46 protein-coding genes and 1 pseudogene (2 of these 47 cut by a window edge) are annotated in these 57,671 nt (G+C 60.9%); 20 read left to right on the top strand and 27 right to left on the bottom strand.

Features of this window, described 5'->3' with window-relative positions; all coding sequences use genetic code 11:
* Positions 1-456 carry the 3' portion of an undecaprenyl-diphosphate phosphatase gene (locus tag Q7F16_RS03865; RefSeq protein WP_079303861.1) on the top strand. Its footprint begins 375 nt before the window's first position, so the window shows 456 of its 831 coding nt (coding positions 376-831); its start codon lies off the left edge, out of view; its stop codon occupies positions 454-456.
* Positions 453-872 carry a DUF1294 domain-containing protein gene (locus Q7F16_RS03860; RefSeq protein ID WP_046065371.1) on the top strand — a complete coding sequence of 140 codons (420 nt, stop codon included), beginning with the start codon at positions 453-455 and terminating at the stop codon, positions 870-872. The genes Q7F16_RS03865 and Q7F16_RS03860 overlap by 4 nt, the downstream gene beginning before the upstream one ends.
* Positions 873-876: 4 nt before the next feature.
* Here the strand turns inward: Q7F16_RS03860 and Q7F16_RS03855 are convergent, their stop codons facing one another.
* Both Q7F16_RS03855 and Q7F16_RS03850 read right to left on the bottom strand, forming a co-directional pair.
* Positions 877-1,227, bottom strand: a complete 351-nt coding sequence (locus tag Q7F16_RS03855; RefSeq protein WP_013693486.1) for an MmcQ/YjbR family DNA-binding protein — start codon at positions 1,225-1,227, stop codon at positions 877-879.
* Positions 1,224-2,132: a LysR substrate-binding domain-containing protein gene (locus Q7F16_RS03850; protein ID WP_046065370.1), complete on the bottom strand. Its 909-nt coding sequence runs from the start codon at positions 2,130-2,132 to the stop codon at positions 1,224-1,226. Before Q7F16_RS03850 ends, Q7F16_RS03855 begins: the two co-directional genes overlap by 4 nt.
* A gap of 129 nt (positions 2,133-2,261) precedes the next feature.
* On the opposite strand from Q7F16_RS03850, the gene Q7F16_RS03845 reads away from it, so the two are divergent.
* Entirely contained in the window at positions 2,262-2,870 is a 609-nt protein-coding gene (locus tag Q7F16_RS03845; protein WP_046065369.1) for an FMN-dependent NADH-azoreductase, read from the top strand.
* A 184-nt stretch (positions 2,871-3,054) separates the two neighbouring features.
* Positions 3,055-4,092, top strand: a complete 1,038-nt coding sequence (locus Q7F16_RS03840; RefSeq protein WP_046065368.1) for an alpha/beta hydrolase family protein — start codon at positions 3,055-3,057, stop codon at positions 4,090-4,092.
* A gap of 625 nt (positions 4,093-4,717) precedes the next feature.
* On the opposite strand, the pseudogene Q7F16_RS03835 reads toward Q7F16_RS03840, so the two are convergent.
* From Q7F16_RS03835 to Q7F16_RS03825, 3 genes and pseudogenes are all read right to left on the bottom strand, one after another.
* Positions 4,718-4,792: pseudogene (locus Q7F16_RS03835) on the bottom strand (nucleoid-structuring protein H-NS); the annotation flags it as partial.
* A 250-nt stretch (positions 4,793-5,042) separates the two neighbouring features.
* Complete coding sequence (locus tag Q7F16_RS03830; RefSeq protein ID WP_046065366.1) at positions 5,043-6,236, bottom strand: MFS transporter; 1,194 nt, start codon at positions 6,234-6,236, stop codon at positions 5,043-5,045.
* A 237-nt stretch (positions 6,237-6,473) separates the two neighbouring features.
* On the bottom strand, positions 6,474-8,063 hold the full coding sequence (locus tag Q7F16_RS03825) for an ABC-F family ATPase (RefSeq protein ID WP_003181279.1): 1,590 nt from the start codon (positions 8,061-8,063) through the stop codon (positions 6,474-6,476).
* Positions 8,064-8,466: 403 nt separating this feature from the next.
* Here Q7F16_RS03825 and lpxO point away from each other — a divergent pair, with 403 nt between their 5' ends.
* A complete protein-coding gene (gene lpxO, locus Q7F16_RS03820) occupies positions 8,467-9,366 on the top strand; it encodes a lipid A hydroxylase LpxO (RefSeq protein WP_204126700.1) in 900 nt (299 codons plus the stop codon).
* 16 nt (positions 9,367-9,382) lie between these two features.
* On the opposite strand, the gene ligD is transcribed toward lpxO, so the two are convergent.
* Both ligD and ku read right to left on the bottom strand, forming a co-directional pair.
* Entirely contained in the window at positions 9,383-11,350 is a 1,968-nt protein-coding gene (gene ligD, locus Q7F16_RS03815) for a DNA ligase D (protein ID WP_409557214.1), read from the bottom strand.
* Positions 11,351-11,382: 32 nt separating this feature from the next.
* Positions 11,383-12,273 (bottom strand): non-homologous end joining protein Ku, encoded by an 891-nt coding sequence (gene ku, locus Q7F16_RS03810; RefSeq protein ID WP_046065364.1) that lies wholly within the window; start codon positions 12,271-12,273, stop codon positions 11,383-11,385.
* A gap of 180 nt (positions 12,274-12,453) precedes the next feature.
* On the opposite strand from ku, the gene Q7F16_RS03805 reads away from it, so the two are divergent.
* The 4 genes from Q7F16_RS03805 to Q7F16_RS03790 all read left to right on the top strand — a co-directional run bounded on the left by Q7F16_RS03805 (position 12,454) and on the right by Q7F16_RS03790 (position 15,997).
* Entirely contained in the window at positions 12,454-12,795 is a 342-nt protein-coding gene (locus Q7F16_RS03805; protein ID WP_409557213.1) for a hypothetical protein, read from the top strand.
* Positions 12,796-12,842: 47 nt separating this feature from the next.
* Entirely contained in the window at positions 12,843-13,991 is a 1,149-nt protein-coding gene (locus Q7F16_RS03800) for a PQQ-dependent sugar dehydrogenase (protein ID WP_409557212.1), read from the top strand.
* A 331-nt stretch (positions 13,992-14,322) separates the two neighbouring features.
* Positions 14,323-15,330, top strand: coding sequence for a threonine ammonia-lyase, biosynthetic (ilvA, locus tag Q7F16_RS03795; RefSeq protein WP_018601526.1), 1,008 nt, complete (start codon positions 14,323-14,325; stop codon positions 15,328-15,330).
* A 385-nt stretch (positions 15,331-15,715) separates the two neighbouring features.
* On the top strand, positions 15,716-15,997 hold the full coding sequence (locus tag Q7F16_RS03790; RefSeq protein ID WP_079302422.1) for a DUF1652 domain-containing protein: 282 nt from the start codon (positions 15,716-15,718) through the stop codon (positions 15,995-15,997).
* A 98-nt stretch (positions 15,998-16,095) separates the two neighbouring features.
* Here the strand turns inward: Q7F16_RS03790 and Q7F16_RS03785 are convergent, their stop codons facing one another.
* The 10 genes from Q7F16_RS03785 to Q7F16_RS03740 form a co-directional block, all read right to left on the bottom strand.
* Positions 16,096-17,034, bottom strand: a complete 939-nt coding sequence (locus Q7F16_RS03785; protein WP_046065360.1) for a carbohydrate kinase family protein — start codon at positions 17,032-17,034, stop codon at positions 16,096-16,098.
* A 12-nt stretch (positions 17,035-17,046) separates the two neighbouring features.
* Positions 17,047-18,534 carry a xylulokinase gene (xylB, locus tag Q7F16_RS03780; protein WP_409557211.1) on the bottom strand — a complete coding sequence of 496 codons (1,488 nt, stop codon included), beginning with the start codon at positions 18,532-18,534 and terminating at the stop codon, positions 17,047-17,049.
* A gap of 136 nt (positions 18,535-18,670) precedes the next feature.
* On the bottom strand, positions 18,671-20,152 hold the full coding sequence (locus Q7F16_RS03775) for a mannitol dehydrogenase family protein (RefSeq protein WP_409557210.1): 1,482 nt from the start codon (positions 20,150-20,152) through the stop codon (positions 18,671-18,673).
* A gap of 15 nt (positions 20,153-20,167) precedes the next feature.
* Positions 20,168-21,271: an ABC transporter ATP-binding protein gene (locus Q7F16_RS03770; protein ID WP_409557209.1), complete on the bottom strand. Its 1,104-nt coding sequence runs from the start codon at positions 21,269-21,271 to the stop codon at positions 20,168-20,170.
* Positions 21,272-21,310: 39 nt separating this feature from the next.
* Complete coding sequence (locus Q7F16_RS03765; protein ID WP_018601515.1) at positions 21,311-22,141, bottom strand: carbohydrate ABC transporter permease; 831 nt, start codon at positions 22,139-22,141, stop codon at positions 21,311-21,313.
* Positions 22,142-22,151: 10 nt separating this feature from the next.
* Positions 22,152-23,084: a carbohydrate ABC transporter permease gene (locus Q7F16_RS03760; protein ID WP_046065356.1), complete on the bottom strand. Its 933-nt coding sequence runs from the start codon at positions 23,082-23,084 to the stop codon at positions 22,152-22,154.
* Between the two features lie 157 nt (positions 23,085-23,241).
* Entirely contained in the window at positions 23,242-24,552 is a 1,311-nt protein-coding gene (locus Q7F16_RS03755) for an ABC transporter substrate-binding protein (protein WP_046065355.1), read from the bottom strand.
* Between the two features lie 298 nt (positions 24,553-24,850).
* Positions 24,851-25,756: an AraC family transcriptional regulator gene (locus Q7F16_RS03750; protein ID WP_041475904.1), complete on the bottom strand. Its 906-nt coding sequence runs from the start codon at positions 25,754-25,756 to the stop codon at positions 24,851-24,853.
* A 70-nt stretch (positions 25,757-25,826) separates the two neighbouring features.
* On the bottom strand, positions 25,827-27,119 hold the full coding sequence (locus Q7F16_RS03745) for a glycosyltransferase (protein WP_409557208.1): 1,293 nt from the start codon (positions 27,117-27,119) through the stop codon (positions 25,827-25,829).
* Positions 27,120-27,196: 77 nt separating this feature from the next.
* Entirely contained in the window at positions 27,197-27,568 is a 372-nt protein-coding gene (locus Q7F16_RS03740; protein WP_046065353.1) for a response regulator, read from the bottom strand.
* 286 nt (positions 27,569-27,854) lie between these two features.
* On the opposite strand from Q7F16_RS03740, the gene Q7F16_RS03735 reads away from it, so the two are divergent.
* From Q7F16_RS03735 to Q7F16_RS03715, 5 genes are read left to right on the top strand one after another with little or no spacing between them, the layout of a single operon-like run.
* Entirely contained in the window at positions 27,855-31,337 is a 3,483-nt protein-coding gene (locus tag Q7F16_RS03735; RefSeq protein ID WP_409556992.1) for a response regulator, read from the top strand.
* Positions 31,337-32,152 carry a CheR family methyltransferase gene (locus Q7F16_RS03730; protein WP_409556996.1) on the top strand — a complete coding sequence of 272 codons (816 nt, stop codon included), beginning with the start codon at positions 31,337-31,339 and terminating at the stop codon, positions 32,150-32,152. The genes Q7F16_RS03735 and Q7F16_RS03730 overlap by 1 nt, the downstream gene beginning before the upstream one ends.
* Entirely contained in the window at positions 32,149-32,736 is a 588-nt protein-coding gene (locus tag Q7F16_RS03725) for a chemotaxis protein CheB (RefSeq protein WP_046064247.1), read from the top strand. The genes Q7F16_RS03730 and Q7F16_RS03725 overlap by 4 nt, the downstream gene beginning before the upstream one ends.
* 5 nt (positions 32,737-32,741) lie before the next feature.
* Positions 32,742-34,022: a hybrid sensor histidine kinase/response regulator gene (locus tag Q7F16_RS03720; protein WP_409556991.1), complete on the top strand. Its 1,281-nt coding sequence runs from the start codon at positions 32,742-32,744 to the stop codon at positions 34,020-34,022.
* Positions 34,015-34,392: a response regulator gene (locus tag Q7F16_RS03715; RefSeq protein ID WP_014338183.1), complete on the top strand. Its 378-nt coding sequence runs from the start codon at positions 34,015-34,017 to the stop codon at positions 34,390-34,392. The genes Q7F16_RS03720 and Q7F16_RS03715 overlap by 8 nt, the downstream gene beginning before the upstream one ends.
* A 194-nt stretch (positions 34,393-34,586) precedes the next feature.
* Here Q7F16_RS03715 and Q7F16_RS03710 read toward each other — a convergent pair whose 3' ends face one another.
* The 8 genes from Q7F16_RS03710 to Q7F16_RS03675 all read right to left on the bottom strand — a co-directional run bounded on the left by Q7F16_RS03710 (position 34,587) and on the right by Q7F16_RS03675 (position 47,571).
* On the bottom strand, positions 34,587-36,257 hold the full coding sequence (locus tag Q7F16_RS03710; RefSeq protein WP_079301917.1) for a response regulator: 1,671 nt from the start codon (positions 36,255-36,257) through the stop codon (positions 34,587-34,589).
* A complete protein-coding gene (locus tag Q7F16_RS03705) occupies positions 36,254-37,756 on the bottom strand; it encodes an ATPase domain-containing protein (protein WP_409556990.1) in 1,503 nt (500 codons plus the stop codon). Before Q7F16_RS03705 ends, Q7F16_RS03710 begins: the two co-directional genes overlap by 4 nt.
* A gap of 152 nt (positions 37,757-37,908) precedes the next feature.
* Positions 37,909-38,967, bottom strand: coding sequence for a tetratricopeptide repeat protein (locus tag Q7F16_RS03700; protein ID WP_079301919.1), 1,059 nt, complete (start codon positions 38,965-38,967; stop codon positions 37,909-37,911).
* Positions 38,968-39,321: 354 nt separating this feature from the next.
* Entirely contained in the window at positions 39,322-40,743 is a 1,422-nt protein-coding gene (locus Q7F16_RS03695) for an efflux transporter outer membrane subunit (RefSeq protein WP_046064252.1), read from the bottom strand.
* Positions 40,740-43,919 (bottom strand): efflux RND transporter permease subunit, encoded by a 3,180-nt coding sequence (locus Q7F16_RS03690; protein ID WP_046064253.1) that lies wholly within the window; start codon positions 43,917-43,919, stop codon positions 40,740-40,742. The genes Q7F16_RS03695 and Q7F16_RS03690 overlap by 4 nt, the downstream gene beginning before the upstream one ends.
* Positions 43,920-43,934: 15 nt before the next feature.
* The gene (gene mexE / locus Q7F16_RS03685) at positions 43,935-45,188 is read right to left on the bottom strand and encodes a multidrug efflux RND transporter periplasmic adaptor subunit MexE (protein ID WP_046064254.1); all 1,254 of its coding nucleotides are present in this window, start codon (positions 45,186-45,188) and stop codon (positions 43,935-43,937) included.
* A 491-nt stretch (positions 45,189-45,679) separates the two neighbouring features.
* Positions 45,680-46,444 carry a substrate-binding periplasmic protein gene (locus Q7F16_RS03680; protein ID WP_046064338.1) on the bottom strand — a complete coding sequence of 255 codons (765 nt, stop codon included), beginning with the start codon at positions 46,442-46,444 and terminating at the stop codon, positions 45,680-45,682.
* 248 nt (positions 46,445-46,692) lie between these two features.
* The gene (locus tag Q7F16_RS03675) at positions 46,693-47,571 is read right to left on the bottom strand and encodes a LysR substrate-binding domain-containing protein (protein ID WP_409556989.1); all 879 of its coding nucleotides are present in this window, start codon (positions 47,569-47,571) and stop codon (positions 46,693-46,695) included.
* A gap of 101 nt (positions 47,572-47,672) precedes the next feature.
* Here Q7F16_RS03675 and Q7F16_RS03670 point away from each other — a divergent pair, with 101 nt between their 5' ends.
* The 4 genes from Q7F16_RS03670 (at position 47,673) to Q7F16_RS03655 (ending at position 51,245) form a co-directional block, all read left to right on the top strand.
* A complete protein-coding gene (locus Q7F16_RS03670; RefSeq protein WP_046064256.1) occupies positions 47,673-48,098 on the top strand; it encodes a VOC family protein in 426 nt (141 codons plus the stop codon).
* 262 nt (positions 48,099-48,360) lie between these two features.
* Positions 48,361-48,981, top strand: a complete 621-nt coding sequence (locus tag Q7F16_RS03665) for a TetR/AcrR family transcriptional regulator (protein WP_018601471.1) — start codon at positions 48,361-48,363, stop codon at positions 48,979-48,981.
* A gap of 136 nt (positions 48,982-49,117) precedes the next feature.
* Entirely contained in the window at positions 49,118-49,930 is an 813-nt protein-coding gene (locus Q7F16_RS03660; protein WP_082098008.1) for a thioesterase family protein, read from the top strand.
* A gap of 43 nt (positions 49,931-49,973) precedes the next feature.
* On the top strand, positions 49,974-51,245 hold the full coding sequence (locus Q7F16_RS03655) for an OmpP1/FadL family transporter (RefSeq protein ID WP_046064257.1): 1,272 nt from the start codon (positions 49,974-49,976) through the stop codon (positions 51,243-51,245).
* 67 nt (positions 51,246-51,312) lie between these two features.
* Here Q7F16_RS03655 and Q7F16_RS03650 read toward each other — a convergent pair whose 3' ends face one another.
* Positions 51,313-52,098 carry an SDR family NAD(P)-dependent oxidoreductase gene (locus tag Q7F16_RS03650; RefSeq protein ID WP_079301924.1) on the bottom strand — a complete coding sequence of 262 codons (786 nt, stop codon included), beginning with the start codon at positions 52,096-52,098 and terminating at the stop codon, positions 51,313-51,315.
* A 64-nt stretch (positions 52,099-52,162) separates the two neighbouring features.
* On the bottom strand, positions 52,163-53,623 hold the full coding sequence (locus Q7F16_RS03645) for an efflux transporter outer membrane subunit (RefSeq protein ID WP_409556988.1): 1,461 nt from the start codon (positions 53,621-53,623) through the stop codon (positions 52,163-52,165).
* Between the two features lie 209 nt (positions 53,624-53,832).
* On the opposite strand from Q7F16_RS03645, the gene Q7F16_RS03640 reads away from it, so the two are divergent.
* Together Q7F16_RS03640 and Q7F16_RS03635 are read left to right on the top strand one after the other, a co-directional pair.
* Positions 53,833-54,942, top strand: a complete 1,110-nt coding sequence (locus tag Q7F16_RS03640; RefSeq protein ID WP_409556987.1) for an efflux RND transporter periplasmic adaptor subunit — start codon at positions 53,833-53,835, stop codon at positions 54,940-54,942.
* A protein-coding gene (locus tag Q7F16_RS03635; protein ID WP_409556986.1) for an efflux RND transporter permease subunit crosses the window boundary here: on the top strand, positions 54,939-57,671 show its 5' portion. Its footprint extends 348 nt past the window's final position; the window shows 2,733 of its 3,081 coding nt (coding positions 1-2,733); its start codon is at positions 54,939-54,941; its stop codon lies off the right edge, out of view. The genes Q7F16_RS03640 and Q7F16_RS03635 overlap by 4 nt, the downstream gene beginning before the upstream one ends.

The raw sequence follows: 57,671 nt of genomic DNA, 5'->3' as shown, positions 1-57,671 counted from the left end.
ATGCTCTGGGCCGAAAAACGCCAGCACCAGGTGCACGCCGAAACGGTGGACGAGATCTCCTGGAAGGATGCACTGAAGGTCGGCCTGGCCCAATGCATTGCGATGATCCCAGGTACCTCCCGTTCCGGTGCGACCATCATCGGTGGCCTGCTGTTCGGGCTGTCGCGTAAAACCGCTACCGAGTTTTCGTTCTTCCTGGCGATGCCGACCATGGTCGGTGCGGCGGTCTACTCGGGCTACAAATACCGTGAGTTGTTCGTCCCGGCGGATTTCCCGGTGTTCGCCATTGGCTTCGTCACGGCGTTCATTTTCGCCATGATTGCGGTCAAGGGCCTGCTGCGATTCATCGCCAGTCACAGCTACGCTGTGTTCGCCTGGTATCGAATCGCCTTCGGCCTGTTGATCCTGGCAACCTGGCAATTCGGCTGGGTGGACTGGACCGCTGCCCAGTCATGAACGAGTCAGGCAAGCGCAAACGCGCCGGACGTAATGTCGACGGCGCCGTGCAGCACCTGCGGTTCAAACTGATGGTGTTTGCACTGCTCTGTGCCTTGCCGTTGTTCGGTGCGCTGCTGTTCGGACTACGGGCGGTGTCGTGGGTGCCGATGGTGGCCTATGGCGTCGTCAGCGTGGTGGCATTCCTGCTGTACTGGGGCGACAAGCGCAAGGCTCGCGCCGACGCCTGGCGCACCCCGGAGAATGTGTTGCATGCGGTGGAACTGGCCGGCGGTTGGCCCGGAGCCTTGCTGGCCCAGCAGCTGTTTCGCCATAAGACCCGCAAAGTGTCGTTTCAGGTGGTGTTCTGGTTCATCGTGCTGCTGCACCAGGTGTTCTGGATCGACCAGTTGTTCCTGGGCAGCTATCTGTTCTGAATGGCTAGAGCAACAAGCCTACCTGCGTGCGCTTGGGCAATTTGCTGACCACCAATTGGTGTGAGCGTTGCAGCAGGCCACGCAGCTCTTCGGCGCCCAGCGGGTAGGGCACTTGCATGATGACCCACTGGGCCCGCGCCAGGTAAGGCGCCGGGTGAATGCCCGGCCGGTCGCAGTGCCCCAGGAACAGGTCCTTGTCGACCTTGAACGCCAACGAGTCACCTCGCAGGCCCTGCAGGGCGAACATCTTGTTCCCGGCAATGGAAAACACCCGCACGCCGCCCCATTTGTAGTCCTCCCTGGCGCCGGGCAGGCCCAGGCAAAACTGCGCGACATCCTCTTCGCTCAACCTCATAGCGTTCTATCTCCACAGCCCTCGAAGGCTTCCACCAAATGATCGATCCATGCGCGCACCGCTGGCAGCATACCGCGCCGATGCGGGTAGACCGCCTGGAGCCAGCCATCGGGCGACGACCATCCAGGCAACAGTTCCACCAGTGTGCCGTCCTGCAATTCCTGCTCGCAATACATGCTCGGCAATAAAGTGAAGCCCAGGCCGGCGAGGGTGCAGGCCCGGCGCACGATGAAGTCGTCAATGCCCAGGCGGGCTTCCAGGCTCAGTTCCACACGCTGCCCATCGGCGTTGACCAAGCGCAGGTGCACTTGGCGATCAGCTTCCAATGCCCCGAGCACCGGCAACTGTTTGAGATCGTCCGGGGTTTCGATCCGCCGCCCTTCGACAAAGGCCGGGCTGGCGACCATCATCAGCCGCGCCTGGCGCAGACGTCGGGTCATCAGCAAGGGGTCCTCGTCCCCCAGGTCACGCACGCGCAACGCCACGTCGATGCCTTCGCCGATCAGGTCCACCCGCCGGTTGAGCAGGGTCATGTCCAGTTGCACCAAGGGGTATTTCACCAGGAAGGTTTCGATCACCACCGGCAGGAACTGGTGGGCCAGCCCTACCGGACTCGATACCCGCAATCGGCCACGGGGTTCGCTGGACATGCTCGCCACCGCTTCGTCGGCCATCTCGGCCTCCAGCAACATGGCCTGGCAGTGGCGCAGATAACGTTCGCCGACCGCCGTCAATTTCAACTGGCGGGTGGTGCGCTGGAGTAATCGGGCGCCGAGGCGTTCTTCCAGCTCGGCGATACGCCGCGACAAGCGCGACTTGGGAATGCCCAGCAACCGTCCGGCCGCCGCGAAACCGCCGGCTTCGACGACTTTGGCGAAGTAGTACAAGTCATTGAGGTCTTGCATGTCGAGCTCGATTGTCCTGTCAGTGGGACAAACTATCGCATTTATGCCGACTTATCGATCATTGGCTTCATCGATAGGATTGTCGCCAATTGATCGCCCGGTTGCGGTCCTCACTTGGAGAGCACTGACATGAAACTGCTGCACATCGATTCGAGCATCCTCGGCGACCACTCTGCTTCCCGCCAATTGAGCCGTGAAGTGGTTGAAGCCTGGAAAGCTGCCGAGCCAGGCATCACGGTGACCTACCGTGATCTGGCCGCTGATGCCATCAGCCATTTTTCCGCCCAGACCCTGGTTGCCGCCGGTACCAGCGCCGAATTGCGCGACGCCGCGCTCAAGTACGAAGCTGACCTGAGCGCCGAGACGATGGCAGAATTCCAAGCGGCGGACGCGCTGGTCATCGCAGCCCCCATGTACAACTTCAGCATTCCGACCCAGCTCAAGGCCTGGATCGACCGCATTGCCGTGGCTGGCCAGACGTTCCGCTACACCGAAGCCGGGTTCGAAGGGCTGTGCGGCGGCAAGAAACTGGTGATCGTTTCCACCGCGGGCGGCTTGCATGCCGGCCAGCCGAGTGGCGCAGGCCATGAGGAATACCTGAAAGTGATGTTCGGTTTCCTGGGCATCACCGATATCGAATTCGTCCGTGCAGAAGGGCTTGCCAAGGGCGACGACATGCGTTCCAAAGGCATGAACGAAGCCCAGGCGCAGATCGGCGAACAGTTCGCCGCTGCGTAAGGCTTGCGTAAAGGCACCGAGTGATTCGGGCAACCTTCGTAAAACCCTGTATTCTCGTCGTTATTGGATGGCCGGGATGCAGGGTTTTGCTGCATTCGGCGCCGGGCTTTATGGCGCAGCTTATGCACGGCCAAGATGGCGAGCGACGGGGCCTTCCCGTGCGCTGGTGAAGGTGGACGATTCGATGATACGTTTTGGTGCAGCGTTGTTGCTTTGCTTGTTTGCCAGCGTTGGTTCAGTGCAGGCCGCACCGGGGCCGCATCCGCATTGGAGCGCCGGTTTCCATGAGCTGAGTTTTCTCGATCCGCTGGATCAGCAGCCGATGCGCGCCATCGCCTTTTATCCGTCCACCGACCGGGAACAGTCCAGCCTGCTGGCTGGCTACCAGATCGATGCCGCACCAGACGCCCAGATCGCCATCGGCCGCTTTCCGCTGCTGATGTTGTCCCATGGCAATACCGGTACGCCGCTGGCCCTGCATGACCTGGCCACCGCCCTGGCGCGCAAGGGGTTTGTCGTCGTGGCGGTGATTCATCCCGGCGACAACAGCCAGGATCACAGTCGGCTTGGCACCCTGAGCAACCTGTACGGGCGGCCGATCCAGATTTCCGAAGCCATCACCGCCACGCTCAATGACCCGATGCTCTCGCCGTTCGTCAACGCCGGGCAGGTTGGGGTGATCGGCTATTCGGCTGGCGGCGAAACCGCGCTGATCCTGTCGGGTGCGACGCCGGACCTCAATCGCCTGCGCCGTTACTGCGTGGAGCGACCGGATGACCGAGACGCCTGCAATACCCAAGGCGAACTGATCGCCGACCGCGATGACCTGCAACCGGTGGCCGACCCCAGGGTCCGGGCATTGCTGTTGATGGCGCCATTGAGCCTGAAGTTCGGTCGACATACCCTGGCTGATGTTCATGTGCCGGTGCTGCTGTACAGCGGCGATGGCGACAAACTGGTGGCCTTCGACAAGAACGCCGCCGCTCTGGCCCGCAAGCTGCCCACCGCACCGGATTTCAAGACCCTGGCCGGCGCGGGGCACTTTGTCTTCATGGCGCCGTGTACCGACGAGCAGGTCGCTGCGATGCCGGCGCTTTGCACGGATGCTGACGGGGTCGACCGCAAGGATATCCACCGCACCATGATCTCCGAGGCCAGTCGCTTCTTTGGCGAGGCCTTGGGCAAGCCGACCCGGGCGGGGATGAGGACGGCTGATCAATAGAGAGGCATGGTTTTACGTAAGGATGGTGTGTATATCCATTGCTGCGGTAACGGCTGCTTAGGGTTCCGCCCTGACGGCGGGTCACTTTCGAAAAGCCCGGAAGCCGGCCCAGTCGAAAGTAACCAAAGCGCTTCTGCCCCACCACTCGGTGCCTCGCTTAGGCTCGGCATGCCTTCACTCCGGCATTGGTTCGTGGGCCGCCGCGAAGGGCCATCCATGGCCCCGCGCGGCTAACCCGGCATCCATGCCGGGTTGCCCACGAACCAATGCCTGCGTTCAGCCATCGTGGTTAACGGGGCGCCCGAGATCAACGTCCACCGCGAGGCGGCCTAACAGCCGACCTGGTTCTTGATGGGACCGCGTTTCTCCTGTGGGAGCGAGCTTGCTCGCGATGGCGATGTGTCCGGTTGCGGCGATGTTGGATGTGCCGGCCTCATCGCGAGCAAGCTCGCTCCCACAGGTTTTGCGGTGTACATGGATTTTGTGTCTGCTGAAGATCCAATGTGGGAGCGAGCTTGCTCGCGATAGCGGTGGCTCAGCCACATAGAATACCGGCATGTACCTCGCTCTTGCTCTCGCTTTGGATCTTGCTCTTGCTTTGGATCTTGATCTGAACGCCCCGTTAAACCACGCTGGCCGAACGCAGGCCTTGCGCAGTGGGCACCTCGGCATGGATGCCGAGGTAGCCGCGCTGGGCCATGGATGGCCCTTCGCGGCGGCCCACGGAGCAACGCCTTCGTTCGGGCACACCGAGCCTAGGCGAGGTGCCAAGTGGTGGGGCATGAGCGTTTTGCTTACTTTTGACTGGGCCGGCTCCCGGGCTTTTCAAAAGTGAGCCGCCGTCAGGGCGGAACCCTAAGCGGCCGTTACCGCAGAAACGGATATACACACCAGAGCAGGTAAATACCGGACCTTCTCAAAACAAAAAACAGCAGTGAACAGTATGACGATCAATAAGGTGCGCTTACGGCTCGGCGACGCAGTAGCAAAGTCAGGCCCAGTCCAGTGACGGACAACAAGGCAGCACAGAAGAAAATCGACGAATAACCCATGTTCAGCGCCACCGCCCCCATCAGCGGACCGGCAATCGCCAGCGCCAGGTCAAAGAACACCGCATAAGCGCTCAAACCGGCACCCCGACTGGTGTTCGGCACCTGCTTGATGGCCTCCACCCCCAGCGCCGGGTATACCAGCGACAGCCCGAAGCCGGCCAGCCCGGCACCGACCAGGGCGAACGGGGTGGACGGTGCCAGCCACAGCAATACCAGACCGAGGGTTTCGATGCTCATGCAGGCAATGGCCGAGTTGAAGCCACCGAAGCGGGCGATGCTGGAAATGAACAACAACCGCGCCAGGATGAAGCAAATACCGAACACCGTCAGGCACCAGGCTGCGCCGGTCCAGCCGCGACTGACATAAAACAAGGTGATGAACGTGGTGAGCGTGCCGTAGCCGATCGACGCCAGGCTCAGGCCCGCCCCGTACGGCGCAATGCGCCCAAACACTGCCCAGAAAGGCAAGCGCTCGCCGCGAATGACCGGTACCGACGGCTTGTTGCGAATCATCAACAGCGCAGCGCCCGCCAGCAACGACAAGGCAACGCCCAGGCTGGCGAAACCCAGTTCACCGACCATCACCACCCCCAATGGGGCGCCGATGGCAATGGCTCCGTACGAGGCGATGCCATTCCAGGAAATCGAGCGGGCCGTGTGCTCCACACCCACCTGGCCCATGCACCAACTGATGGTACCCACGCCAATCAGCCCTTGGGCCACGCCGAGCAGCAGACGGCCGGCAATCAGGATCAGCAGGCTGGGCAGGGGAAAGCTTTGCAGCAAGGTCGAGAGCAGCGTCAGCACGCCGCTGAGCACAATCCCCGACAGCCCGTAGACGATGGCCCGCTTGGTGCCGACGCTGTCCGACAACCGCCCAGCCATGGGGCGGCTGAGCAGGGTCGCCAGGTACTGTGAACCGATGGTCAACCCGGCCACCACCGCGCTGAAGCCCAGTTGTTCGTGGACATAACCCGGCAGCACGGCAATGGGCAGGCCGATGCAGAGAAAGGCGATGAAGGTGTAGAAAACGATGGAGACGATCTGCAGGGTGATCGACAGGGAGCTGGAGGCAGGTGAGGGCGTGGGCATAGGGCTCGTTCGCGGGCAGCGGTAAGAGAGCCTCATCATGGCGCGAGGAGGGGATAAAAGAAAGCAGGCTAACTAAATGTGCTTGGGGGCTGGGTGTTCAGTTTGGATTGAGGGTAAATGTACCGGCCTCATCGCGAGCAAGCTTTGCTCCCACAGGGGATTGACCTTTGGGATACAAAAAAGCCCTGTCACAGTGGACAGGGCTTTGCTTTTGCAGCGAACAGCCAAGGGCCGTCCTTAGAACACCACACCCTGGCTGCGCAGGTAATCGTCATAGGTGCCGCTGAAGTCGACCACGCCATCGGCGCTCAGCTCGATGATGCGGGTGGCCAGGGACGAGACGAACTCACGGTCATGGCTGACGAAGATCAGCGTGCCCGGGTAGTTTTCCAGTGCCAGGTTCAGCGCTTCGATCGATTCCATGTCCAAGTGGTTGGTCGGTTCGTCCATCACCAGCACGTTCGGCTTTTGCAGGATCAGCTTGCCGAACAGCATGCGGCCTTGCTCACCACCGGAAATGACCTTGACCGACTTGAGGATCTCGTCGTTGGAAAACAGCATGCGGCCCAAGGTGCCACGAACCAGTTGTTCGCCGCCCTGGGTCCATTGGCCCATCCAGTCGAACAGGTTGACGTCGTCTTCGAAGTCATGGGCATGGTCCTGGGCGTAGTAGCCCAATTCCGCGGCGTCGGTCCATTTCACGGTACCGGCATCGGGTTCCAGTTCATTGACCAGGGTGCGCAGCAAGGTGGTCTTGCCGATACCGTTCGGGCCAATGATCGCCACGCGCTCACCGGCTTCGACGGTGAAACTGAAGTCCTTGAACAGCGGCTTGCCGTCAAACCCTTTGGCCATGCGCTCGACAATGACCGCCTGGCGGTGCAGTTTCTTGGTCTGTTCGAAGCGAATGAACGGGCTGACGCGGCTCGATGGCTTGACCTCGGCCAGTTGGATCTTGTCGATCTGCTTGGCGCGGGAGGTGGCCTGCTTGGCTTTCGAGGCGTTGGCCGAGAAACGGCTGACGAACGATTGCAGCTCGGAAATCTGCGCTTTCTTCTTGGCGTTGTCCGACAGCAATTGCTCGCGGGACTGGGTCGCCACGGTCATGTACTCGTCGTAGTTGCCCGGGAACAGGCGCAGCTCGCCGTAGTCCAGGTCCGCCATGTGGGTGCAGACGCTGTTCAGGAAGTGACGGTCGTGGGAGATGATGATCATCAGGCTCGAGCGCTGGGTCAGCACGTTTTCCAGCCAGCGGATGGTGTTGATATCCAGGTGGTTGGTCGGTTCGTCGAGCAGCAGCACTTCCGGGTCGGAGAACAGCGCCTGGGCCAGCAGCACACGCAGCTTCCAGCCTGGCGACACTTCGCTCATCGGGCCGAAATGCTGTTCGATGCCAATCCCCAGGCCCAACAGCAGTTCACCGGCACGGGATTCGGCGGTGTAGCCGTCCATCTCGGCAAATTCGGTTTCCAGCTCGGCCACGGCCATGCCGTCTTCTTCGGTCATTTCCGGCAGCGAATAGATGCGATCGCGCTCGGCCTTGACCTTCCACAGCTCTTCGTGACCCATGATCACGGTGTCGATCACGGTGAATTCTTCGTAGGCGAACTGGTCCTGGCGCAGTTTACCCAGGCGCACGTTCGGCTCGAGCATGACCTGGCCGCCAGACGGCTCAAGGTCGCCGCCGAGGATTTTCATGAAGGTCGACTTGCCGCAACCGTTGGCGCCGATCAGACCGTAGCGGTTACCCGCGCCGAATTTGACAGAGACGTTTTCGAACAGTGGCTTGGCGCCGAACTGCATCGTGATGTTAGCTGTAGAGATCAAAGGTTTATCCTGCGGAACATTCAGAGTAGCTAAGGGTGCGGCAGTACCTGTTCAGTACCTGTTTGCGCACGTCCCGACTGCCCAAAGGCGTCGCGGTCGCAAGCGCAAGGGTCCATCCGGCATAAGAGGACAGCAGCATACGGAGCGCCTGGCCCGGTAGACGTGCGCCGAAGCCGTGGTTTGCGGTATCGGCCAAAGGGGGCGCGTAATAGTTGGCGGCGATTGTACTGATCTGGCCGCATAAACGATAGGGGATTGCCTGGGCAAGACAGTTTTTCACAATTGAAGGATAACTTTCGGTTACAAACTGTGGCTAGAATGCCATCTCACCCGATGCCATCTCCCTTGCCGCTTGGCTGGCCCGGGAAAGCAACCTGTTCACTCCTGCATTGTGACGGTTTCCGTGAAGCTCATCATTGTTGCGATCTACATGTTCTCCATTGGCTATGTTCATCTGCGCGGGCGGGTGCGGCATAAGATCGGACGCCAGTTGAGCGATCATTCGTCGTTTCTCGCACCGATCAATTGCCTGCTTTACCTGTGCTCGAAACTGCCCAACAGGCCGTTCCTGAGCCCGGCGCAGTTCCCGGACCTGAGCCCGTTGCAGGCCCACTGGGAAGAGATCCGGGCCGAAGGCCAGAACCTGCTGCACGCAGGGGAGATCAAGCGTTCCAATCAATACGACGACGTGGGCTTCAACTCGTTCTTCAAGACCGGTTGGAAGCGTTTCTACCTGAAGTGGTACGGCGACAGCCATCCTTCGGCCATGAAACTGTGCCCACGCACCACCGAACTGGTGCAGAGCATCGGTTCGATCAAGGCGGCGATGTTTGCCGAGTTGCCGCCGGGCTCGAAGCTGGTCCGGCACCGCGACCCATATGCCGGGTCCTATCGGTATCACCTGGGCCTGGAAACGCCCAACGATGCCGGTTGCTACATCAATGTCGATGGCGAGCCTTATCATTGGCGCGATGGCGAGGCGGTGATCTTCGACGAAACGTTTATTCATTACGCCCAGAACACCACCGACCATAACCGCATCATCCTGTTCTGCGACGTGGAGCGGCCCATGAAGTTTCGCTGGGCTAGCGCGTTCAACCGCTGGTTCAGCCGCACCGTGATGGCGGCGGCGGGTGCGCCCAACGACGCGGGTGACAGGACGGGCGGCCTGAACCGGGCGTTCTCCAGGCTCTACAAGATCCGCTTGCAAGGCAAGGCCCTGAAGAAACGCAACCGCACGCTGTATTACCTGCAGAAGTGGGCTTTTTTCGGTGGTTTGCTGGCGATCTTTGTCTGGATTTGAACACCGGATTTACCCCTCATGCCTCGGGTTTTTGCGCATCCAGCTGCGCCCACATCCTGGCCGTGATCCGCTGGCGGTGGTTGTAGCCTTCCCAGGGATCGGCACCCAAGCCCTTGGCCCGTTCCAGGGCGGTATAGATGTCCCATTGCTGGGCGTTGCGCAGGGTCTGCAGTTCGGCCCGGGCAATCGGCACCGAGACCGGTAGGCCTGGCCTGGCGCGTACTGAGTAGGCGGCCACCGTGCTGGCCCCGCGGGCGTTGCGCAGGTAGTCGACGAATATTTTCCCGACGCGGTTCTTCGGTCCCATGGTGGCGGTGATGCGCTCTGGCATTTGCCGGGTCAGGAACTGCGAGATGGCCTTGGCGAACGCCTTGGTGGTGTCCCAACCCTCACTTCTCGCCAAGGGCACGATCACGTGCATGCCTTTGCCACCGCTGGTCTTGAGAAAAGCCTGCAAACCCAACTCGTCGAGCACCGTCAAGGTCATGTGGGTCGCCTCGATCATGGCGCGCCAGGGCAGCGAAGGGTCCGGGTCCAGGTCCAGGACAAACATATCGGGCGTCTCGATTCGGTCGTGGGTCGCGGTCCAGGTGTGCAGTTCCACCGTGCCCATCTGCGCCGCGCTGACCAGGGCGTGGATGTCATCGATTTCCATCAGCGCCGCATGGCCTGGGTCCAGGCGAGGATCCAGCTGCTTGATGTGGGGAATGTCCAGGCGATCGGCGTGTTTTTGGAAGAACTGCTCTTCGCCGATACCGTCCGGTGCCCGCAGCAGCGCGACCGGCCGCTGCTTGAGGTGCGGCAGGATCCACGGGGCGATGTCCAGGTAATACTGCGCCAGTTCAGCCTTTTGCACGCCGCTGACACTGTCGATGACCCGATCGGGGTGGGTAATCGTCACGCCGTCGACCTTGGCCGCGCGGGCTTTGCTGCCACGCTTGGGGTCTGGCGTCGTGGGCTTTATCGGCAGGGGCTGCTCGCGAACAACTTTGTTGGCCGGCATATTGGTCGGCGAGCCCAGGAAAATAGCCTGCCGCACCTGGTTATCGCGGGTCCATTCAGTGAACTCGACCTCGCAGGTCTGGTCAGGTTCGACCCATTGCACGCCGCGCTCCTGCACACCGTTGAGTGGCAAAGCCAGTGGCGACGTCTCGCGCTGCTGCGCGCACAATTGCGCATGTAATTGTTTGATTTGCGCCTGGCTGAACCCTGTGCCGACCCGACCGGCGTACACCAGCCCCGACGGCCCGTTGACCGCCAGCAACAGCGCGCCGAAACCGCTGCGCTTGCCTTGGGGGCGGGTGAACCCGACGATGACGAGGGCTTGGCGTAACCGGCACTTGAGCTTTACCCAATCGGCGCTTCGCCGGGACATATAAGGGCTGCCCAGGCGCTTGCCGACCACGCTGTCCAGGGAGAGCGCGATAGCGCTTTCGAACATGTCGTGCTGGCTTGCGGAAAACGACTCGGAAAAGCGCAGACGCTTGCTGGCGTTGTTGCCAAGGGCTTTTTTCAGGGCTGCACGGCGTTCTTCCACCGGTGCCTGACGCAGGTCGACACCATTGAGGAAGGGCGCATCGAACAGGAAATACACCATGTCGACGGTGCGGCTGATGTCGAAGGCCTGGCGCAGGGCCGCGAAATCGGACTGGCCGGCATCATCGAGTAGAACCAGTTCACCGTCGAGCCAACTGTCCCCCAGGTTCAACCCGGCCAGGGCGTCGGCATGCAGCTTCAACCGCTCGGTCCAATCCTGGTGATTGCGATTGAACAAGCGGACTTCGCCACGCTCGATGCGGGTCAGCAGCCGATATCCGTGGAATTGGACTTCATAGCGCCATTCGCCGGTAGGCGGTTCTTCCACGGGCGTGGCCAATTGCGGCGACAGGCGCTCAGGCAGGCGGTTTTGAGGCGCCTTGCGGGCCGTCGTAGCGTCCGACTTGGCGTTGGACAAGCGAGCAGATTCACTCTCGGCGTTGGCCATGACAGATTCCCTTGTATTGCACACGCCAGGGTTTACCCCCGGGAGGCCTTGGTGGCTTTTTTGGCAGGAGCGGATTTGCGGCTTTTCGCAGGTTTTGCAGGGGCTTTCCCGGCGGATTTGTCGGTGACCTTGCCCTTGCTGCCCAGGCTGCGCTTGAGCAACTCGGTAAGGTCGATGACATCGGCGGTCTTGCGTTGTTCTTCGCCCGGGTCGGTCTCCACCGCTTCGAGACGGCCTTCATTGGCCTTTTTCTCCACCAGTTCCATGATTTTGTCTTCGAAACTGTCCCGGTATTCTTGCGGCTCCCAGTCGGCGCTCATGTCTTCCACCAGACGCTTGGCCATTTCCAGCTCGCCCTTGGCCAGGGTCGGGTTCGTCACCTCGTCGCCTAACTCGAGGACATCAAGGTCGCGCACCTCCGCGGGCCAGCGCAGCATCACCAGTACCAGCGCCGATTCAAGGGGCATGAGCGCCGCCAGGTGCTGGCGGGTATGCAGCACGACGTGGGCCAGGGCGACCTTGTGGGTCTTGACCAGGGTTTCGCGCAGCAGGGCATAGACTTTGCCCCCGCGTTTGTCGGGGGCGAGAAAGTAAGGCGTGTCGATGTTTTGCAACGGGATCTTCTCGCTATCGACAAAGGCAAAGATATCGATGGTCTGGGTGGACTTGGGGTGGGCGGAGCGAATTTCCTCTTCGCTGAGCAGCACGTATTGACCCTTCTGGTACTGGACGCCCTTGACGATGTCTTCCTTGGTCACTTCCTTGCCCGTGGCCTTGTTGACCCGCTTGTAGCCCACCGGGTCCATGCTGCGCTTGTCCAGCCAGTCAAAATCCACGCCCTGGGAAGAGGTGGCCGACACCAGCGCGACAGGAATGTGGACCAGTCCGAAACTGATTGCGCCTTTCCAGATTGCCCGTGCCATGGTGGTGTTTTCCTTGCCGGTGAATGTCTTTCTGGTGACCTTCGCGCCTTGGGAAAAGTTTCCATTGTGGGAGCGAGCTTGGAGATTCTTGGTTACATCTTCACCGGGACATTTCGCTTAACAATGGCGAACCTGCGGCGTAGCGTGCTTTCGATATGCTTGAACTCAAGAGGTGTCCGAATGAACAGGCTGGTACTCGCCATCATGACGCTATTACTGACCGCCGCTGCCCAAGCCACCCCTCCGGGCGAAGGCCCTATGGTTCTGGCCCAGAATCTGCCGGGCAACAACAATCCCTATAACAGCCCGACGCGACGGGCCAATCCCAATAGCATGCAGGGCACGCGGTCCAATGTGCCGACGATTCATGACAACCCGACGGTGCCGGTACCGCGCCCACCGACCCTGGAAAACGGCGGCATCGGCAATGGTTATCCCCGGTCCGGCCAGCCATCGGGTTCGCCGCGTCCCACCATCGAGTCTCCCACGCCCCCCAGGAACAGCCAGAATGGCAACCGCTAGGCGCTGGAGCCCGTTGTTCTCTTTCAACACCGCAGAAGGAAATGTGCATGTTGCGTAAAACACTCCTGGCCGCCTGTTGCGCCAGCGCTGTCCTGACCTTTGCCACGTCGGCTGCCGCCGCGCCCACCCAATCATTCAAGAGCGAGGAGGGCACCCTGGAAGTGACCACCGTGGTCAAGGGGCTGGAACACCCTTGGTCCGTCGCGTTCTTGCCTGGACAGCAGGGCATGCTGGTGACGGAGCGACCGGGCAACCTGCGCGTGGTCAGCCCCGATGGTCAATTGTCCACACCCTTGAGTGGTGTGCCACAAGTGTGGGCCAAGGGCCAGGGCGGTCTGCTGGACGTGGTGCTGTCGCCTGACTTCAAGCAGGACCGTACCGTCTACCTGTCTTATGCCGAGGCGGGCGCAGACGGCAAGGCCGGCACCGCCGTGGGACGCGGGCAACTGTCCGAAGACCTCAAGAGCCTGAAGAATTTCGACGTGATCTTCCGCCAGCAGCCCAAGCTGTCCACGGGCAACCACTTTGGCTCGCGACTGGTCTTCGATCGCGACGGCTATCTGTTCATTACCTTGGGGGAAAACAACGAGCGGGCCACCGCCCAGGACCTCGACAAGCTGCAAGGCAAGGTCGTGCGTATCTACCCCGACGGCAAGGTGCCCGACGACAACCCCTTCGTCGGCCAGAAAGACGTCCGTCCCGAGATCTGGTCCTACGGCATGCGCAACCCCCAGGGCGCGGCCCTCAACCCTTGGAATGGCACGCTGTGGGAAAACGAGCACGGGCCCAGGGGCGGTGATGAATTGAACATCATCGAGCGCGGCAAGAACTACGGCTGGCCACTGGCGACCCATGGTATCAACTACTCCGGCGCCCCGATTCCCGAAGCCCAGGGCAAGACCGTCGAGGGTGGCCTTGACCCTCACCACGTCTGGCAGGTGTCACCGGGGCTCAGCGGCATGGCGTTCTACGACCATGATCGTTTCAAGGCCTGGCAGCGCAACGTGTTCATCGGGGCGCTGGTGCCCGGAGAACTGATTCGCCTGCAATTGCAGGGCGACAAGGTCGTCCATGAAGAGCGTTTGCTGGGCGAGCTCAAGGCACGCGTCCGGGATGTTCGCCAGGGCCCGGATGGTTACCTGTATGTGCTGACGGATGACGACGACGGGGCGTTGTACAAAGTCGGACTCAAGTAATTGTAGAAAATGTGGGAGCGAGCTTGCTCGCGATGGCTTTGGGTCAGCTGATATTAATGCTGACTGACACACCGTTATCGCGAGCAAGCTCGCTCCCACAGGTAATGCTGTCCATTTATGGCTGTCGCCACAGCTAATCAATATTTGCCATTGACTTGCCACCAACTCACCGCTAATTTCCAACCATGACTTCAACCGTACTGCGCAGCCAGCCAAGCATTATTACCGCCATTCCTTATTTGGCGGGTTAGCTGTCGGCTGCACCCAACCCGCCCTGGAGGCGGGTTTTTTCTTTCTGTCTCCTGGGCTCCGCCCGAACCAGGAGATCGCCATGACCGTTACCCGCACCGAGCAAGCCCTGCTTGAGCACTATGTTAAGAAGATTCTCGCCGCGCCGGTCTATGAGCTGGCCGTGCGTACGCCGCTGCAAGCGGCTCCTGCACTGTCCGAGGCCTTGGGTAACCGGATCCTGCTCAAGCGTGAAGACCTGCAACCGACCTTTTCCTTCAAGATCCGCGGTGCCTACAACAAACTCGTGCAACTGACCCCGGAGCAGCGCGCCCGTGGCGTCATCACCGCGTCTGCCGGCAATCATGCCCAGGGTGTCGCGCTGGCGGCACGGGAGTTGGGGATTTCGGCCAGCATCGTCATGCCTGTGACCACTGTGCAATTGAAGGTGCTGGGCGTGCGCAACCGAGGCGCCGAAGCGATTCTGCACGGGGAAAGCTTTCCGTTTGCCCTGGCGCACGCGCTGGACCTGGCCGAGCAGACCGGACGGGAGTTCGTCTCGCCTTTCGATGACCCGGACGTGATCGCCGGGCAGGGCACTGTCGCCATGGAAATCCTGCGCCAGCACCCCGGCCAGTTGGATGCGATTTTCGTCCCGGTCGGCGGCGGTGGGCTGATCGCCGGGATCGCGGCCTACGTCAAGTACCTGCGCCCGGAGGTACGCATCATCGGCGTCGAGTCGCAGCATTCTGCTTGCCTCCAGGCGGCACTGGCAGCCGGTGAGCGGGTGACCTTGCCAGAAGTGGGAACCTTCGCCGATGGCGTGGCCGTCGCGCAGATCGGCGCCCATGGCCTCGATATCTGTCGTTTCTGTGTCGATGAAGTGATGACCGTGAGCAACGATCAACTGTGCGCCGCGATCAAGGACATCTATGACGATACCCGTTCCATCACCGAGCCGTCGGGCGCGCTGGCGGTGGCAGGCATCAAGCAGTACGTGGCGCACACGGGGGCGCGAGGCCAGACGCTGGTGGCGATCGACTCCGGTGCCAACATCAATTTCGACAGTTTGCGCCACGTGGCCGAGCGTGCGGCGGTGGGCGCGATTTGAGTTTTTTACGCTACGTCACACTTTTTTTGAAGCAGGCGACGGATGCCCGCTTGCGTCTTCACATTAGGGGCTACTCTAGTTTGCGAACAGGATAAAAGCGATTGCAGTTTGCATGGAAGAAGTAGCGTTTCCTTGCATTTTGCACGAGCTCTCTGGCGCGGGACGAAGCTAAGCGTTTGATTCAGATCAATCCGCAAGGTCTTCAATACAGGCACACTTCTTGCGGGATGATTCAAGAGTTCGCCTGGCGAACTCGTTGACTGAAAACGCTAAAAAGAACGAACGAACGGCACGGTATTCGTAGTCCCAGTCCGCAGGGAAGAAAACGGACGAAAATACCGCCGGCGTGAACATAAGTTGGCCGCCTCAACAGGAGAGAGTCGCCATGTTTCTATCTGCCCTCGAAATGCGAAACATCATTGAAAGCAGCTTGTTGCCCAAGCGCTCGCAATGCACCTTGTCACCTGAGCTTAAGATGACGGTCAAGATTTACGACGATCACGAAACCGATCGCGTGGCTTTGGTCAAAACCGACATCGATGCCAATAAACTCACCGGTTGCCGGGCCATCAACGACTTGATCGCCGAGCTGCGTACCGAGCTCGACCACAACCCGGCCGTTGGCAATCACTTTCATCAGCAACACCATCGGATGACCGGGCGCTAATAGCAGCCTTGTTCTTGTTAGCCTGACGCTCGGGTCCGGTCATGTCCGAACCCGGCGTCCAGTTTTTTAGCCGCGATTTTTTAGCCGTGATGCGCCATTCAGTTCAATTGTTGCCTATAGGGCAGGTCCGGCCCGGTTTTGCCACACGTCAAGGCGGCGGCGCGAATGGCGAACTCAAGCATGGCGCTGATCTGCTCCCGGGTCAGGGTTTGCAAGCCCTCGACCGAATCCAATTGTTGTTCAGTCAACCACGCAATCAGCGCGGCCTGGAAGGTGTCGCCTGCACCCACGGTGTCGGCGATCTTCACCGGACAGGACGGCAGCGACCATGAGCCGTATTGGCGACTGAAGACCGTAGCGCCCTGGCCGCCACGGGTCAGGAAGACCAATTGGCAGCGGTTCCCCAGCCAACCTTCGATGATGGCCTTGGGCTCCACCCCTGGGTAGAGCAGCTCCAGATCCTCGTCACTGACCTTGATCAGGTCGGCATACTGCACCAGTGTCGCAATCCGTGAGCGCCACAGCGCGATATCCGGCTGCGGGTTGAGCCGCACGTTCGGGTCGAGGCTGATCAGGCGCTGGCCGCTTTCGCGTTGCATCAGGGCCAGGAGCGTGTCGGCGATGGGCTGGACCACCAGCGAGAACGAGCCGAAATGCAAGCCGCGCACATCGGGGCCCAGGTCCGGTAGATGCGCCAGGCTCAGTTGTCGGTCCGCACAGCCTTCGCCGCGAAAACTGTAGTGGGGCGAACCATTGGCGCCTACGGCAACCATCGCCAGGGTGGTCGGTGCGTCGAACTCCACCAGATATTGGGCGCTGACACCTTCATTGAGCAGCACCTGCTGCAAGCGTCGGCCCAGGTAGTCGGTGGATAGCCCGGTAAACAGCGCCGAATCAACACCCAGGCGGCGCAGCCCCACGGCCACGTTGAACGGTGAACCGCCGGCAATGGCCTTGTAGTTCACTTGCGAGGCAGGCCCATCCGCCTCGGTTTCACTGAAAAAATCAAACAGCGCTTCACCACACACCAAATACATAGTTTCCCGCTCTCAAAGGGTTGCGACGTGTTGTCGATAACGTTCATAAGCCTGTTGCGACGCCGCGACATGGGCGGCGATTGGCCGGGTTTCGCTGGTCGGGTCGAGCTTGACGCAGCGCTCGCACAGCTCGGCCAAATCCGTCTGTGAACCCGAGTGACACCATGCTGCCTGGATCGCCGCCCCCAAGGCAGCGGCTTCGCTCTGTTCGGTGCAAATGACCGTGGTGTCCATGGTATCGGCGACAATCTGCCGCCACTGCGCGCTCTTCGATCCACCGCCGATCAGGCGAATGCTCTGGGCCTGGAGTCCGTTGGCTCGCAGCAAGTCCAAGCCATAGCGCAAACCGAAGGTCGTGCCTTCGACCACGGCGCGACACAGGTTGGCCCGGGTCAGGTTGGTGGTGGTCAGGCCCAGCAGGCTGCCGGTGGCATGGGGCAGGGCGGGAACACGCTCGCCGTTGAGGAACGGCAGCATGCACACGCCCCCGGCGCCAATCGGGGCCTGGACTACCAAGGCGTTGAAGGCGTCGATGTCCAGGTCCAGCAGCTCGCGAATCGCCCCGGTGGCGTTGGTCAGGTTCATGGTGCAGATCAGCGGCAGCCAGCCACCGCTGGAGGAGCAGAACGTCGCCACCGACGGCTGTGGACTGACCGCAGGTTCGGCGGCATAGGCGTAAACCGTACCCGAGGATCCCAGGCTCATGGTGATCACACCGGGCTGAATATTCCCGGTGCCGATGGCACCCATCATATTGTCGCCGCCACCACTTGCCACCACCGCCTCGGGGTTGATGCCCAGGTGTGCAGCAATGGCCGGCAGGATACGTCCGACCGGCTGATGGGCCTCGATCAGTTCCGGCAGCGCGGCTTGCAAGCGACCGCTGGGGTCGATGTGTTGTAGCAGTTGCAGGTCCCATTGGCGGGTGCGTACGTTGAAATAGCCGGTTCCCGAGGCGTCGCCGTATTCGCTGCAATGGCGGCCGGTGAGCCAGTAGTTGAGGAAGTCGTGGGGCAGCAGGACGCTGGCGATGCGTTCGAAAACCTGGGGATGTTGCTCCCGTGTCCAGAGCAGCTTGGAAACCGTGTAGCCCGGCGCGATCACCACGCCGAGGCGTTCGAGGCTACCGTCTTCACCGCCCAGGTGCGCCAGGAGCCGATCGTTTTCCGGCGTTGTCTCGGTGTCGCACCACAGTTTGGCCGGACGCAAGACCTGGCCCTGGTCGTCAAGCAGCACCAAGCCGTGTTGCTGACCGGAGACGCCGATGCCGAGGATCGCCTGGCCATCGACCCCAGCGTCCGCCAAGGCTTGCTGAGTCGCCTGGGTGAATGCATCGAGCCATTGCTGGGTGTCTTGTTCGCGGCGACCGTTGAGGCCGCTGATCATGGCGTGCGCCGCGGCACCCTGGCCCAGGACCTGGCCACTGGTCGCGTCCAGGATCAGCGCCTTGGTGCCTTGGGTGCCGCAGTCGATGCCCAGGAACAGTTGTTGGTTTGCCATGGAAAAACCCCTGAGTGGTCAGATCGTTCCCACGCTCTGCGTGGGAATGCAGCACGGGACGCTCCGCGTCCCCAAGAAGCCGAACGCGGAGCGTCCGCTGAGGCGTTCCCACGCAGAGCGTGGGAACGATTAAACCTCAGTTCACGTCAGCCAGTATCCGCTCAAGCGTTCGCGTTACCCCGTGCTCGCGCAAGCTGTTGCAGCACCATTCGAATGCTGCCACGAACTCCGGCGAGCGGGGAATGGCGGTGCCAAAGATTTCTTCCACCCCCAGCACCCGCTGGGTCACCAGTGCATCGTCAGCCACCAGTGCCTGGCAGAACGCTGCCCGTGGGTCCGGGATTGAATACGTCACGCCGTTCTCGTCCACGCCCTTCAGGTACACGGCCCAGGCCGCCACCACCAGCGCCGCGCGACGGGTTTCGCCACCGTCGGCGATCAAGCGGTTGATGGTCGGCACCGTGAATTTTGGAAACTTCGACGAGCCGTCCGAACAGACCCGTTCCAACTGGTCGGCAATCGCCTGGTTGGAAAAACGCTCCACCAGGGTGTTCTTGTAGTCGGTCAGGTCGATGCCCGGCACTGGCGCCAGTTGCGGCGTCACGTCCAGGTCCATGTAGGCGCGCATGTAACGCACGAACAGCGGGTCGTTCATGGTCTCGTGGACGAAGCGATAACCCTTGAGAAAGCCCAGGTAGGTCAACGCCAGGTGGCTGCCGTTGAGCAGCTTGATCTTCATCTCTTCATAGGGGGTGACGTCATCGGTGAACTGCACGCCGACCTTTTCCCAGGCCGGGCGACCGTTGACGAACTTGTCTTCCAGGACCCATTGCACGAACGGTTCGCAGACCACCGGCCAGGCGTCGTCGATGCCATGCTCATCATGCAGCTGCAGGCGATGGGCCACGCTGGTCATGGGCGTGATGCGATCGACCATGGCGTTGGGGAAACTGACGTTGAGGTCGATCCATTGCCCCAGCTCCGCGTCGCGCAACGCGGCGAAGGCCAACAACGCCTTGCGGGTCACGGCGCCGTTGTGGGGCAGGTTATCGCAAGACATCAGGGTGAACGCCGGGGTACCGGCCGCGCGGCGCTTGGCCAGGGCGGCGCAGAGGAAACCGAAGACGGTTTTCGGAGCGTCAGGATGGACCAGGTCATGCTGGATCTGCGGCAGGTGGGCCATGAACTCGCCGTTGCTGTCGTCGATGCAATAGCCGCCCTCGGTGATGGTCAGCGAGACGATACGGATCTGCGGGTCGGCCAGTTTGTCGATCAGCGCCTGGGCGCCATCTTCAGCCAGCAACATGTCATTGATCGCGCCGATCACCCGGACTTCGGTGTCATCGGTGTCGCCCAATTCGTACAGGGTGAACAGGTAATCCTGGCCAGCCAGGTCGTCCCGGGCGCGGCGATCCTCGGCCCGCAGGCCCACGCCGCAGATGGCCCAGTCCAGGTCGGTGCCGGTATTCATCAGCGCATCGGTGTAGTAGGCCTGGTGAGCCCGGTGGAAACCGCCAACGCCGATGTGGGCGATGCCCTGGCGGATGTCGCCCAAAGGGTAGGCGGGCAGGGCGACGTCAGGCTTGAGGTTGTGCAGGTTTTGTCGGTTGAGTTTCATCGCAGGTCTCGGCAATCAGGCGGCAGCGCGCAGCGCGCGGGTCACCGCAACGCCCTCGGCATCGAATAAGTGGCAGTGTTCAGCGTCCAGGTGCAGGTTCAGTTGCTCGCCGAAACGGCTCGCCAGGTCGCCGCGAACGCGCATGGTCAAGGCTTCGCCGGAGGCCGTGACGACGTGACAGAAGGTGTCGCTGCCCAGTCGCTCGCTGACATCGGCGGTGACTTGCAGGGTGCAATCCCCCGGTTGCGCCAGGTTCAGGTGTTCCGGGCGAATCCCCAGGGTCACCGCGCCACCGACGCTCAGGCTGCCGCCGCTCAAGGGCAGGCTGATACGCGTGCCGGCGTCCAGCAGCACTTCACAGCCCTGACTGTCCAGGCCGGTAACCTTGCCTTTGAGAAAGCCCATTTTCGGCGTGCCGAGGAACCCGGCGACAAACAGGTTGGCCGGCTGGTGGTACAGCTCCAGCGGTGAGCCGACCTGTTCGATGCGCCCGCCATTGAGCACCACCACCTTGTCGGCCAGGGTCATGGCTTCGACCTGGTCGTGAGTCACGTAGATCATGGTTGCCTGCAACTCTTTGTGCAGGCGTGCCAGCTCCAGGCGCATCTGCACCCGCAGGGCGGCGTCGAGGTTGGACAGCGGCTCGTCGAACAGGAAGATTTTCGGGTTGCGCACGATGGCCCGGCCAATCGCTACACGCTGGCGCTGGCCGCCAGACAGTTGCTTGGGCTTGCGCTCGAGCATCGGCCCCAGTTCGAGGATGCGCGCCGCCTCGTTGACCTTCTTCTCGACCTCGGCCTTGGGCACGCCGGCCAGGTCCAGGGCGAAGGACATGTTCTTGCGCACGCTCATGTGCGGGTACAAGGCGTAGGTCTGGAACACCATTGCCAGGTCACGCTTGGCCGGGCTGACTTCGGTAATGTCCCGGCCATCCAGTTCGATGGTGCCGTCGCTGACCTCTTCAAGGCCGGCGATCAGCCGCAGCAGCGTGGACTTGCCACAGCCCGACGGGCCGACGAAGACCACGAACTCGCGGTCGTTCACCTCAAGGTCGATGCCCTTGATGATGGAGAAGCCTTCGAAACCCTTTTGCAGATTCTTGATTTTCAGGTTGGCCATGATGATGGGCCTCCACTTCTGATTATTGTGTAGGGCGCGTTATTTCACCGCGCCGAAGGACAAACCGCGCACCAGCTGTTTCTGGCTGATCCAGCCAAAGATCAGGATCGGCGCGCAGGCCAGGGTCGAGACGGCTGACAACTTGGCCCAGAACAAACCTTCCGGGCTGGAATAGGAGGCGATCAACGCCGTCAGTGGCGCGGCTTTGGAGGAGGTGAGGTTCAGCGACCAGAAGGCCTCGTTCCAGCACAGGATCAGCGACAGCAGCACGGTCGAGGCCAGGCCGCCCTTGGCAATCGGCAGCAGCACGCGGACCATTTCCTGCCACAGGGTGGCGCCATCCAGGCGTGCGGCCTCAAGGATGTCGCGAGGGATGTCCTTGAAGTAGGTGTAAATCATCCAGACCACGATGGGCAGGTTGATCAAGGTGTAGATGATGATCAACGCGACACGCGTGTCCAGCAGGCCAAACTGCTTGGCCAGAAGGTAGATCGGCATCAGCACGCCCACTGGCGGCAGCATCTTGGTGGAGAGCATCCACAGCAGCGTGCCTTTGGTGCGCTGGGTTTCATAGAACGCCATGGAGTAGGCCGCCGGCACCGCAATCAGCAGGCACAGGGCGGTGGCGCTGAAGGAAATCACCACCGAGTTCCAGGCGAAGCTGAAGTAGTTGCTGCGCTCGTTGATGTGCAGGTAGTTCTCCAGGGTCGGCGCGAAGATGAACTGCGGCGGCGTGGCGAACGCGTCGATTTCAGTCTTGAAGCTGGTCAGCACCATCCAGAAGATCGGGAAGAAGATCAGGATCGCGATGGCCCAGGCCAGCGTGCCCAGCAGCAGGCTTTGCAGGCGACGGGATTGTTGAAGAGTCATGGCGACGGCCTCAATGCTTGTCGGTGAGGTTTTTGCCGATCATCCGGACCAGGATGATGGCGGCGATGTTGGCAATGACCACGGCAATCAGGCCACCGGCCGAAGCCATGCCGACGTCGAACTGCACCAGCGCCTGGTTGTAGATCAGGTAGGCAAGGTTGGTCGAGGCGTAGCCAGGGCCACCGTTGGTGGTGGTGAAGATCTCGGCGAACACCGACAGCAGGAAGATCGTTTCGATCATCAGTACCACGGCAATCGGGCGGGCCAGGTGCGGCAAGGTCAGGTGCCAGAAGATCGCGATCGGGCCGGCACCGTCCAGGCGCGCGGCTTCCTTCTGTTCCTGGTCCAGCGACTGCATGGCGGTCATCAGGATCAGGATCGCGAAGGGCAGCCATTGCCAACTCACGATGATGATGATCGACAGCAGCGGGTAATGGGCCAGCCAGTCCACCGGTTGGGCGCCGAACAGTTTCCACACCGAAGCGAGGATGCCCGAGACCGGGTGGAAGATCAGGTTCTTCCAGATCAGCGCGCCGACGGTGGGCATGATGAAGAACGGAGAGATCAGCAGGACTCGGACGATGCCGCGACCAAAAAACTCGCTGGCCTCCAGCAGCGCGCTGATCAACACCCCCAGCACGATACTGATCAGCAGCACGCTGCCCACCAGCAACAGGGTATTGGTGGCGCCGGGCATGAAGCCTGAGTCGGTCAGGAAATAAGTGAAGTTCTCCAGCCCGACGAATTCGTTTTCGCCGGGGTAGAGCAGGTTGTAGCGGATCAGCGAGAAGTAGACGGTCATGCCCAGCGGCACGATCATCCACAGCAGCAACAAGGCCACCGAAGGGCTGACCAGGAACCAACCGGGATTGGCCAGGCGGACCTTGCGTGCCGGCGGGGCAATCTCGATGGGGGCTTTGGCAGTTGTTGTTGAGCTATTCATGGCATTGAACCGATTTTTGCGGGCCTATGAAGATCCACTGTGGGAGCGAGCTTGCTCGCGATAGCGTCGTGTCAGTCGCTCGGAATATTGGCTGGGGGGCCCTCATCGCGAGCAAGCTCGCTCCCACAGGAATCGGGAGCGGGCCTCAATGAACTGACTACTTGGGATACCCAGCGCGTTTCATCTCGCGTTCGGTGGTGGACTGCGCGGCGGTCAACGCCTGGTCCACGGTCTGCTGGCCGGTCAGCGCGCCCGAAAAGAACTTGCCCACCTGCGTGCCGATGGCCTGGAACTCGGGAATGGTCACCAACTGGATGCCGATGTAGGGCACAGGCTTGAGGGTTGGCGCTTTCGGGTCGGCGACTTTCAACGACTCCAGGGTCACCTTGGCAAACGGCGCGGCCTTCATGTACTCGTCGCTGTAGGTCGAGGTGCGGGTGCCAGGCGGTACGTTGGCAATACCGTCGGTCTTGGCGACCAATTGGCTGTATTCCTTGGACGTCGCCCAGGTGGTAAAGACCGTGGCCGCTTCCTTGGCTTTGGAGCTGGCCGGGATGGCCAGCGACCAGGAGTACATCCACGAAGTGCCCTTGTCGGTTTTTTCGTGGGGGGCGAAGGTGAATCCAACGTGATCGGCCACCTTGCTCTGGGTCTTGTCGGTGACGAACGAGCCGGCGACGCTGGCATCCACCCAGATCGCGCATTTGCCGCTGTTGAACAGCGCCAGGTTTTCGTTGAAACCGTTGCTGGAAGCACCCGGCGGGCCGGATTTTTTCATGTTGTCGACATAGAAATTGAGTGCTTCCTTCCACTCGGGCCCATTGAATTGCGGCTGCCATTTCTCATCGAACCAGCGCGCGCCATAACCGTTGGCCAGGGTGGTGATGAGCGCCATGTTTTCGCCCCACCCGGCCTTGCCCCGCAGGCACAGGCCATATTGTTCCTTGGATTTGTCGGTGAGTTTTTCGGCGAACTCACCGATCTGGGTCCAGGTCGGGTGTTCGGGCATGGTCAGCCCGGCGTTCTTGAACAGGTCCGTGCGGTAATAGGTGATCGAGCTTTCGGCATAGAACGGCAGGGCGTACAGCGAGCCTTTGACCGACAAGCCATCGCGCACGGAAGGGAATACGTCGTTCAGGTCGTAGGCGGCCGGCAGGTCTTTCATCGGTTCCAGCCAGCCCTTGGCGCCCCAGAGTGCAGCTTCGTACATGCCAATGGTCAGTACGTCGAACTGTCCGCCCTGGGTGGCGATGTCGGTGGTCAGGCGCTGGCGCAGGACGTTTTCTTCGAGCACCACCCAATTCAGCTTGATGTCCGGGTGTTCGGCCTCGAAGGTTTTCGAGAGCTTTTGCATGCGGATCATGTCGCTGTTGTTGACCGTGGCAATGGTGAGGGTCTGGGCGCCAAAGCTGACGCTGCTGAGGGTCATGCAGGTGGAGACAAGCAGAGCTTTTACCGAAGGTTTCATCGCGCACTCCTTTTCCGCGCCCGAAGGCTGCAGAAGGACAGTTATTGTTTTTGTGTCTTCCGGATGAAGGGAAGAATGTGCGCTGATTACAGCCCTCATTGGACGGCGTGACAAATCATCCGTCGCACTTGTGCTGATACTTTTTTGCACTGGATGGGGTGTGGTGATGGAAATTATCTGTGGGAGCAAGGCTTGCCCGCGATGCAGTTGACGCGGTCTTCCGGGGAACCGAGGCGCCTGCATCGCGGGCAAGCCTTGCTCCCACATTAAATCCCGTCACAGAAATGATTCGAGATTCTCAGCCCTGGTTCTGCTCGGTCAACCGCTGTACCGCCAGCCGCCGATAATGGGACGGGGTCATGCCCTTGAGTTGCTGGAAACGCCGGTTGAAATTGGAGATGTTGTTGAAACCGGATTCAAAACACACGTCTGTCACCGGTTTGTCGCCGTCGGCCAGCAATTCGCAGGATTTGCTGATGCGCAGGCGATTGACGAATTCAATGAAGCAGCGGCCAGTGGCCTGTTTGAACACCCGGCTGAAATAGGTGGGTTTCATGCCCAGGTGCTCGGCCACTTCTTCCAGGGACAGTTCCCGGGCGTAGTGGGCAAAGATGTAGTCCACCGCGCGGTTGGTGCGGTCGATGCTGTGTTCGTCCGCCGCTTGCGCAGAGGTCGCGCCGGAAAGCAGTTGGTAGTCATCCGTGGCGGCCAGCAACTCCATCAGGATGAAAAAATGCCCGAGGCGGCTCATGCCTTGGGAATCGGCGATGCGCTGCATCAGGGTCATGGCCTGGCGGATGGTGCGCTTGCAGCGGAACTCGATGCCGTATTGGGCACGTTCGAGCAGCGGTGCGACCGTCTTGAGTTCGGCGAACACCTGGTGGCCGCTTTCGAACAACTCGTCGGTGAAGTTCACCAGCATGTCGCGCTTGTGCACCACTTCGTCCTCGGCCACCTGGCTGATCCAGTTATGGGGCAGGTTGGGCCCGGTGAGGAACAGCGACTGGGGATAGAAGTTGCCAATGTAGTCGCCAATGAACACTTTGCCGGAACTGGCGACGATCAAGTGCAGCTCGTATTCCTTGTGGAAATGCCAGCGCACCAGGGGGCAGGGGAAACCGTGCTGACGGTAGATGATGGACAGCCCGTTATGGTCGTCCATCAACTCGTAGGAGGGGTCGGTGATTCTGGCTGTTCGGGTCATGGGCCTGGCGCTTTTATTGTTATCGCCGTTGGATAATGCCCCCTTCGCCACGTGGTTGCCACTCTGACTGCTAGGCGTTGCGGTTTTTTTCTTCGATCCACTGGGACATGTATTGGGTGCTTTTGTGCTGGTGGTGACGCAGCATGCTGCCGGTGAAATTGTCCCTGCGTCGTTGTGCCAGGTCCGCCCGGCAAGCGTTGATGCTGTCGATCAACGCCGGGCCGTGCACCTGTTGCCGGTAGCGGTTCTCCAGCAGGGCGAGGCCCGCATCCTGGGCTTGGGCCCAGCGCGCCGGGTCGCGATACAACTGCACCGCCGCATCGGCGATGCCTTCGGCGCTCTGGGCAATCGCGCCGGGCCAGGGCATGCCGCCGTGCATGGCTTCGGCCCCCATGGGCGTGGTGACGTTGGGTGTGCCGCAGAGCATGGCATCGATCAGCTTGCCCTTGATGCCGGCGCCGAAACGCAGCGGCGCCAGGCAGATACGTGCCGCTGACATCACCTGCAAGGCGTCCTCAGCCCAGTTCATGATGTGAAAGCCCTGGGCCGGGTTGTGCAATGCGGCGGCCTTGGGTGGGGTGTAGGCGCCGTACAGGTGCAGTTGCGCACCGGGCAATTGTTGGCGGATCAGTGGCCAGATGGCGTTCTTCATCCAGAGCACGGCGTCCCAGTTCGGCGCGTGGCGGAAGTTGCCGATGCTGAGGAAATGCGCCCGCTCCTCGAACGGCACGGGCTGTTCGCTGGGCAGGTCCAGCATCAACGGGCACCAGAGCAGCAGGCTGCGGGGCAACTTGAAGTGTTCCACCAACAGTTCGATTTCAACCTCGGACACCATCAGATTGAGGTCGCAGCGGTACAGGGCGGCGATTTCCCGCTTGGCCAGGTCGGTGTCGGCCATCCGCTGGAACTCCTCGTCCAATGCCGGAGCGAAGAGATCGCCGAAATCCTCGCTGGCCTCATCGCGCTTCAGGCGTTCCTTCAGGCGCTGATGCCGGGCGTGGCGCAGGCTTTGCAGATCGGAAGTCTCCAACACCCGCAGGGCGCCGGGGCAGTGCTTCTCGACCCGCCAGCCGAACTGTTCTTCCATCATGAATTGGTCGAACAGCACGATGTCCGGCGCAAGCTCGCTGATGAAGGCGTCGAAGCTGCTGCTATTGAGTTCGATCGGCACTTCGCGGATGCCCAGCGCGACCAGGTCGGCGCGCTGTTCGCCCGGGCCTGCCGGGCTGCTGAAGGTGATGTCCCAGCCTTGCCCGAGGAACGTGTCGAGGATCTGCATGATATGCCCGCTGGCAGCCGATGAGCGCGGCTCGGGCCAGACATAGCCGATAACCAGGACCTTGGTGGCGGTGGGGTGATGCATGAGCAGGGGGTTCCTCGGAGCGATTCAGGCGCCGTCGGCGCGCGGGGCGCCGATAGTGACCAAGAATGCGATCCGGCTCAAGCAAGAATGCGTTTGACCTTGTCGCGCAACTGATCGATGGAAAAGGGTTTGCCGATCACCGACATGCCTTCAGGCACATCGATGCTTTCGGCATAACCGCTGGCAAACAGCACCGGCAGCGCCGGCCGCATGGACCGAGCCTGCTTGGCCAGTTCCCGCCCGTCCATTACCGGCAGGCCGACGTCGGTCATCATCAGGGCAATGGCTTGCTCGTCGTTGCGCAAAAACGCCAGCGCCTGCTCACAACCGTCCGCCTCCAGCACCTGGTACTCCAGTTCCTCAAGCACGTCGACGATCAGCATCCGCACAATGTCGTCGTCTTCGACTACCAGGATGGTGGGCTGGGGGGGAGGAGGAGGGGTGGACATAGTCGGCATTCTCGAAGATGGGGGCGGGAGGGGGCTCGAAAAAAAACGGCCTCTTTCATGAGCTTCTTTTATAAGCCTCTTTTATGAGTAAGCTGCGAGGCGGCACAAGTTCCCAGGGTTGTACAAGAAAGGATCTATAGTACAAGAGCTGACAAGGATAGTCGCTTCCTTGCTACAAGGTAGATCCTCGCGGGACTTGCGCCTTTGACTCGTCAGAAAATGTGGATCCAACTGCCATTTTTCGGGCAGACTCCATGGTTTTCAACTGTCCACCAAGGCCCTTTCCATGATTCCTTCGTCTTCGGTTGACGAGCAAAGTTTTCGCAAGCTCCTGAGCCGCAATATCAGCCTGCCGCTGGGCATGGGCGCCCTCAGCTCGGTGTTTTTCATCATCCTTGTCACGTACCTGCTGTCGGTGATCCAGTGGGTCGGGCATACCGACCGGGTGATCAATAATGCCAATGAGGCGCTCAAGCTGAGCGTGGACCTGGAAACTGGCATGCGTGGCTACCTGTTGAACGGTGACGAGCACTTTCTCGAGCCCTATGAAGTGGCCAAGCCGCGGATCGCCGTCGCGTTGGATACACTGTTGGAATTGACAGCCGACAACCCCGTCCAGACCGACCGGCTGCACAAGATACAAGCGATCCAGACGGAATGGTCCAAGTACGCCCAGGGCTTGATCGACCTGCAACGCAGCAGCGGGGATTACCGGAGCGCGGTGAGGTCCGGGCGCGGCAAGCGCTTGACGGACGAAATCCGCCAAACCTTCGAGGAAATCGTCGATACCGAGCAGCAACTGCGCGCGGCGCGTAACCAGGATGTGCGCACCACCACGATCTGGAGTATCGCCCTGTACCTGCTGTTCGTCGCCGCTGTCAGTGGGTTGCTGGCCTACGTTGGCCGCCGGGATCTGTTGAGCTTGTCCGAGAGCTACAGCGCCAGCCTGAAAGTCCAGCAACGCAGCGCCTTGCACCTGGAGAAGCAGGCCTGGTTGCGCAATGGCCAGACGCAGTTGGCCGAGCAGGTCCTGGGGCAGTTGTCCCTGAACCTGTTGGGCCGCAATATCCTGCAGTTCTGTGCGAAGTACCTGGATGTGGCGGTCGCCGCGCTTTATACGCGAGAAGAAAATGGCGTCCTCAAGCGCGTCGCCACCTATGGCCTGTCCCGGGAGGATGATGAGCAGCAGCAGGTGATCATCGACGGTGAAGGCATTGCTGGCCAGGCCGTGCAACAGGGGCGTCTTATCCGCCTGGACGACGTACCGAACGATTATCTGAAAGTCAGCTCGGGATTGGGGCAAGGCTTGCCCAACAGCGTGCTGGTGGTGCCCACCAGTGACGATGACCGGATCAACGGGGTCATCGAACTGGGCTTCCTGCGGCCATTGACCGAGCGCGATATCGAGCTGTTGGAGTTGATCGCCGGCAATATCGGCACCTCCATCGAGGCCGCCCGTTATCGCCAGCGCCTGCAGGAAGTACTGGCCGAAACCCAGCAGTTGAACGAAGAGCTGCAAGTGCAGCAGGAAGAGCTCAAGACCGCCAACGAGGAGCTGGAAGAGCAGTCGCGCATCCTCAAGGAATCCCAGGCCCATCTGGAAGCCCAGCAGCAGGAACTGGAGCAGACCAACGAGCAATTGGCCGAGCAGCGCGACGCCATGGACCAGAAGAACAGCGAACTGAACCTGGCCCAGATCCAGTTGCAGGAGCGCGCCGAAGAGCTGCAGCGTTCGAGCAAGTACAAATCCGAGTTCCTCGCCAATATGTCCCATGAGCTGCGCACGCCGCTCAACAGCTCGCTGATTCTGTCCAAGCTGCTGGCGGAAAACCCGCAGCAGAACCTCAGCGAGGAACAGGTCAAGTTCGCCGAGTCGATCTACTCCGCCGGCAACGACCTGTTGAACCTGATCAACGATATTCTCGACATCTCCAAGGTCGAGGCCGGAAAGCTGGAAGTGCGCCCGGAAAACACCAGCGTGCAGCGTCTGGTGGAAGGCCTGCGGGACATGTTCGAGCCCTTGGCAGCCGACAAAGGTCTGGATTTCGAGGTCCAGCTGCTGCCCGATGCGCCGGCGATGCTCTACACCGACCGCCAGCGTCTGGAGCAGGTGATCAAGAACCTGCTGTCCAATGCCGTGAAGTTCACCGAGCAAGGCTCCGTCTGCCTGTCCGTGGCCGGGCAGCCGGGCTCGGGCATCGCGTTCATGGTGCGCGACTCCGGGATCGGCATCGCCGCCGATCAGCAGCAGAGCATCTTCGAAGCGTTCCGCCAGGCCGATGGCACGACCAACCGTCGTTACGGCGGCACGGGCCTGGGGTTGTCGATTTCCCGGGACCTGGCCATGTTGCTGGGCGGCTCTATCTCGGTTTCCAGCGAGCCGGGGCAGGGCAGCGTGTTTACGCTGGTATTGCCTGAACGTTATATCGAGCCCGGGGACACGCCGACAGAGCCGATGACCTTCACCCCGACGGCCACCGCGCCAGCGCCTGTTGCGCCAAGAGCCGCGCTGGCGCCACTGATCGCTGAAGTGGATACGCCGATTGCCCGCTTCGCCGACGACCGCGACAAGGCGCCGTTCGACACCCGGTGCATCCTGGTGATCGAGGACGAGCCCAAGTTTGCCCGGATCCTGTTCGACCTGGCCCATGAGCTCGGTTACCAGTGCCTGGTGGCCCACGGTGCCGATGAAGGCTTCGACCTGGCTTTGCACCTGGCCCCCGACGCCATCCTGCTGGACATGCGTCTGCCGGACCATTCCGGGCTGACCGTGTTGCAGCGGCTCAAGGAGCGAGCCGAAACCCGGCACATCCCGGTGCACGTGATTTCCGTCGAAGACCGCGTCGAAGCCGCCATGCACATGGGCGCCATCGGCTATGCCGTCAAGCCGACCACCCGTGAAGAACTCAAGGATGTATTCGCCCGCCTGGAAGCCAAGCTGACCCAGAAGGTCAAACGAGTGCTGCTGGTGGAGGACGATGACCTGCAGCGCGACAGCATTACTCGCCTGATCGGCGACGATGACATCGAGATCACCGCCGTTGGTTTCGCCCAACAGGCCCTGGACCTGCTGCGGGCCAATGTCTACGACTGCATGATCATCGACCTCAAGTTGCCGGATATGCTCGGCAATGACCTGCTCAAGCGCATGTCCAGTGAAGACATCTGTTCCTTCCCGCCAGTGATCGTCTACACCGGGCGCAACCTGACCCGTGACGAAGAGGCCGAACTGCGCAAGTATTCGCGCTCGATCATCATCAAGGGGGCCCGTTCGCCAGAGCGCTTGCTGGACGAGGTGACACTCTTTCTGCACAAAGTCGAATCCCGGTTGTCCCATGAACGGCAGCGGATGCTCAAGACCGCCCGCAGCCGGGACAAAGTGTTTGAAGGCCGCAAGGTGCTGCTGGTGGATGACGATGTGCGCAACATCTTTGCCCTGACCAGCGCCCTGGAGGCGAAGGGGGCGATCGTTGTCATCGGCCGTAACGGCCTGGAGGCGATCGATCGCCTGAACGAATTCGACGACATCGACCTGGTGCTGATGGATGTAATGATGCCGGAGATGGACGGTTTCGAAGCCACCGCGCTGATCCGCAAGGACCCGCGCTGGCGCAAGTTGCCCATCATTGCGGTGACGGCCAAGGCCATGAAGGATGATCAGGAGCGCTGCCTGGCGGCGGGTTCCAACGACTACCTGGCCAAACCGATTGATCTGGATCGTCTGTTCTCGCTGATTCGCGTGTGGTTGCCGAATATGGAAAGAATTTAGTGGAACGTGACACTGACATTGAACTTCGTTTGTTGATCGAAGCCATCTACCTCAAGTACAGCTACGATTTTCGCGATTATTCCGGTGCGTCCATCAAGCGCCGGGTCCACCATGCGCTGAGCCAGTTTGAATGCAGGACCATTTCGGCCCTGCAGGAGCGTGTGCTGCACGATCCGGGGGCGTTCATGCAGTTGCTGCAACTGCTGACGATCCCCGTCAGCGAGATGTTTCGCGACCCCACGCATTTCCTGGCCATCCGCGAGGAAGTTGTGCCGCTGCTCAGGACGTACCCCTCGATCAAGATCTGGATCGCTGGTTGCAGCACGGGGGAGGAGGTCTACTCCATGGCGATCCTGCTGCGCGAAGAAGGCCTGCTGGACCGCACGCTCATCTATGCCACCGATATCAACCCGCGCTCGTTGGAAAAAGCCAAGCAGGGGATTTTTTCCCTGGAAAACGTGCGCACCTATACCCAGAACTATCAGAATGCCGGAGGCCGGCGCTCGTTTGCCGATTACTATACCGCCGCCTACGATTATGCGATGTTCGACAAAACCCTGTGCGAGAACGTGACCTTTGCCGATCACAGTCTGGCGACCGACAATGTCTTTTCAGAAACCCAGTTAATTTCCTGTCGTAACGTATTGATATATTTCAATAAGAAACTACAAGATCGTGCGTTTGGACTGTTTCATGAGTCCCTTTGTCACCGTGGTTTCCTGGTGTTGGGCAGTAAGGAAACGTTGGATTTCTCGGCTTACGGCCATCGATTCGAGCCGTTGGTCAAACAGGAACGGATCTATCGCAAGTTATGAACCAGACGAAGGACAGATCCAACCCGCCCATCGAGGCCATTGTCGTCGGTGCATCGGCCGGTGGCGTCGATGCGTTGCTGAGGGTGTTCGGTCACCTGCGCAACGGCTTTGGCGTGCCCATCCTGGTGGTATTGCATTTGCCGGATGAGCGCGACAGTCAACTGGCCCATGTATTCGGTCATCGTCTGGCGGTGCCGGTGGAGGAAGCCCGGGACAAGCAAGACATCGTGCCGGGAACCTTGTACGTCGCCACGCCCGGCTATCACTTGTCGGTCGAGGCCGACCGTAGCCTGTCGTTGAGCCTGGAAGAGCCGGTACACCATTCGCGGCCATCCATCGATGTGCTGTTTGAGTCGGCCGCCGATGTCTACGGCCAGAAACTGCTGGCCGTGGTGCTGACCGGTGCCAACAACGATGGCGCCCGGGGCTTGGCGAAGGTCAGGGCGCTGGGCGGGATCACGGTGGTCCAGGACCCCGGTGAAGCCCAGGTCTCGACCATGCCCGAAGCGGCGCTGGCCCTGCACGAGCCCGACCATATCCTTACTTTGCAAGGCATCGGCCAATTGCTGGCCGGGCTGGAATGAACCACATGCCAAGAGATATTCAAGCCAAACTGCTGATCGTCGATGATCTGCCTGAGAATCTGTTGGCCCTGGAAGCGTTGATCAGGGGGCACGACCGCGAGGTCTTCACGGCCCTGTCGGCGGACGAAGCGTTATCGCTGCTGCTGCAACACGACTTTGCCCTGGCCATCATCGATGTGCAGATGCCGGAGATGAACGGTTTCCAGCTGGCCGAGCTGATGCGCGGCACGGAGAAGACCCGCAGCATTCCGATCATCTTCGTCAGTGCCGCCGGTCGTGAACGCAACTATGCCTTTACCGGTTATGAAAACGGTGCGGTGGACTTCCTGCACAAGCCGCTGGACACCCAGGCGGTCAAAAGCAAGGTCAATGTGTTCGTCGAGTTGTATCGCCAACGAAAGGCCATGAAGGAGCAGGTCGTAGCCCTTGAGGAGAGTCGCCGCGAGCAGGAGGTGCTGTTGCAGCAACTGGAGACCACCCGCGGCGAACTGGAGCAGGCGGTGCGCATGCGTGACGACTTCATGTCCATCGTCGCCCACGAGGTGCGTACGCCCCTCAATGGTCTCATTCTTGAGACACAACTGCGCAAGATGCACCTGGCCCGGGACAACGCCGCAGCCTTCAGCCTGGACAAGGTGCGGGCGATGGTCGAGCGCGACGAGCGGCAGATCAAGAGCCTGATCCGGCTGATCGAGGACATGCTGGATGTGTCGCGGATTCGCACCGGCAAGCTGTCGATCCGCCCGACCCGCTTCAACCTGACGGCACTGGTGGAGAACCTGCTGCGCAATTTCCAGCCGCAGATCGCCGTCGCCGAGTGCTCGTTGACCTGCATGGCTGAACCTGCGGTGGAGGGGCTTTGGGATGAGTTTCGTATCGAGCAGGTGGTCTCGAACCTGTTGACCAACGCGTTGCGCTACGGCGGCAAGAGCCCGATCGAAGTGCGTGTCTTCAAGACGCCCGAGCATGCCTGTATCGAGGTTCAGGATCACGGGATCGGCATCAGCGAGGAGAACCAGAAACGTATCTTCCAGCAATTCGAGCGCGTATCGTCCAAGGCGGCCGCCTCAGGCCTTGGGCTGGGGCTGTTCATTTCCGAGCAGATTGTCACGGCCCATGGCGGGACGATCACGGTCGACAGTCGCCTCAATGAAGGGGCGTTGTTTCGTGTTTGCCTGCCCTTGCAGAAAACTGTCTTGGACAAAACCGCCGAACAGACGCAACCTCTGCGAGACCCCAAGGTCGTATCAGCAGCTATTGATCGAACAAAGGCTTCTCATGAGTGAAGATGCGCAAGATGTTGTATTGATCGTCGAGGATGACCCGTCGATCCTGATGGTGCTGTCGGCTTATCTGTCGGGCGAGGGCTACCGGGTGCTACAGGCCGAAAACGGTGCCCAGGCATTCGAGATCCTGGCGAGCAAGCCTCATCTGGACATGATGATTACCGATTTCCGCCTGCCGGGAGGTATCTCCGGGGTGCAGATCGCCGAGCCTGCGGTCAAGTTGCGCCCCGAGCTGAAGGTCATTTTCATCAGTGGCTACGCGCAGGAAGTGCGCGACACCGATAGCCCCATTACCCGCAAGGCGCCGATCCTGGACAAGCCGTTCGACCTGGATGAGTTGCAGAGCATCATGCAGTCGATGTTGTCGTAGGTCCCGGCAGATTAGGCAAACCCCGGTGGCGAGGGAGCTTGCTCCCGCTGGGGTGCGGAGCGCCCCCAAAACCCGGCACCTCGATGTGTCAGGTTCATTGAGGTGACCTTATTGGGGCTGCTTCGCAGCCCAGCGGGAGCAAGCTCCCTCGCCACAATGTATGCAATGCCCCTGCTCAAACAGAGCCCAGCACCTCAAACCGTGATCATCTCCCGCACCTTGGCCGTCAACAAATCAAACGTGAACGGCTTGGTGATCATCTGCATTCCCGGGTCCAGGAAGCCGCCGCGTACCGCTGCGTGTTCCGCGTAACCGGTGATGAACAGCACCCGCAGGTCCGGGCGGATCTGCCGGCCGATTTCCGCCAGTTGCCGGCCATTCATGCCGGGCAGGCCCACGTCGCTGATCAGCAGGTCGATGCGTTGGTCTGACTGGAGGATCGGTACCGCGCCGTTGGCGTCGGCCGCCTCCACAAAGGCATAGCCCAGTTCGCTCAGCACCGCGCTCACCAGCACCCGTACGGCTGGATCGTCTTCGACGATCAGCACGGTCTCGCCGTCCTGTGCATAGGGTGCGTGTGGGGTGGTGGCCTGGGGCTCATGTATTTCTTCACCGATGAAGCGCGGCAGGTAAAGGTTCACGGTGGTGCCTTTGTCGACTTCGCTGTCGATGGTCACGTGCCCGCGCGATTGCTTGCTGAACCCATAGATCATCGACAGGCCCAGCCCGGTGCCCTGGCCGATTGGCTTGGTGGTGAAGAACGGATCGAACGCGCGACCGATGATCGCTTCGGGCATGCCGCAACCGCTGTCCTGCACGCTCAGCACCACATAGTCGCCGGGTTCCAGGTTGGTGTAGGCGTCGGTGAAATCGGCCTCCAGGTGCTGGTTGCAGGTCTGTACCACCAGGTTCCCGCCGTTGGGCATGGCATCCCGGGCGTTGAGGACCAGGTTGAGCAGGGCGCTTTCCAGTTGGTTGGGGTCGGCTTCGGCGACCCAGAGCTGTTCGTCCAACCGCATGTCCAGGCGGATACTTTCGTTGAGGCTGCGTTGCAGCAACTCGCCCATGGACAGCACCAGCGTATTCATCTGGACGGCCTTGGAGTCCAGTGATTGCCGACGGGAAAACGCCAGCAGGCGATGGGTCAGGCCGGCGGCGCGGTTGGCCGAGGTCACGCCCAGGTCGATCAGGCTGTCCAGGTCTTCGGTGCGGCCCCGGGCCAGGCGTCGGCGCAGCAGTTCGAGGCTGCCGATGATCCCGGTGAGCATGTTGTTGAAGTCATGGGCAATACCGCCGGTGAGTTGGCCGACCGCTTCCATTTTCTGCGACTGGCGCAGGGCTTCTTCGTTATGGCGCAACTGGGCGGTACGTTCTTCTACCTGCTGCTCGAGGGTTTCAAGAGTGGTTTGCAAGCGCAGTTCGCTGTTGCTGAGGTCGATCAGGCGGTCGCGGGCTTCGTACTGCCTTCGACGGCCGCGCAGGGCGGTGGTCACCAGGCTGATCAAGGTCACTGGGTGGAAAGGGCGCTCGAGGAAGGTCACGTTGCCCAGTTGCGTACCGATACGCGCCGCCGGGTTCTGTTCCGGGCCGCCGTGATGGGTCAGCAAGACAATGGGCAGGTCAGACCAGGCCGGCTGCTGCTCGATGTGCAGTAACAGCGCTTCCAGATCGGGCCCCGCCAGGGCTTCCGAGGAAATCACCAGCAGGCCGGCACCTTTTTCCAATTCTTCGCACAAATGGCCCAGATGACGGCAGATGAGGCCGGCAAAACCGGCTTCATTGAGGATCATCAAGGCGATCTGGCTGTCCCGTCCCAGCGGCGCGAGGATCAGCGCCCGTTCGGACAGGGGCTCGGCCAGCGTCACCGGTGTTCATCCTTGAGCAGCGGGTTGCTCTCGCCCATGTAGGTGGGAACTCCCCGCAGGACGCCTTGGAACGCCTCCAGCGGCTCGCCGATGGTCATGCCCTGGGCGCTGATGCGGTATTCGCGGATGGTCGACTCGTGGCTGCCGGTGCGTTTCTTGATGATGGAAATCGCCCGGCGCACCTTGCCCAGTGCTTCGAAATAACGCAACAGAATCACCGTGTCGGCCAGGTAAGTAATGTCCACGGGTGCCTGCATGTCACCGACCAGGCCGTGCTGGGCGACGGTCATGAAGGTCGCCGCGCCCTTGCGGTTGAGATAGAGCAACAATTCATGCATGTGCAGCACCAGGGCATTCTCTTCCGGCATGGCCGCCTGGTAACCGTTGATGCTGTCGATGACCACGGTCTTGATGTCGCCCTCATCGACGCAACGGCGCACGCGGTGGGAGAACTCGCCGGGGGACAGTTCGGCGGCGTCCACCTGTTCGATCAGCAGGTTGCCGGTCTCTTGCAGGGCCTGCAGATCGATGCCGATGTTTTTCATGCGCTCGAACAGCAAGCCCAGTTCTTCGTCGAAGATGAATAGCGCGGCCTTCTCGCCGCGATGTACCGCGGCTGCGGCAAAAATCAGCGAGATCAGCGACTTGCCGGTTCCCGCCGGGCCCAGGATCAACGTGCTGGATCCGGTCTCGATACCGCCGCCCAGCAGCGAGTCCATTTCGCCGATGCCGCTGGAGAGTTGTTGGCGCAGGTACCGGCCACGGTGTTCGGCGGCCACCAGGCGTGGGAAGACGTGCACGCCGTCACCCATGATGGTGAAGTCATGGTAACCGCCGCGGTATTTCTGCCCGCGATACTTGACCACTCGGATCCGCCGCCGTTCGGCGCCATAGTTGGGCGTCAGTTCTTCCAGGCGAATCACCCCGTGGGCGACGCTGTGTACGGTCTTGTCCAGGGACTCGGTGGTCAGGTCGTCGAGCAACAGGACCGTGGCGTCGTAGCGCACGAAGTAGTGCTTGATCGCGAGGATCTGGCGACGATAGCGCAGGGAGCTTTGCGCTAGCAGGCGAATCTCCGACAGGCTGTCGAGCACCACCCGGGTCGGTTTTACCCGTTCGACCACTTCGAAGATCTGCCGGGTTGCCTCGCCCAGCTCAAGGTCCGATGAGTACAGCAAGCTCTGCTGGTGTTCGGCATTGAGCAGGCTTTCGGGTGGGGTCAGCTCGAAAATATGAATGTTGTCGTCCAGCGTCCACCCGTGGGAGGTTGCGCCCTGACGCAGTTCACGCTCGGTTTCCGATAGCGTGATGTACAACGAGCGCTCGCCAGCCTTGGCGCCGGCCAACAGAAAATGCAGCGCGACCGTGGTCTTACCAGTCCCCGGTTCCCCCTCAAGCAGGAACACATGGCCGCGGGACAAACCACCGGAAAGGACGTCGTCCAGTCCTTCGATGCCGGTGGCGGCTTTTGCACTGATCAACTCGTTAGATGTAGACAAAAATAGCCCTCTCATGACTAGGGAAGTGGGCAGCAGGCGGGGTAACGCCTGAATTCAACTGCCTGAACACTTGACCCTTGGCGGTGATGGCGGTTCCGCTTAAATCGATAAAACGCGGTGTGCTGCACAACCTTGGGTGTGCAACGAGGGGCCTACAGACCTTGTTGCAGCGCCGGGTCGTCAGGGTTCAACTGTTCAAGTTGCGCCAGCAGGACTTGAACATTCTGCAACTGGCCGGTCTCCTTCCAATAGTTGATCAGCAGCACCCGTGCCTTGCGGTCGGCGGGGTAGCGCTGGACGATTTCCTGCAACTGTTTCTGCGCCGCTTCCACCTCCTGCTCGGCATGCAGGGTGGTCGCCAGGTCATAGCGGTAATGGCGGTTCTCGGGCTCCAGTTCCACGGCTTTTGCCAAGCCGAGCACCGCATACTCGTTCTGGCCGTGCTGCAGCAGCCACATGCCCAGCGCATGTTGCAGATATGCCGACGCTGGCTGGGTCTGCAACTGTCGGGCGAGCAATTGTCGTGCGGCTTCGCCCTGGCCTTGTTTGTCCAGCACTTCGATCTGCATGACCAGCGCCGGCAGGTTGTCCGGTTGCAGGCGCAAGGTCTGCTCAAGCGCCAGTTGGGCTTTCTTCAATTCGGCGTTGTGCAGGTGCAGCCGAGCTAGCTGGTAGTGGGTCTCAGCGGTTTTCGGACCGTCCTCGAGCACCTGTTCCCAGGTGTCGATGGCTAACTGCATCGCCCCGAAATACAAGCCGAGGTCATCCGGCGACAAGCCCAGCAGCGCGTTCACGGCGGCGAACCGGACGTTCTGGTCATCATCATCCAGGAGCGGGCCGAGCAACAGGCTGCGCTGGCCGGTCGGCACCAGGCCGACGATGCTACCGATGGCGGCTCGACGCACGTCCGGCGATTCGCTGTGCAGGTCCGCGTCCGCCAGTTTCAGCGCTTGAGGGCTGGGGTAGTTGGGCAGTTCGGCGTGCAGCCATACGCGGCGCTTGGGCGAGAGGTCTGGACGCCCCAATTGCTGGTAAAGCATCCGTGCCGCCCCTGGCTGCCCATTACGGGCGTTTTCCAAGGCTTCGCTGTAGCCACGCTTGATCGCTTCGGGGATTTGCGGCGTGGTGCTGCGTAGCCACACCGCGACAAGACCGATCACCAACAGGACACAGAGGCTGAGGAGCAGATAGCGGCGGCGAGGCGAGAGCATGCAGGGAATCCATTACCAGAAGCGTGAAATGTCGCAAGCTTCGGTCAGGTGGGGGCTTGAGTCAAACCCTGTGAAGCATCTCATGGGCCCAGGGTAAGCTTGCCCGAATCAATGTGGGAGCAAGGCTTGCCCGCGATGAGGGCGACACATTTAGCAGCAATGCAACTGACACACTGCTATCGCGAGCAAGCTTTGCTCCCACAGGGTGCTCCTACAGGGTGCTTCTACAGGGTGCTTCTACAGGAGGAGGTGGAGGTTCGCGCCAGCCGAAAAAAAGCCCCGCGCCCAAATGAGAGGCGGGGCAAAAATTTGGCTGGTTGCGGCCAACCAAAGGAGCTCGGTTGAGCAGGTGGATCAGTTGCTGGCAACGGTCTCCGGTTTCCAGCCGCCGCCCAGGGCCTTGTAGATCGCGACGATGCCGCGGTACAGGTCCACTTCGGCCTGGGCCTGAGTGTCTTCGGCGGCCAGGCGTTCGCGCTGGGCATCGAGCAGCACGAGGAAGTCCTCGGTGCCTTCGCGGTAGCGAATCTCGGCCAGGTCGGCGGCGGCGCGGCTCGATTCACTCTGGCGGATCAGCGAGATCAGCCGTTGTTGGCGCTTGCCGTAGTCGCTGAAGGCGTTTTCCGATTCTTCCAGAGCCAGCAGCACTTGCTGTTCATAGGTCGCCAAGGCGCCGTCCGCCTCGGCGTCGGCACCGCGCAAGCGAGCCCGCACGCTGCCCAGGTCGAAAGCCGCCCAGGTAATGCTCGGGCCCAGCGCCCAGGCGTTGGCCGCCGAGGAGCCGATCTGCGAACCGCGTCCAGCCGTGAAGCCAAGGAAACCGCTCAGGCTTACCCGTGGGAACAGATCGGCCTTGGCCACGCCGATGCGCGCCGTGGCAGCGGCCAGTTGGCGTTCGGCGCTGAGAATGTCCGGGCGCCGTTGCAGCAGTTCACCCGGATCGCCGATGGGCAGGGCCTTGGCGATGGCCGGCAACTGTTTCGGGCTCAGGTCCACGCTGAGTTTGTCCGGACGCTCGCCCAGCAACGTGGCGATGCGATTGCGTTGGCGCACCTGTTCGGCCTGCAACTGCGGCACGCTGGCTTCCACCGCGGCCAGGCGGGCATCGGCACGCACCACGTCGAGCTGATCGCCGACGCCGGCATCACGCAGGCTTTCGGTGATCTTGCGCGAATCCTGCTGGTTCTTGAGGTTCGCCAGGGCGATCTTTTCCCGCAGTTGGGCGCCGCGTAATTGACCGTAGGCATCCACCAGTTCGGCGATCATCGTCACCTGCAACTGATAGAGATCGGCCTCGATCGCTTGTTGATCGGCATCGGTGGCTTCCAGGTTGCGCTGGATGCGCCCGAACAAGTCCAGCTCCCAGGCCATGTCCAGGCCCAGGTCGTAACGCTCGGTATTGACCCGGTCGGTGGTCTGCCCCGGGATCTGGCCTTTGCCCAGGTTGCTGCTGGCACGGCTGGTGATGGTCGGCATTGCGTCATTGCTGGCGTCATCGCGAATCGCCCGGGCGGCCCGCAAGCGGGCGAAAGCCACGCGCAACTCGCGGTTGCCTTCCAGGGAACGGGTCACCAACGCGTTAAGGGTCGGGTCGTCGAACTGCTGCCACCAGATCCCTTCAAAGCGGGCGCGGTCGAAGTTCTTCTGGCCGGCGGCGCCGTCGGTGGCGGTGGTGATATTCGCCGCCTCCGTTTGCGGGGCCTTGTAGTCCGGGCCCACGGCACAGGCACTCAAGGCCAACACCAGCAAGCTCGGCACGAACGCTTTCAAACTCATTGTTGCGCCTCCAGTTTCAAAGCCCGGGCCGCTTTGCGGGCCTCGCTGTGCTCGACGAAGTTGCGGATCAGTACATAGAACACAGGGGTGAGCAGCAGGCCGAAAAAGGTCACGCCGAGCATCCCGGAGAACACCGCCACACCCATGGCGTGGCGCATTTCCGCACCCGCGCCGCTGGAGAACACCAGGGGCACCACGCCCATGATGAAGGCGAAGGAGGTCATCAGGATCGGCCGCAGACGCAGGCGGCACGCTTCGAGGACCGCCGCCAGCGGGTTCATGCCTTCGAGCTGTTTATCCTTGGCGAACTCGACGATCAGAATCGCGTTCTTGCAGGCAAGTCCCACCAGTACAATCAAGCCGATCTGGGTAAAGATGTTGTTGTCGCCACCGGAGAGAATCACCCCGGTAATCGCCGACAACAGGGTCATCGGTACGATCAGGATCACCGCCAATGGCAGGCTCCAGCTTTCGTACTGCGCCGCGAGCACCAGGAACGCCAGCAGTACGCAGAGTGGGAACACGAACAGCGCGGTGTTGCCCGAGAGGATCTGCTGGTAGGTCAGGTCGGTCCACTCATAGGTCATGCCGTTGGGCAATTCGTCCTTGAGCAGTTTCTCGATGGCCTTTTCAGCCTGGCCGGAGCTGTAGCCCGGGGCGGCGGCACCGTTGATTTCAGCCGTGATGAAACCGTTGTAATGCATCACGCGGTCTGGCCCCGAGGTGTCGCTGACCTTGATGAAGGTCGCCAGCGGGATCATCTCGCCACGGTTGTTGCGCACCTTGAGCTGGCCGATCTGGTCTGACTCGAGACGGAACTGCTGCTCAGCCTGGACGTTGACCTGGTAGGTACGGCCGAAGCGGTTGAAGTCGTTGGCATACAGCGAACCCAGGTAGATCTGCAGGGTGTCGAAGATGTCGCTGACGGCCACGCCGTGGGTTTTGGCTTTTTCACGGTCGATGGCGGCATCAACCTGGGGCACGTTCACGGTGTAGCTGGTGAACAACCCGGCCAGTTCCGGCACGTTGTGGCTCTTGGTAATGATGTTCATGGTTTCTTTGTACAGCTCGTCGTAGCCCAGGTTGCCCCGGTCTTCGATTTGCAGGCGGAAACCACCGATCGTGCCCAGGCCCTGTACCGGCGGCGGTGGGAAGATCGCCATGTAGGCCTCCTGGATCCCTGCGTACTGGCCGTTCAAGGCACCGGCGATGGCGCCGGCCGACATGCTCGGGTCCTTGCGCTCGTCGAAGGGCTTGAGGGTCACGAACACGATGCCGGCGTTCGGGCTGTTGGTGAAACCGTTGATCGACAGGCCCGGGAAGGCCACGGCGCTTTCAACGCCCGGTTGCTTGAGGGCCAGATCGGACATGCGCTTGATCACGTCTTCGGTGCGATCCAGGCTCGCGGCGTCCGGCAGTTGGGCGAAGGCCACCAGGTATTGCTTGTCCTGGCCGGGTACGAAGCCGGTCGGGGTGTTGGAGAAGCCGAAGAAGGTCAGCACCATCAGGCCCGCGTACAGCACCAGGGCGATGCCACTGCTGCGGATCACCCGAGCGACGGTGCCCACGTAACCGTGGCTGGCTCGTTCGAAAAAGCGGTTGAACGGACGGAACAGCCAGCCGCCGAAAACCTTGTCCAGGAACTTGGAAAAACGGTCCTTGGGCGCATCATGGCCCTTGAGCAACACGGCAGCCAGGGCCGGCGACAGGGTCAGAGAGTTGATCGCCGAGATCACCGTGGAGATGGCAATGGTCAAGGCGAACTGCTTATAGAACTGCCCGGTCAAGCCACTGATGAACGCCGCCGGAACGAAGACCGCGCACAGCACCAGGGCGGTGGCGATGATCGGGCCGGTTACTTCGCCCATGGCGCGCTTTGTCGCCTCCACAGGGGTGAGCCCCAGTTCGATGTTTCGCTCGACGTTCTCCACCACCACGATCGCGTCGTCCACCACGATACCGATCGCCAGTACCAGGCCGAACAGCGAGAGGGCGTTCAACGAGAAGCCAAACAGGTGCATCACCGCGAACGTACCGATCAGCGAAACCGGCACGGCCACCAATGGAATGATCGAGGCGCGCCAGGTCTGCAGGAACAGGATCACCACCAGCACCACGAGAATCAGTGCTTCGAACAGGGTATGCACCACAGCCTCGATGGAGCCCCGGACGAAGATCGTCGGGTCATAGACGATGCTGTAGTCCATCCCGGCCGGGAAGCCCTTCTTCAACTCATCCATCTTCTCGCGGACGTCGTTGGAGATCTGGATGGCGTTGGAGCCTGGACGCTGGAAGATCGGGATCGCCACCGCCGGCTGGTTGTCCAGCAGCGAACGCAGGGCGTATTGGCTGGAACCCAGTTCGACCCGGGCGATGTCCTTCAGGCGAGTGATCTCACCGTTGGCGCCGGAACGAATGATGATGTTCTCGAATTCTTCCTCATTTACCAGGCGACCCTGGGTGTTGATCGACAGCTGGAAAGCCTGGGCATTGGGCGCTGGCGGCGCACCCAGGGCACCGGCAGCCACCTGGCGGTTCTGTTCACGGATCGCCGTGACCACATCGGTGGCGGTCAGGTTGCGCGAAGCGGTCTTGTTCGGGTCCAGCCAGACCCGCAGGGAGTAGTCGCCCATGCCGAACAGTTGCACGTCACCCACGCCGCCCAGGCGCGCCAGCTCATCCTTGATGTTGAGCAGGGCGTAGTTGGACAGGTAGAGCATGTCGTAGCGTTTGTCCGGCGAGGTCAAGTGCACGACCATGGTCAGGTCGGGCGATGCCTTGTCCACCGTGATGCCGATCCGGGTCACTTCTTCCGGCAGCTTGGGCTCGGTTCGGGTGACGCGGTTCTGCACCTGCACCTGGGCATTGTCCAGGTCGGTGCCCAGGGCGAAGGTGATGGTCAGGGTGATCTTGCCGTCAGCGGTGGACTGCGAAGACATGTACAACATGTTCTCGACGCCAGTGATGGCTTGCTCCAGGGGCGCGGCCACGGTCTCGCCGATGACCTTGGGGTTGGCGCCCGGGAAGTTGGCGCGCACGACCACGGTCGGCGGCACGACTTCCGGGTATTCGCTGATCGGCAATTGGAACAGCGAGATGGCGCCGGCGATCAGGATCAGCAGCGAAAGCACCGCTGCGAAGATCGGTCGCGAAATGAAGAACTGGGAAAATTTCATCTTGGATTCAGTCCCTTAACCGCGTGGGGTCGCAGCGGCCAGTTTGCCTGCCGATCCTGACGCGGCCTTGGACGGCGCGACTTGGGGCAGGTTGCTGGCTTCGAGCGCTTTACGTTGTTGTGCCAGGGCGGCAATGGTTTCGTCGCTGGCCATCGGCACGGTTTCAGGCGTGACCGGTGCGCCCGGACGAGCTCGTTGCAGCCCCTTGACGATAATGGTGTCGTCCTTGTTCAGGCCGCTGCGCACGATGCGCAGGCCTTCGATCTTCGGCCCCAGCTCGACGGCGCGGTAGGCCGGCTTGTTCTCGGCATCCATTACCAGCACGAATTTCTTGCCCAGGTCGGTGCCCACGGCTTCGTCGTTGATCAACACGGCGGAGTAGGTGCCGCTGCCCACCAGTTTCAGGCGGGCATACAGGCCTGGGGTGTAGGCGCCGTCCTTGTTGTCGAACACGGCGCGACCGCGAATGGTGCCGGTCTGCGGGTTGACCTGGTTGTCGACGAAGTTCATCTGGCCCAGGTGCGGGTTGCCGTCTTCGTTGGACAGGCCCATGTACACCGGGGTGGCCTGGCCGCGCTGGCCCTGGCGGGCAAGTTGGGTATATTTGAGGAAGACACGTTCGTCGGCATCGAAGTAGGCGTAGACCTTGTCCGTGGAGACCACGCTGGTGAGCGGCGTGACGTCGGCGGTCACCAGGTTGCCGGCGGTGATGTCCGCCCGGCTGACGCGACCACTGATAGGTGAGGTCACCCGGGTGAAGCTCAGGTTCAGCTTGGCCAGGTCCAGTTGTGCCTGGATGGCCGCAGCGGCGGCGCGGGCTTCCTGGGCGGCGCTGGTGCGCGAGTCGGCCAGCTCGGCGGAAATGGCATTGCTCAAGCGCAGGCGTTCGCCACGCTGGGCTTCGTTCTCGCTGCGGGTGGCGGTGGCGCGGGCTTGGGCCAACTGGGCTTCGAGACGACGTACTTCAGCCTGGAAGGGGCGTGGGTCGATCTGGAATAACAGGTCGCCTTTCTTGACCAGCGCACCTTCGGTGAAGGCCACTTCGTCGATCTGCCCGGAAACCCGTGGGCGGATCTCGACGGTTTCCGGTGCTTCAAGGCGGCCGGTGAACTCATCCCATTCGTTGACAGGCTGCTCCAGCACCTTGGCCACACTGACTTTGGCCGGCGGCATGGACGCTGCCGTGTCGGGAGTCTTGCCGCAAGCGCTCATCACCAGCACCGCCAGCAGCGCGAGGGGAAAACGCAGTTTTGAAAGTGAATGTTCCATGGATAGCATCCGCCAATGTATTGAGAATGGGCGGATGATGCGTGGCGCATGGCACAGGAACGAATCGAATGAAGCAAAGGTAACTATCATTCAGAATGATATAAGCCATCGATAAGGCCTCTAGTCCGGCAGTGCGGGGCACTTCGGACAAACAAGGAGCCCGTGGCGAGGGAGCTTGCTCCCGCTTGAGCGCGAAGCGCTCACAAAGAGGGGCCGCTACGCGCAGCCCAGCGGGAGCAAGCTCCCTCGCCACAGGGGTGGTGCGTTGGCTGGAATGATCAGTGGGTGAGCAGCAGAAAACCTGTGGGAGCGAGCTTGCTCGCGATGGCAGGCTCACATTCAACATCTCATTGGCGGGCACACCGCTATCGCGAGCAAGCTCGCTCCCACATTGGCTCCGGCAAGTCTTGAGGGAGTGCATTGCTCAAGTGTGGGATTTGCTTTCTTGTTATCAAACTTATTGATGGTTGCCGGGTGGACTTGGGTCAAGCCTACTGCGGCAAATAAACGTCATGGACCCGCTTGACGGTCCCATCCGCGCGAAGCGCTTCAACCGCTTCGCGCAAATCCTCGACCATTTTTGGCGAGCATTGCTTCGAGCAGGCCAGGTAAAGGTCAGCGCTGCTGCCGACCTTGCTCATGAGCAGTTTGCGCTTGGACACCTTCGGCCAGATGTACAGACTCTCCGGCACGCCGTTGAACCAGGCATCGATACGCCCCATCAACAGCATCTGGGCGGGGTTGTCGCCGATGACCAGCGGATAGATCTGCTCATCGCTGAACCCTTCGGTGCGCAGGATATCTGCTTGGGCGCTGCCCAGGCCGACGCCGATCTTGCGGTAGGTTTCTTTCGCTTGGGCGAAGCTGCTCACTCGCCGCTCAAGGCTGAAAAAAGCGCGCTCCATGGGCATGATCGAGGCAATCCAGGTGAAACGGTCCTCACGGGTGGGGATGCGTGAGAGGGGCGTGATCAAGTGGTCATGTTCTTCACTGACGTGTTTCTGTGCCCTGGCCCAGGGGAGTACATGGATTTTCACGGTGTACCCAGCCTTGGTCATGGCCGCCACGGCGACATCGCCAACGATTCCGTGGCCCCTGGGGTCGTTGACGAACGTCAGCGGTGGCGCGTCGAGGATATGCAGTTCTATCTCCAAGGGTTCGCCGCGTGCATTGTTTACAACTAGCAGCGGTAGCAACAGACAAAACCTGGATAGCGCTCTGGTGGGGGCATTCAAGACGCGTTTGCTCGGGCTCATGATCAATACTTCAGGCATTGGAAAGTGGTGCGCCATTCAAAGGGGGGGCGCGGAAACAGCGTCTTGCAGGCCGACGTTTTATGTCATGCAGCGCACCTGAAGCAGGTTCGCCACAGTCGTCTTATCAAGACACGCCAGTCTGTTGCCCTGGCCTGACTGCGTGTACCTGAAGGTATAGATCATCCGCTCGACAAAAACCTTGAGCCTGCGCATTGGTTTTTGTTTGGGCGCAAACAAAAAGGTGTGATTCATACGGGATTGGCTCGGGCCTGCTCGGCAAGCAATTGCACCAGTATCCCCGCGGGTTCGGTGAGGCTATGTTGAGGTCTATGGACCAGCCCGACATCACGGTGGAAGGTGTGCTCAGCGAGGTCGAGGGCACGTACACCCTCAGGCCATTTGCGGTGGGTCGCGGTTTGCGGCACCAAGGCCACTCCGACGCCGTTTCCAACCAGCTTGATGATGGCCTCCAGTTCATCGAGCTCGCTGACTTCATGCAAGGCGAAGTGCATCTTGCGCAGGAAACGGTCCACCTGCCGGCCGCCGAACGACGCCCGGTCATAACGAATGAAGGGTTGGCTGCCAAGCAGTTCGGCCCAGTCTTCTCCGGGGAGCGTGCTCGGAACTATCAGCCGATACGGCTCCAGCGCCAGGGTCATCCAGCGCAGATCGCTCTGCAGCGAGAACGGTGGGCGGATAATGGCGGCCATGTCGATTTCGCCGACATCCACCAGGTTGATCAACTCCATCGATACGCCAGGAAGGACCCGCGTTCGGCATTGCGGACATTGCTCGTGAAACCTGGCGAGCGTGTCTGGCAGGAAGGAGCGCTGCACCGAAGCGATAGCGCCAATGTTCACCAGGACGCTGGGGGCAAGCCCGGCAGGACTCGCGCCAAGATTGTCGTAAAGGCGCAACAATTCTTGGGCTTGCAAGAGTATTTGATGACCCATCCGATTGAGGTGAGCCGAGCGTCCCTTGCGGTCGAAAATCTCGAAGCCAAGCTCGGCTTCCAGACGCTGGATCTGCGCGCTGACCGCCGCCTGGGTGAGGCCGATTTTATTGCCTGCGGCAGCGAAAGTACCTTCCCGTGCTATGGCGATAAGGGTCTTGAGTTCTTTGATCATTCACAAATATTAATTGTGTTACTGAGAGAAATATATTGTTTTTCTTGTTTTGAGCGCGGCCTTACGATGGCCCGGTCCTTACAAAAGCAACAGGAGCCATGATGAGCCTTTCTCCCTTCCACCTCGCAATCCCTGTTTATGACCTTCCAGGCGCTCGGGCCTTTTATGGCGAGGTGTTTGGGTTGCAAGAGGGCCGCTCCAGCGCCCACTGGGTCGACTTCAATTTCTACGGCCATCAGTTGGTGATCCATGAACAGCCGAAGACCGCTTCCCAAGAGAACGTCCACAGCAACCCGGTAGATGGGCACGACGTGCCGGTGCCTCACTTCGGCATCATTCTGGGTTGGCAGGAGTGGGAAGCGCTGGCCGAGCGGCTGAAATCCTTTGGCACCGAGTTTGTGATCGAGCCTTACATACGTTTCAAAGGGCAGGTGGGGGAGCAGGCCACGATGTTTCTGTTCGATCCTTGCGGTAATGCGCTGGAATTCAAGGCGTTCAAGGATATGAGCCAGATTTTCGCGAAATAAAAGGAAGGGGCTGCTGGTTAATGCCTATCAGTCAGGAGCAAACGGCATAAATCTGTGGGAGCAAAGCTTGCTCGCGATAGCGGCAGAGTTGTCAATATCGTTGTCGGCTGGCTTACCGCAATCGCGAGCAAGCTTTGCTCCCACAGGTTTGCAGCTCAACTGACATTAGGGGCTGCCGGTGGCTTGATAATGGTCAGTTTGTGACGAGTTTTAAAAATGGTCACAAGTTGTCAACTATCTTCAGGATGCGTAAGCTGCTCCCATGAACCAGCCCTCAATACTTTCGCCCAGCACTCGCGGCCCCGCCGATCACGACATTCGAAACCAGATTGTCGCGGCGGCCAACGAGCATTTCAGTCAATACGGCTATGGCAAGACCACGGTGTCCGACCTGGCCAAGGCCATCGGGTTCTCCAAGGCCTACATCTACAAGTTCTTCGACTCCAAGCAGGCGATTGGCGAGGCCATCTGTAGCCAGTGCCTGGCAGAAATCGTCGCGGCGGTGGAGCAGGCCATCAGCGAAGACGGGCTTTCAGCGACGGAGCGTTTTCGCCGCCTGGTCAAGGCCCTGATCACCACAGGCGTAAACCTGTTTTTCAATGATCGCAAGCTCTATGACATTGCGGCGTTTTCCGCGTCGGAGCAATGGCCCAGTTCGCAAGTCTATAACGCAAGAATCAAGAGCTTCGTGTTGCAAATCGTGCGCGAGGGGCGGGAACTGGGCGAGTTCGAACGCAAGACGCCATTGGACGAAACCGTAGACGCGATCCATCTGGCGCTGCGGCCTTTCGTCAATCCCTTGCTGCTGCAGTACAGCCTCGATTACGTCGAGGTTGCTCCCACGCTCACCTGCAACCTGATCTTGCGCAGCCTCATGCCTTGAGCCGTGGCTGAAGATTGCACCCAGACCATTGCAGGCACGCCTTTACCCATCCGATTCACCTCTCGCTCCAGCGGTTGATGGTCGTCTTTATTTATCCACTTCGTGACCATTGACACAAATGGTCACATGAATAAATATGGCGCATCTGCTCTTAGCCTGGGGCGTCGGTATGACGAGCTTTGCCAAACTGCTGCAGCAATTCGATCCGGACGCCCCCTTTGTTTCCCCGCCCAACTGGCAGCAAGGTCGTACCATCTTTGGCGGGCTTTCGGCAGCGCTGTCGCTGCAGGCGGTCTTGCGGGAACGTCCGGCGGATTTCCCTCCGTTCAAGTCCGCCCAGGTGTCGTTCATCGCACCGGTGACGCAGGCCCAGACGTTCGATGTAAGCGTGTTGCGCCAAGGACGCTCAGTCACCTCGGTATCCGTCGACTGCCTGTCGGGCGATGACCTTGCGCTGCGCTCGATCCTGCTGTTCGCCCAGCCGCGGGCGAGCAGGATTACGCATGATTCCTGGGGTCGGCCGTTTGTGGAGGGGCCGTCCCGCTATGCCACCCTGGCGCTGGACAGCAAGATTGCTCCGGCTTGCGCCTATAACTTCGAGATGCGTCCTGCAGGCGGTTCGCTGCCGGTGTCCGGCGCCGAAAGTCCTGAGTTACTGATGTGGGTCCGCCATCTGGATGCCCAGGGCGTAGACCCGGCAGTTGCCTTGATTGCACTGGCTGACAGTTTGCCGCCGGCCGCCATGACCTGCTTTACCGAACCCGCCGCTATCAGCTCCGCGTCCTGGATGATTGACCTGCCGCAGCCAGCCGTTGCCGGCGAATGGTTTCTCGTCAGCTCTTTCAGCCAGCAGGCGCTGGAGGGGTACTCGCTACAGGACATGGAGATATGGGACGAAAGCGGCCGTCGCGTGCTTTGGGCACGCCAGACGGTGGCGATTTTTACCTGATACAAACAACCCTACCCAGACTACCGCTCCCAGAGTTCCAATAATGAAAAAAATAATGCTCAAGGCCCCTATGGGTCTTGCCGTTGCATTCGCCACTTCTCATGTGTTTGCAAGCGGCTTTGCCCTCAATGAACAGAGTATCAGCGGGATGGGGTCCGGGTTTGCCGGTCGCTCGTCCTCGGCCGAGGATGCAAGTACCGTCTTCGGCAACCCTGCGGGCATGTCTCGCCTCAAGTCAGAACAGGTCAGCCTGGGGGCGGCGACGCTCTTCGCGAAGAATGACATCAGCCAGACCCGCAGTACCTTTGGCGGCCAGGAAGACGGCGACGTCGTGCCTACGACCACCGTGCCCATGGGGTACTACGTCAAGCCCATCGATGAACATTGGGCGTTCGGCGTGGGCTTCTATGTGCCGTTCGGCCTGATTACCGATTACGGCAGTGGTTTTGCCGGGCGCTACTACGGCAACAAAAGCGAGGTCACGACCCTCACGTTTCAGCCCACCATCAGCTATGCCTTCAATGACAGGGTTTCGATCGGGTTCGGTCCGACGATCAACCGCATCAGTGGCGAGATAACGGGCATGGTGCCCAACCCACTGAGCCCGGGTCGCAACGATGGAAAACTCAAAAGCAACGGCGACGATACGGCGCTGGGTTTCAATGCCGGTGTCCTGGTCCAGGCGACAGATCGAACTCGTGTGGGGTTAACCTACCATTCCAAGGTCAGCTACCACCTGGATGCCAAGACCAAGGTCAGCAACGGCATCTTCAGCGCGATAGGGCTCAGCGGTCGCAGCTATGACGCTTCACTGGATGTGGATACCCCGGAGTCCGTGGACGTGTCGGTGACTCACCAGCTCGACAATGATTGGACCTTGTACGCGGGCAGTACCTGGACCCGCTGGAGTCGTTTCAAGGAGTTGACCATCGAGAACACCGGCTTGCCGCCGTTATTGAGCGGTTCGCTGGGTACTATTACCGAAGAACAGGACTGGCACGACACGTGGGCTCACGCCATTGGTACGTCGTATCAGTTGAACAGCCAGTGGGTGCTGCGCGCAGGCTTCTCCGTCGACCAGTCGCCCGCCAACAACACCAACCGTGGGCCACGTATTCCTACCGGCGACCGAAAAATCGTCAGCTTCGGCGCTGGCTGGACGCCAGTGGACAATGTCACGATCGATGTCGCTTATTCCTATCTGTGGGAAGAGAGCGTACGGGTCAACGAAACTTCGGCAACCCGGGGAGCCTACAGCTCCAAGTACAAAAACAGTGCGAGTGGTTTCGGTACTTCAGTCAGCTATCGCTTCTGATCGAGTGCCGCTTTGCCGGCCGGGAGTGTAGGCTGACTCCCGGCTTTCAGAGCACTTCGCCATCCTTTCAGGCGCCCATGATGCGTGCCATGAGACCTTGGTGAAACCGACGCGGCGTGGCCCAGGTCAGGACGGTCATCGCCTTGTTGCCAAAGCCCGGCACGACACTCAATCGTCCGGCTTGCAGTGCTCGAATGCCTGCGCGGACCACGGGTTGTGGCTGCATCATGACCATTTTCAAGGCTGGCGTAATCGTTTGCCTGGCGCTTTGCGCAAATCCGGTATCCGACATCCCTGGACAAAGTGCTGTCACGATGACGCCGTCGCTTTTGAGTTCACGATGCAACGCATCAGAGAAGCGCAGCACGTAAGCTTTAGCGGCAGAGTAAACGGCAAAATTCTTCACGCCTTGAAAAGACAGCAGGCTGGCGACCATCAGGATGTGTCCACGCTTGCGGGCTCGCATGTCTGCCGCGAAGACGTGAGTCAGGGCCGTCAGGCTGGCGATATCCAGATCAATCATGGCCAGGGAACGATCCAGAGGCTGATCCAGAAAAGGCCCTTGCAGTCCATGTCCCGCATTGTTGATGAGTACATCGACCACTATTTTTCGCTCGCTCAGACGCTTATGCAGTTCGATGACCGCGGGGATCGACGACAGGTCTACTTGCTCGACGATCACATCAATGGCGAAGCGTTCGCGCAACTGAGCGGATAACGCTTCGAGCTTATCCAACCTGCGCGCTACCAGGATGAGCGATTTTCCCTGTGCTGCGTATTGCCGGGCAAACTCTTCGCCAAATCCGCTTGAGGCGCCAGTGATGAGCACCCAGGAGCGTTCGTTCGGTTTCATATCGTTGTTCTCTGGTTGTGAGCGGAAGGAGAAGGAGCCGCAGGTGTTGTGTAACGGGGTCGGCTCAGCGAGTCGCCACCGGTTGGGTTTCAGAAGGCTGCCAGCCACCGCCGAGCGCCCTGAATGCTGCCACCGCCGCCCGTGCCGATTCCGTGCGTGCTTGCGCCCGTGCGTCGGAGACTTGCAGCAGCGTCGCGTCGGCATTCAGGACATCGATCAGGCTGGCCGTGCCTTTCTGATAAGCAATGAACGAGGACTGGCGAGCTTGCGTCAGCGAGGTTTCGCCCTGGGTGAGGGTGCTCGCCTGGGATTCTCGATTCACCAGCGCGGAGAAGGCGTTCTCGACGTCCTCGGTGGCGCGCAATACGGACTGGCGGTATGCCGCCAGCGCTTCGGCTTCCTGTCCCTTGGCCTGGTCGATTTGCGCGTTGATGCGGCCAAAATCGAAGAGTCTCCAGCGCAGGCCCAGCGCGCCAGCCGCCTGGCTGGCGTCGCCGGTGAACAGATTGCCGCCGGAAACCGCCGTGGCACTGCCCAGCAATGCACTGAGGGAGAATTTCGGATAGTACTCAGCAACGGCCTCGCCGATACGCGCATTGGAGGCGGCAAGACGGCGCTCGGCCACGATCAGATCTGGTCGGCGGCGCAGCAGATCGGCGGGGGTTCCCATGGTCGTTATCTGTGGCGCCAGAGGGATGCTTCGTGCATTCGCCAGTTGCGTGCGATGGGTGCCGGGCGGCGTGCCAAGCATGACGTCCAGCGCATTCATGGCTGCATCCAGGCCGGTCTGCAGTACGGGAACCGTCGCCCGGACCTGCGAGAGGGTGCCCTCGACCTGGTGAACCTGATAGCTGGCCGCAAGGCCCTTGCTGTAGAGCAGTTGGACTTTTTCCAGCAAACCCTGTTGCGTCTTGACTTGTTGGTTGGCGATGTCCAGCCGCGACTGCAACCCGCGGGCGGTGATGTAGAGGTCGGCGGTCTGTGCGGCAATGGCAAGTCGTGTGGCCGCGACGCCTGCCTCGGAAGCCTGGTATTGGGCCAATGCCGCCTCGCGTCCGCGGCGCAGGCCCCCAAACAGGTCTACCTCCCAGCTGGCACCCACGTTAAGTTCGTAGGCGTTCCCGTACCGATCGTATCCAGGTGTCGAGTTCAGCACTTGGCCCAGTGGCGTTTCGACGGATTGGTATGAGCGCGCGGCTTGGCCGCTGATGTTTCCAGAGGGCAATAACGCGGCATTGGCAGCACCCAGGCCCGCTCGCGCCTGCGTGACGCGGGCCGATGCCTGCGCCAGGTCCAGGTTCTGCTCAAGTGCCTTGGCAACGAGGTCGCTGAGCACTGGATCCGCAAAGCCTTCCCACCATGCGACGAGGCTGGCCGATGTCGCTGCGGACCTCTGCTCGACAGACGCCTGGCCCAGGTAGCGATGCGCCAGCGCAGCGTCTGGACGCTGGTAGTCCGGACCGACCGTGCAACCTGTCATCAAGCTGAAGCTCACCAGCAAAGCAGCGGGGTGGAGGGGCGACATTGAGACTCCTGGAGCCATGGATGGTTTGTGACCATATTATATTATGGTCACAAACTGTCAATGAACACTCGTAGGACACAGCAGCGAAATTATCTATTGTGTGGCAAATATTGCTGCAACCAATGCAATGTGATGGGTTGTGACGATTGACAGTAATGGTCACTAGATTGAGAATGAGGCTTCTGTCCTATCTGCCCAAAAGGGAACCTATGCTCCGGCTTCGACCTGTCACCTTTGCCGCTTGCTTGTTGCCTCTCGTCCTGACGGCGTGCGGCGACTCATCCACCGCTAAAGATCCACGCACGCTTGCGCCCTTGGTGCGGGTCTCTGAAGTCCAGGGTTCGTCTGATCTCTCACGATCTTTTACCGGTGTCGTGGCGGCTCGGGTCCAGAGCGACCTGGGCTTTCGGGTAGCGGGCAAGGTGCTTGAGCGCCTGGTCGATAGCGGGCAGGCCGTCAAACGGGGGCAGCCGTTGATGCGCCTTGACCCCATCGACCTGGGGCTGCAGGCGCGAGCCCAACAAGAGGCGGTCGCTGCCGCCCGGGCCCGGGCCAAGCAGACCGCGGATGACGAGGCACGCTATCGCGACCTGGTCGCCGCAGGTGCTATTTCTGCATCGGGCTACGATCAGATCAAAGCCGCTGCCGATACCGCCAAGGCACAACTGAGCGCCGCACAAGCGCAGGCTGATGTCGCCCAAAACGCGTCTGGTTATGCTGTGTTGCTTGCCGATGCCGACGGCGTGGTGATGGACACGCTCGCCGAGCCCGGACAAGTCGTCAGCCCCGGGCAAACCGTGGTTCGACTGGCGCGGGCAGGGCAGCGTGAAGCCGTTGTGCAATTGCCCGAGACCTTGCGGCCTGCCGCAGGCGCTACCGCACAAGCGACGCTTTATGGCGTCACCACGGGAGCGGTCACCGCGAAGCTGAGGCTGCTATCGGATTCGGCTGACCGCGTGACGCGCACCTTCGAGGCGCGGTATGTGTTGGAGGGGGCGCTGGCCAACGCGCCGCTGGGTTCGACCGTCACCCTTCGCATCGCCGAAGACAGTGCGCAACGGCAAGCGCTGCAAGTGCCGATCGCTGCCGTTTTTGACCCGGGCAATGGTACCGGCGTGTGGGTCATCAACGGGGAACCTGCGAAAGTGACCTGGCGACCCGTGCAAGTCCTGGGTTTGAGCGATGACGCTGCACGAGTCGCCGGCAAGCTCAATGTGGGTGAGCGTATTGTCGGGCTCGGCGCCCATCTGCTGCGTGAAGGGGAGCAAGTGCGGCTGGCTCAACCGGGTGACGTGAAGGTTGCCGGGGGCCGTCCATGAGCCTCAACCTGTCGGCACTCGCCGTTCGCGAGCGCTCCATTACCGTGTTCCTGATCTTCCTGATTGCCGTCGCGGGGACCTTGGCGTTCTTCCAGTTGGGGCGTGCCGAGGACCCGCCGTTCACGGTCAAGCAGTTGACCGTCATCACCGCATGGCCGGGCGCGACCGCCCAGGAGATGCAGGACCAGGTTGCCGAGCCGCTTGAAAAGCGTCTGCAAGAACTGAAGTGGTACGACCGCACGGAAACCTACACCCGTCCCGGTCTGGCTTTCACCATGGTGTCACTGGTCGATCGCACGCCACCTTCGCAAGTGCAGGAGGAGTTCTATCAGGCGCGCAAAAAGCTCCAGGACGAAGCACTCAAGTTGCCGGCGGGTGTGATCGGGCCGATGGTCAATGATGAGTTTGCCGATGTGACATTCGCGCTGTTCGCCCTGAAAGCCAAAGGCGAGCCACAGCGGTTACTGGTGCGCGATGCTGAAGCGTTGCGCCAGCGTCTGTTGCACGTGGCGGGAGTGAAAAAGGTCAACATCATCGGCGAGCAGGCTGAACGCATCTTTGTGTCCTTCTCCCATGACCGGCTGGCCACTTTGGGCGTTTCCCCCCAGGACATCTTCGCCGCGCTGAACAGCCAGAACCTGCTCACGCCCGCCGGCTCCATCGAAACCAACGGGCCGCAGGTCTTCCTCAGGGTAGACGGCGCCTTCGATAAACTGGCAAAAATTCGTGACACGCCCCTGGCGATTCAAGGTCGCACACTCAAGCTCTCGGACGTCGCGACCGTCGAGCGTGGTTATGAAGATCCGGCCACCTTCCTGGTGCGTAATGACGGCGAAGAAGCGCTGTTGCTGGGCGTCGTGATGCGCGAGGGCTGGAACGGCCTTGACCTGGGCAAGGCCCTGGACGCGGAGACGGCCAGGATCAATGAAGGCATGCCACTGGGCATGACGTTGACCAAGGTCACCGATCAAGCCGTGAACATTGACTCGGCCGTCGGCGAGTTCATGGTCAAGTTTTTTGTCGCGCTGCTGGTTGTAATGCTCGTTTGCTTTCTCAGCATGGGCTGGCGTGTAGGCGTTGTGGTCGCAGCCGCCGTACCGTTGACACTGGCGATAGTGTTTGTGGTGATGGCGGCCACTGGAAAGAACTTCGACCGGATCACCCTGGGTTCGCTGATCCTGGCGCTCGGGCTGTTGGTGGACGACGCCATCATCGCGATCGAGATGATGGTGGTGAAGATGGAGGAGGGCTACGACCGGATCAAGGCCTCCGCCTATGCTTGGAGCCACACGGCCGCACCGATGCTGTCCGGCACGCTGGTAACGGCGATCGGATTCATGCCCAACGGTTTCGCCCAGTCGACCGCTGGCGAGTACACCAGCAACATGTTCTGGATCGTCGGCATTGCCCTGATCGCTTCCTGGGTGGTGGCGGTGGCCTTCACCCCTTACCTGGGGGTGAAACTGTTGCCGGACATCAAGCAGGTCGAGGGCGGTCACGCGGCCATCTACAACACCCGTCATTACAATCGCTTTCGCCAGGTCCTGACCCGCGTCATCGCGCGCAAATGGTGGGTGGCGGGCACCGTGATCGCGACATTTGTCGTGGCGGTTCTCGGCATGGGGCTGGTCAAGAAACAGTTCTTCCCGACCTCCGACCGTCCCGAGGTGATGGTCGAGGTGCAGATGCCCTATGGCACCTCCATCGAGCAGACCAGCGCCGCCACGGCCAAGGTCGAGGCCTGGTTGCAAAAACAGGATGAGGCAAAAATCGTCACGGCCTATATCGGCCAAGGCGCGCCACGCTTCTACCTGGCAATGGCACCGGAACTGCCCGATCCTTCGTTCGCCAAGATCGTAGTATTGACCGACAGCCAGCAAGCGCGCGAGACCCTCAAGTTCCGTCTCCGTGAGGCGGCTGCCGAGGGGCTCGCCCCAGAAGCGCGGATCCGGGTGACGCAACTGGTGTTCGGTCCGTACTCGCCATTTCCGGTTGCCTACCGGGTGATGGGGCCGGATCCGTCGAAATTGCGCGAGATCGCGGGCCAGGTCCAGGATGTCATGCAGGCGAGCCCGCTGATGCGAACCGTCAATACCGACTGGGGACCGCTGGTGCCGACATTGCATTTCAGCCTGGACCAGGACCGTTTGCAGGCGGTCGGCCTGACGTCAAATGCCGTCGCGCAGCAGTTGCAGTTCCTGCTCACGGGGGTGCCGATCACGGCGGTTCGCGAGGACATCCGTTCGGTGCAGGTGGTCGGTCGTGCTGCCGGTGACATTCGCCTCGATCCGGCCAGGATCGAAGGGTTCACCCTGGTGGGCGCGGCAGGCCAGCGCATTCCGCTGTCCCAGGTGGGCGACGTCGATGTACGCATGGAAGATCCCATTCTTCGTCGTCGTGATCGCACCCCGACCATGACCGTACGTGGCGACATTGCCGAAGGCTTGCAGCCACCGGACGTCTCGGGCGCGATCATAAAGGCACTGCAGCCGGTCATCGAGACGCTGCCGAGCGGCTACCGGATCGAGCAGGCAGGCGCCATCGAGGAATCGGGCAAGGCCGGCAAGGCGATCGTGCCGTTGGTGCCGATCATGGTGGCCCTGACGCTGCTGATCATCATCGTGCAGGTGCGTTCGATCTCGGCCATGATCATGGTGTTCCTCACCGCACCGCTGGGCCTGATTGGTGTGGTGCCGACATTGCTGATCTTCCAGCAGCCGTTCGGGATC

Source organism: Pseudomonas sp. Lb2C2 (genome assembly GCF_052112205.1).
Lineage (GTDB): Bacteria > Pseudomonadota > Gammaproteobacteria > Pseudomonadales > Pseudomonadaceae > Aquipseudomonas > Aquipseudomonas kilonensis.
Note: the sequence above shows the minus strand (reverse complement) of the source record. Positions and strands in the feature narration are given on the sequence as shown.

What these genes read in the sequence shown, in the direction of transcription:
- Q7F16_RS03830 (WP_046065366.1), bottom strand. Translation starts at nt 6,236, where the DNA reads ATGCCCACGCCCTCACCTGCCTCCAGCTCCCTGTCGATCACCCTGCAG.
- Q7F16_RS03715 (WP_014338183.1), top strand. Translation starts at nt 34,015, where the DNA reads ATGAGTGAAGATGCGCAAGATGTTGTATTGATCGTCGAGGATGACCCG.
- Q7F16_RS03655 (WP_046064257.1), top strand. Translation starts at nt 49,974, where the DNA reads ATGAAAAAAATAATGCTCAAGGCCCCTATGGGTCTTGCCGTTGCATTC.
- Q7F16_RS03660 (WP_082098008.1), top strand. Translation starts at nt 49,118, where the DNA reads ATGGCGCATCTGCTCTTAGCCTGGGGCGTCGGTATGACGAGCTTTGCC.
- Q7F16_RS03700 (WP_079301919.1), bottom strand. Translation starts at nt 38,967, where the DNA reads ATGCTCTCGCCTCGCCGCCGCTATCTGCTCCTCAGCCTCTGTGTCCTG.
- Q7F16_RS03770 (WP_409557209.1), bottom strand. Translation starts at nt 21,271, where the DNA reads ATGGCCAACCTGAAAATCAAGAATCTGCAAAAGGGTTTCGAAGGCTTC.
- Q7F16_RS03675 (WP_409556989.1), bottom strand. Translation starts at nt 47,571, where the DNA reads ATGATCAAAGAACTCAAGACCCTTATCGCCATAGCACGGGAAGGTACT.
- ligD (WP_409557214.1), bottom strand. Translation starts at nt 11,350, where the DNA reads ATGGCCAACGCCGAGAGTGAATCTGCTCGCTTGTCCAACGCCAAGTCG.
- Q7F16_RS03755 (WP_046065355.1), bottom strand. Translation starts at nt 24,552, where the DNA reads ATGAAACCTTCGGTAAAAGCTCTGCTTGTCTCCACCTGCATGACCCTC.
- Q7F16_RS03695 (WP_046064252.1), bottom strand. Translation starts at nt 40,743, where the DNA reads ATGAGTTTGAAAGCGTTCGTGCCGAGCTTGCTGGTGTTGGCCTTGAGT.
- ku (WP_046065364.1), bottom strand. Translation starts at nt 12,273, where the DNA reads ATGGCACGGGCAATCTGGAAAGGCGCAATCAGTTTCGGACTGGTCCAC.
- Q7F16_RS03745 (WP_409557208.1), bottom strand. Translation starts at nt 27,119, where the DNA reads ATGCATCACCCCACCGCCACCAAGGTCCTGGTTATCGGCTATGTCTGG.
- Q7F16_RS03855 (WP_013693486.1), bottom strand. Translation starts at nt 1,227, where the DNA reads ATGAGGTTGAGCGAAGAGGATGTCGCGCAGTTTTGCCTGGGCCTGCCC.
- Q7F16_RS03690 (WP_046064253.1), bottom strand. Translation starts at nt 43,919, where the DNA reads ATGAAATTTTCCCAGTTCTTCATTTCGCGACCGATCTTCGCAGCGGTG.
- mexE (WP_046064254.1), bottom strand. Translation starts at nt 45,188, where the DNA reads ATGGAACATTCACTTTCAAAACTGCGTTTTCCCCTCGCGCTGCTGGCG.
- Q7F16_RS03765 (WP_018601515.1), bottom strand. Translation starts at nt 22,141, where the DNA reads ATGACTCTTCAACAATCCCGTCGCCTGCAAAGCCTGCTGCTGGGCACG.
- Q7F16_RS03640 (WP_409556987.1), top strand. Translation starts at nt 53,833, where the DNA reads ATGCTCCGGCTTCGACCTGTCACCTTTGCCGCTTGCTTGTTGCCTCTC.
- Q7F16_RS03760 (WP_046065356.1), bottom strand. Translation starts at nt 23,084, where the DNA reads ATGAATAGCTCAACAACAACTGCCAAAGCCCCCATCGAGATTGCCCCG.
- Q7F16_RS03800 (WP_409557212.1), top strand. Translation starts at nt 12,843, where the DNA reads ATGTTGCGTAAAACACTCCTGGCCGCCTGTTGCGCCAGCGCTGTCCTG.
- Q7F16_RS03850 (WP_046065370.1), bottom strand. Translation starts at nt 2,132, where the DNA reads ATGCAAGACCTCAATGACTTGTACTACTTCGCCAAAGTCGTCGAAGCC.
- Q7F16_RS03665 (WP_018601471.1), top strand. Translation starts at nt 48,361, where the DNA reads ATGAACCAGCCCTCAATACTTTCGCCCAGCACTCGCGGCCCCGCCGAT.
- Q7F16_RS03740 (WP_046065353.1), bottom strand. Translation starts at nt 27,568, where the DNA reads ATGTCCACCCCTCCTCCTCCCCCCCAGCCCACCATCCTGGTAGTCGAA.
- Q7F16_RS03650 (WP_079301924.1), bottom strand. Translation starts at nt 52,098, where the DNA reads ATGAAACCGAACGAACGCTCCTGGGTGCTCATCACTGGCGCCTCAAGC.
- Q7F16_RS03670 (WP_046064256.1), top strand. Translation starts at nt 47,673, where the DNA reads ATGAGCCTTTCTCCCTTCCACCTCGCAATCCCTGTTTATGACCTTCCA.
- Q7F16_RS03680 (WP_046064338.1), bottom strand. Translation starts at nt 46,444, where the DNA reads ATGAGCCCGAGCAAACGCGTCTTGAATGCCCCCACCAGAGCGCTATCC.
- Q7F16_RS03735 (WP_409556992.1), top strand. Translation starts at nt 27,855, where the DNA reads ATGATTCCTTCGTCTTCGGTTGACGAGCAAAGTTTTCGCAAGCTCCTG.
- Q7F16_RS03790 (WP_079302422.1), top strand. Translation starts at nt 15,716, where the DNA reads ATGTTTCTATCTGCCCTCGAAATGCGAAACATCATTGAAAGCAGCTTG.
- Q7F16_RS03720 (WP_409556991.1), top strand. Translation starts at nt 32,742, where the DNA reads ATGCCAAGAGATATTCAAGCCAAACTGCTGATCGTCGATGATCTGCCT.
- Q7F16_RS03775 (WP_409557210.1), bottom strand. Translation starts at nt 20,152, where the DNA reads ATGAAACTCAACCGACAAAACCTGCACAACCTCAAGCCTGACGTCGCC.
- Q7F16_RS03840 (WP_046065368.1), top strand. Translation starts at nt 3,055, where the DNA reads ATGATACGTTTTGGTGCAGCGTTGTTGCTTTGCTTGTTTGCCAGCGTT.
- Q7F16_RS03805 (WP_409557213.1), top strand. Translation starts at nt 12,454, where the DNA reads ATGAACAGGCTGGTACTCGCCATCATGACGCTATTACTGACCGCCGCT.
- Q7F16_RS03645 (WP_409556988.1), bottom strand. Translation starts at nt 53,623, where the DNA reads ATGTCGCCCCTCCACCCCGCTGCTTTGCTGGTGAGCTTCAGCTTGATG.
- ilvA (WP_018601526.1), top strand. Translation starts at nt 14,323, where the DNA reads ATGACCGTTACCCGCACCGAGCAAGCCCTGCTTGAGCACTATGTTAAG.
- Q7F16_RS03860 (WP_046065371.1), top strand. Translation starts at nt 453, where the DNA reads ATGAACGAGTCAGGCAAGCGCAAACGCGCCGGACGTAATGTCGACGGC.
- Q7F16_RS03725 (WP_046064247.1), top strand. Translation starts at nt 32,149, where the DNA reads ATGAACCAGACGAAGGACAGATCCAACCCGCCCATCGAGGCCATTGTC.
- Q7F16_RS03750 (WP_041475904.1), bottom strand. Translation starts at nt 25,756, where the DNA reads ATGACCCGAACAGCCAGAATCACCGACCCCTCCTACGAGTTGATGGAC.
- xylB (WP_409557211.1), bottom strand. Translation starts at nt 18,534, where the DNA reads ATGGCAAACCAACAACTGTTCCTGGGCATCGACTGCGGCACCCAAGGC.
- Q7F16_RS03785 (WP_046065360.1), bottom strand. Translation starts at nt 17,034, where the DNA reads ATGTATTTGGTGTGTGGTGAAGCGCTGTTTGATTTTTTCAGTGAAACC.
- Q7F16_RS03845 (WP_046065369.1), top strand. Translation starts at nt 2,262, where the DNA reads ATGAAACTGCTGCACATCGATTCGAGCATCCTCGGCGACCACTCTGCT.